Source organism: Mycobacterium sp. NPDC050441 (genome assembly GCF_040655355.1).
Classification (GTDB): Bacteria; Actinomycetota; Actinomycetes; order Mycobacteriales; family Mycobacteriaceae; genus Mycobacterium.
The window spans coordinates 623,467-679,555 of sequence record NZ_JBFAJS010000001.1; the positions used below are offsets into that span (position 1 = coordinate 623,467).

At 63.5% G+C, this 56,089-nt stretch carries 58 protein-coding genes and 1 pseudogene (2 of these 59 running past the window's edge); 18 read left to right on the forward strand and 41 right to left on the reverse strand.

From position 1 onward, the window contains the following. Positions 1–718, reverse strand: the 5' portion of a protein-coding gene (locus tag AB0I14_RS03160) for a peptidase E (RefSeq protein WP_358015692.1). 11 nt of this gene lie to the left of the window's left edge; only the first 718 of its 729 coding nucleotides appear in the window; it begins with the start codon at positions 716–718; its stop codon lies beyond the left edge, outside the window. 275 nt (positions 719–993) lie between these two features. Then, positions 994–1,524 carry a hypothetical protein gene (locus AB0I14_RS03165; protein WP_358015695.1) on the reverse strand — a complete coding sequence of 177 codons (531 nt, stop codon included), beginning with the start codon at positions 1,522–1,524 and terminating at the stop codon, positions 994–996. 88 nt (positions 1,525–1,612) lie between these two features. Here AB0I14_RS03165 and AB0I14_RS03170 point away from each other — a divergent pair, with 88 nt between their 5' ends. The 3 genes from AB0I14_RS03170 to AB0I14_RS03180 are packed head-to-tail and all read left to right on the forward strand — an operon-like array spanning position 1,613 to position 4,052. Further along, the gene (locus AB0I14_RS03170) at positions 1,613–2,308 is read left to right on the forward strand and encodes a response regulator transcription factor (RefSeq protein WP_358015698.1); all 696 of its coding nucleotides are present in this window, start codon (positions 1,613–1,615) and stop codon (positions 2,306–2,308) included. After that, positions 2,301–3,443 carry a HAMP domain-containing sensor histidine kinase gene (locus AB0I14_RS03175; protein ID WP_358015701.1) on the forward strand — a complete coding sequence of 381 codons (1,143 nt, stop codon included), beginning with the start codon at positions 2,301–2,303 and terminating at the stop codon, positions 3,441–3,443. The genes AB0I14_RS03170 and AB0I14_RS03175 overlap by 8 nt, the downstream gene beginning before the upstream one ends. A 12-nt stretch (positions 3,444–3,455) precedes the next feature. Beyond that, positions 3,456–4,052, forward strand: coding sequence for an orotate phosphoribosyltransferase (locus tag AB0I14_RS03180; RefSeq protein WP_358015704.1), 597 nt, complete (start codon positions 3,456–3,458; stop codon positions 4,050–4,052). On the opposite strand, the gene AB0I14_RS03185 is transcribed toward AB0I14_RS03180, so the two are convergent. The 3 genes from AB0I14_RS03185 to AB0I14_RS03195 all read right to left on the reverse strand — a co-directional run bounded on the left by AB0I14_RS03185 (position 3,987) and on the right by AB0I14_RS03195 (position 6,164). Beyond that, the gene (locus AB0I14_RS03185; RefSeq protein WP_358015707.1) at positions 3,987–4,529 is read right to left on the reverse strand and encodes an SDR family NAD(P)-dependent oxidoreductase; all 543 of its coding nucleotides are present in this window, start codon (positions 4,527–4,529) and stop codon (positions 3,987–3,989) included. The two genes, AB0I14_RS03180 and AB0I14_RS03185, sit on opposite strands and share 66 nt — an antisense overlap. Further along, entirely contained in the window at positions 4,516–5,415 is a 900-nt protein-coding gene (locus tag AB0I14_RS03190) for a TIGR03619 family F420-dependent LLM class oxidoreductase (protein WP_358015710.1), read from the reverse strand. The genes AB0I14_RS03185 and AB0I14_RS03190 overlap by 14 nt, the downstream gene beginning before the upstream one ends. Positions 5,416–5,540: 125 nt before the next feature. Beyond that, positions 5,541–6,164 (reverse strand): NAD(P)-binding domain-containing protein, encoded by a 624-nt coding sequence (locus AB0I14_RS03195; RefSeq protein ID WP_358015713.1) that lies wholly within the window; start codon positions 6,162–6,164, stop codon positions 5,541–5,543. A 96-nt stretch (positions 6,165–6,260) separates the two neighbouring features. On the opposite strand from AB0I14_RS03195, the gene AB0I14_RS03200 reads away from it, so the two are divergent. Beyond that, positions 6,261–6,743 (forward strand): MarR family transcriptional regulator, encoded by a 483-nt coding sequence (locus AB0I14_RS03200; protein ID WP_358015716.1) that lies wholly within the window; start codon positions 6,261–6,263, stop codon positions 6,741–6,743. Positions 6,744–6,812: 69 nt separating this feature from the next. Here AB0I14_RS03200 and AB0I14_RS03205 read toward each other — a convergent pair whose 3' ends face one another. From AB0I14_RS03205 to AB0I14_RS03215, 3 genes are all read right to left on the reverse strand, one after another. After that, positions 6,813–7,526: a WHG domain-containing protein gene (locus tag AB0I14_RS03205; protein ID WP_358015719.1), complete on the reverse strand. Its 714-nt coding sequence runs from the start codon at positions 7,524–7,526 to the stop codon at positions 6,813–6,815. A 12-nt stretch (positions 7,527–7,538) separates the two neighbouring features. After that, on the reverse strand, positions 7,539–8,225 hold the full coding sequence (locus tag AB0I14_RS03210; RefSeq protein ID WP_358015722.1) for an SDR family oxidoreductase: 687 nt from the start codon (positions 8,223–8,225) through the stop codon (positions 7,539–7,541). 115 nt (positions 8,226–8,340) lie between these two features. After that, a complete protein-coding gene (locus AB0I14_RS03215) occupies positions 8,341–8,916 on the reverse strand; it encodes a TetR/AcrR family transcriptional regulator (protein ID WP_358015725.1) in 576 nt (191 codons plus the stop codon). 116 nt (positions 8,917–9,032) lie between these two features. Here AB0I14_RS03215 and AB0I14_RS03220 point away from each other — a divergent pair, with 116 nt between their 5' ends. Genes AB0I14_RS03220 through AB0I14_RS03235 form a run of 4 tightly spaced genes read left to right on the forward strand, consistent with a single transcriptional unit; the run spans position 9,033 to position 12,903 of the window. Continuing rightward, positions 9,033–10,280 carry an NADH:flavin oxidoreductase/NADH oxidase family protein gene (locus AB0I14_RS03220; protein ID WP_358015727.1) on the forward strand — a complete coding sequence of 416 codons (1,248 nt, stop codon included), beginning with the start codon at positions 9,033–9,035 and terminating at the stop codon, positions 10,278–10,280. Beyond that, the gene (locus tag AB0I14_RS03225; protein WP_358015730.1) at positions 10,277–11,131 is read left to right on the forward strand and encodes an SDR family NAD(P)-dependent oxidoreductase; all 855 of its coding nucleotides are present in this window, start codon (positions 10,277–10,279) and stop codon (positions 11,129–11,131) included. The genes AB0I14_RS03220 and AB0I14_RS03225 overlap by 4 nt, the downstream gene beginning before the upstream one ends. Positions 11,132–11,159: 28 nt before the next feature. Beyond that, positions 11,160–11,993 carry an alpha/beta hydrolase gene (locus tag AB0I14_RS03230; RefSeq protein WP_358015733.1) on the forward strand — a complete coding sequence of 278 codons (834 nt, stop codon included), beginning with the start codon at positions 11,160–11,162 and terminating at the stop codon, positions 11,991–11,993. 28 nt (positions 11,994–12,021) lie between these two features. After that, positions 12,022–12,903: an alpha/beta hydrolase gene (locus AB0I14_RS03235; protein WP_358015736.1), complete on the forward strand. Its 882-nt coding sequence runs from the start codon at positions 12,022–12,024 to the stop codon at positions 12,901–12,903. On the opposite strand, the gene AB0I14_RS03240 is transcribed toward AB0I14_RS03235, so the two are convergent. From AB0I14_RS03240 to AB0I14_RS03270, 7 genes are all read right to left on the reverse strand, one after another. Then, positions 12,904–13,911: an NADP-dependent oxidoreductase gene (locus tag AB0I14_RS03240; RefSeq protein WP_358015739.1), complete on the reverse strand. Its 1,008-nt coding sequence runs from the start codon at positions 13,909–13,911 to the stop codon at positions 12,904–12,906. It abuts the gene before it with no gap. Next, on the reverse strand, positions 13,908–15,395 hold the full coding sequence (locus AB0I14_RS03245) for an AMP-binding protein (RefSeq protein ID WP_358015742.1): 1,488 nt from the start codon (positions 15,393–15,395) through the stop codon (positions 13,908–13,910). Before AB0I14_RS03245 ends, AB0I14_RS03240 begins: the two co-directional genes overlap by 4 nt. Positions 15,396–15,400: 5 nt before the next feature. Beyond that, positions 15,401–16,318: an alpha/beta fold hydrolase gene (locus AB0I14_RS03250; RefSeq protein ID WP_358015745.1), complete on the reverse strand. Its 918-nt coding sequence runs from the start codon at positions 16,316–16,318 to the stop codon at positions 15,401–15,403. Continuing rightward, positions 16,315–17,295 carry an enoyl-CoA hydratase/isomerase family protein gene (locus tag AB0I14_RS03255; protein ID WP_358015748.1) on the reverse strand — a complete coding sequence of 327 codons (981 nt, stop codon included), beginning with the start codon at positions 17,293–17,295 and terminating at the stop codon, positions 16,315–16,317. Before AB0I14_RS03255 ends, AB0I14_RS03250 begins: the two co-directional genes overlap by 4 nt. Before the next feature lie 274 nt (positions 17,296–17,569). Next, entirely contained in the window at positions 17,570–18,391 is an 822-nt protein-coding gene (locus tag AB0I14_RS03260) for an SDR family oxidoreductase (RefSeq protein WP_358015751.1), read from the reverse strand. Positions 18,392–18,458: 67 nt separating this feature from the next. Beyond that, the gene (locus AB0I14_RS03265; protein ID WP_358015754.1) at positions 18,459–18,647 is read right to left on the reverse strand and encodes a ferredoxin; all 189 of its coding nucleotides are present in this window, start codon (positions 18,645–18,647) and stop codon (positions 18,459–18,461) included. Next, positions 18,644–19,981, reverse strand: a complete 1,338-nt coding sequence (locus AB0I14_RS03270; protein ID WP_358015757.1) for a cytochrome P450 — start codon at positions 19,979–19,981, stop codon at positions 18,644–18,646. Before AB0I14_RS03270 ends, AB0I14_RS03265 begins: the two co-directional genes overlap by 4 nt. A 201-nt stretch (positions 19,982–20,182) precedes the next feature. Here AB0I14_RS03270 and AB0I14_RS03275 point away from each other — a divergent pair, with 201 nt between their 5' ends. Next, positions 20,183–20,749 carry a TetR/AcrR family transcriptional regulator gene (locus AB0I14_RS03275; protein WP_358015760.1) on the forward strand — a complete coding sequence of 189 codons (567 nt, stop codon included), beginning with the start codon at positions 20,183–20,185 and terminating at the stop codon, positions 20,747–20,749. A 164-nt stretch (positions 20,750–20,913) separates the two neighbouring features. On the opposite strand, the gene AB0I14_RS03280 is transcribed toward AB0I14_RS03275, so the two are convergent. Continuing rightward, complete coding sequence (locus AB0I14_RS03280; RefSeq protein WP_358015763.1) at positions 20,914–21,519, reverse strand: TetR/AcrR family transcriptional regulator; 606 nt, start codon at positions 21,517–21,519, stop codon at positions 20,914–20,916. 96 nt (positions 21,520–21,615) lie between these two features. On the opposite strand from AB0I14_RS03280, the gene AB0I14_RS03285 reads away from it, so the two are divergent. After that, positions 21,616–22,470: an alpha/beta hydrolase-fold protein gene (locus tag AB0I14_RS03285; RefSeq protein ID WP_358015766.1), complete on the forward strand. Its 855-nt coding sequence runs from the start codon at positions 21,616–21,618 to the stop codon at positions 22,468–22,470. 83 nt (positions 22,471–22,553) lie between these two features. On the opposite strand, the gene AB0I14_RS03290 is transcribed toward AB0I14_RS03285, so the two are convergent. Continuing rightward, complete coding sequence (locus tag AB0I14_RS03290) at positions 22,554–23,039, reverse strand: Lrp/AsnC family transcriptional regulator (RefSeq protein ID WP_358015769.1); 486 nt, start codon at positions 23,037–23,039, stop codon at positions 22,554–22,556. 271 nt (positions 23,040–23,310) lie between these two features. Here AB0I14_RS03290 and AB0I14_RS03295 point away from each other — a divergent pair, with 271 nt between their 5' ends. From AB0I14_RS03295 to AB0I14_RS03310, 4 genes are read left to right on the forward strand one after another with little or no spacing between them, the layout of a single operon-like run. Beyond that, a complete protein-coding gene (locus AB0I14_RS03295) occupies positions 23,311–25,662 on the forward strand; it encodes a pyruvate dehydrogenase (protein ID WP_358015771.1) in 2,352 nt (783 codons plus the stop codon). Further along, positions 25,659–26,726, forward strand: coding sequence for a 2-oxo acid dehydrogenase subunit E2 (locus tag AB0I14_RS03300; RefSeq protein WP_358015773.1), 1,068 nt, complete (start codon positions 25,659–25,661; stop codon positions 26,724–26,726). The genes AB0I14_RS03295 and AB0I14_RS03300 overlap by 4 nt, the downstream gene beginning before the upstream one ends. Beyond that, on the forward strand, positions 26,723–27,034 hold the full coding sequence (locus AB0I14_RS03305; protein WP_358015776.1) for a hypothetical protein: 312 nt from the start codon (positions 26,723–26,725) through the stop codon (positions 27,032–27,034). Before AB0I14_RS03300 ends, AB0I14_RS03305 begins: the two co-directional genes overlap by 4 nt. Before the next feature lie 37 nt (positions 27,035–27,071). Next, the gene (locus tag AB0I14_RS03310; protein WP_276126187.1) at positions 27,072–27,818 is read left to right on the forward strand and encodes an IclR family transcriptional regulator; all 747 of its coding nucleotides are present in this window, start codon (positions 27,072–27,074) and stop codon (positions 27,816–27,818) included. Between the two features lie 858 nt (positions 27,819–28,676). Here AB0I14_RS03310 and AB0I14_RS03315 read toward each other — a convergent pair. From AB0I14_RS03315 to AB0I14_RS03325, 3 genes are all read right to left on the reverse strand, one after another. Further along, positions 28,677–28,847, reverse strand: coding sequence for a hypothetical protein (locus AB0I14_RS03315; protein WP_358015780.1), 171 nt, complete (start codon positions 28,845–28,847; stop codon positions 28,677–28,679). 215 nt (positions 28,848–29,062) lie between these two features. Further along, positions 29,063–29,287: a hypothetical protein gene (locus tag AB0I14_RS03320; protein WP_358016751.1), complete on the reverse strand. Its 225-nt coding sequence runs from the start codon at positions 29,285–29,287 to the stop codon at positions 29,063–29,065. Between the two features lie 201 nt (positions 29,288–29,488). Next, positions 29,489–30,277 (reverse strand): AraC family transcriptional regulator, encoded by a 789-nt coding sequence (locus AB0I14_RS03325; RefSeq protein ID WP_358015783.1) that lies wholly within the window; start codon positions 30,275–30,277, stop codon positions 29,489–29,491. Between the two features lie 321 nt (positions 30,278–30,598). On the opposite strand from AB0I14_RS03325, the gene AB0I14_RS03330 reads away from it, so the two are divergent. Then, entirely contained in the window at positions 30,599–31,573 is a 975-nt protein-coding gene (locus tag AB0I14_RS03330) for a CocE/NonD family hydrolase (RefSeq protein WP_358015786.1), read from the forward strand. A gap of 221 nt (positions 31,574–31,794) precedes the next feature. On the opposite strand, the gene AB0I14_RS03335 is transcribed toward AB0I14_RS03330, so the two are convergent. The 16 genes from AB0I14_RS03335 to AB0I14_RS03410 all read right to left on the reverse strand — a co-directional run bounded on the left by AB0I14_RS03335 (position 31,795) and on the right by AB0I14_RS03410 (position 47,412). Beyond that, complete coding sequence (locus AB0I14_RS03335) at positions 31,795–32,292, reverse strand: hypothetical protein (RefSeq protein ID WP_358015789.1); 498 nt, start codon at positions 32,290–32,292, stop codon at positions 31,795–31,797. A 360-nt stretch (positions 32,293–32,652) separates the two neighbouring features. After that, on the reverse strand, positions 32,653–33,027 hold the full coding sequence (locus AB0I14_RS03340; protein WP_358015791.1) for an ATP-binding protein: 375 nt from the start codon (positions 33,025–33,027) through the stop codon (positions 32,653–32,655). Continuing rightward, positions 33,002–33,823 (reverse strand): SDR family oxidoreductase, encoded by an 822-nt coding sequence (locus tag AB0I14_RS03345; RefSeq protein WP_358015793.1) that lies wholly within the window; start codon positions 33,821–33,823, stop codon positions 33,002–33,004. Before AB0I14_RS03345 ends, AB0I14_RS03340 begins: the two co-directional genes overlap by 26 nt. Positions 33,824–33,872: 49 nt before the next feature. After that, complete coding sequence (locus AB0I14_RS03350; RefSeq protein WP_358016754.1) at positions 33,873–35,534, reverse strand: long-chain fatty acid--CoA ligase; 1,662 nt, start codon at positions 35,532–35,534, stop codon at positions 33,873–33,875. 53 nt (positions 35,535–35,587) lie between these two features. Beyond that, positions 35,588–36,703 carry a 3,4-dihydroxy-2-butanone-4-phosphate synthase gene (locus tag AB0I14_RS03355; protein WP_358015795.1) on the reverse strand — a complete coding sequence of 372 codons (1,116 nt, stop codon included), beginning with the start codon at positions 36,701–36,703 and terminating at the stop codon, positions 35,588–35,590. After that, positions 36,700–37,221 (reverse strand): flavin reductase family protein, encoded by a 522-nt coding sequence (locus AB0I14_RS03360; RefSeq protein ID WP_358015797.1) that lies wholly within the window; start codon positions 37,219–37,221, stop codon positions 36,700–36,702. The genes AB0I14_RS03355 and AB0I14_RS03360 overlap by 4 nt, the downstream gene beginning before the upstream one ends. Positions 37,222–37,246: 25 nt before the next feature. Beyond that, positions 37,247–38,002 (reverse strand): creatininase family protein, encoded by a 756-nt coding sequence (locus tag AB0I14_RS03365; RefSeq protein ID WP_358015799.1) that lies wholly within the window; start codon positions 38,000–38,002, stop codon positions 37,247–37,249. Between the two features lie 8 nt (positions 38,003–38,010). Continuing rightward, complete coding sequence (locus AB0I14_RS03370) at positions 38,011–39,918, reverse strand: AMP-binding protein (protein WP_358015802.1); 1,908 nt, start codon at positions 39,916–39,918, stop codon at positions 38,011–38,013. Positions 39,919–39,920: 2 nt separating this feature from the next. Beyond that, the gene (locus AB0I14_RS03375) at positions 39,921–41,180 is read right to left on the reverse strand and encodes an ABC transporter substrate-binding protein (RefSeq protein ID WP_358015805.1); all 1,260 of its coding nucleotides are present in this window, start codon (positions 41,178–41,180) and stop codon (positions 39,921–39,923) included. Positions 41,181–41,208: 28 nt separating this feature from the next. Then, positions 41,209–41,904 carry an ABC transporter ATP-binding protein gene (locus AB0I14_RS03380; RefSeq protein WP_358015808.1) on the reverse strand — a complete coding sequence of 232 codons (696 nt, stop codon included), beginning with the start codon at positions 41,902–41,904 and terminating at the stop codon, positions 41,209–41,211. A 10-nt stretch (positions 41,905–41,914) separates the two neighbouring features. Beyond that, the gene (locus AB0I14_RS03385; RefSeq protein WP_358015811.1) at positions 41,915–42,697 is read right to left on the reverse strand and encodes an ABC transporter ATP-binding protein; all 783 of its coding nucleotides are present in this window, start codon (positions 42,695–42,697) and stop codon (positions 41,915–41,917) included. Further along, entirely contained in the window at positions 42,697–43,686 is a 990-nt protein-coding gene (locus AB0I14_RS03390) for a branched-chain amino acid ABC transporter permease (RefSeq protein ID WP_358015814.1), read from the reverse strand. The genes AB0I14_RS03385 and AB0I14_RS03390 overlap by 1 nt, the downstream gene beginning before the upstream one ends. Continuing rightward, entirely contained in the window at positions 43,683–44,549 is an 867-nt protein-coding gene (locus AB0I14_RS03395) for a branched-chain amino acid ABC transporter permease (RefSeq protein WP_358015817.1), read from the reverse strand. The genes AB0I14_RS03390 and AB0I14_RS03395 overlap by 4 nt, the downstream gene beginning before the upstream one ends. Further along, a complete protein-coding gene (locus tag AB0I14_RS03400; RefSeq protein WP_358015820.1) occupies positions 44,543–45,349 on the reverse strand; it encodes an enoyl-CoA hydratase/isomerase family protein in 807 nt (268 codons plus the stop codon). The genes AB0I14_RS03395 and AB0I14_RS03400 overlap by 7 nt, the downstream gene beginning before the upstream one ends. Positions 45,350–45,352: 3 nt before the next feature. Further along, positions 45,353–46,216 carry an enoyl-CoA hydratase/isomerase family protein gene (locus AB0I14_RS03405; protein WP_358015823.1) on the reverse strand — a complete coding sequence of 288 codons (864 nt, stop codon included), beginning with the start codon at positions 46,214–46,216 and terminating at the stop codon, positions 45,353–45,355. Then, positions 46,213–47,412: an LLM class flavin-dependent oxidoreductase gene (locus AB0I14_RS03410; protein ID WP_358015826.1), complete on the reverse strand. Its 1,200-nt coding sequence runs from the start codon at positions 47,410–47,412 to the stop codon at positions 46,213–46,215. Before AB0I14_RS03410 ends, AB0I14_RS03405 begins: the two co-directional genes overlap by 4 nt. A gap of 330 nt (positions 47,413–47,742) precedes the next feature. On the opposite strand from AB0I14_RS03410, the gene AB0I14_RS03415 reads away from it, so the two are divergent. Then, the gene (locus AB0I14_RS03415) at positions 47,743–48,342 is read left to right on the forward strand and encodes a TetR/AcrR family transcriptional regulator (RefSeq protein WP_144981922.1); all 600 of its coding nucleotides are present in this window, start codon (positions 47,743–47,745) and stop codon (positions 48,340–48,342) included. Between the two features lie 214 nt (positions 48,343–48,556). Here AB0I14_RS03415 and AB0I14_RS03420 read toward each other — a convergent pair whose 3' ends face one another. The 3 genes from AB0I14_RS03420 to AB0I14_RS03430 form a co-directional block, all read right to left on the reverse strand. Then, positions 48,557–49,867 carry an NtaA/DmoA family FMN-dependent monooxygenase gene (locus AB0I14_RS03420; RefSeq protein ID WP_358015830.1) on the reverse strand — a complete coding sequence of 437 codons (1,311 nt, stop codon included), beginning with the start codon at positions 49,865–49,867 and terminating at the stop codon, positions 48,557–48,559. A gap of 108 nt (positions 49,868–49,975) precedes the next feature. Next, positions 49,976–51,511, reverse strand: coding sequence for a cytosine permease (locus AB0I14_RS03425; RefSeq protein ID WP_358015833.1), 1,536 nt, complete (start codon positions 51,509–51,511; stop codon positions 49,976–49,978). Positions 51,512–51,626: 115 nt separating this feature from the next. Then, positions 51,627–52,358, reverse strand: coding sequence for a MerR family transcriptional regulator (locus AB0I14_RS03430; protein ID WP_358015836.1), 732 nt, complete (start codon positions 52,356–52,358; stop codon positions 51,627–51,629). A 63-nt stretch (positions 52,359–52,421) separates the two neighbouring features. Between AB0I14_RS03430 and AB0I14_RS03435 the strand changes: the two genes are divergently transcribed. Next, positions 52,422–54,308, forward strand: coding sequence for a S9 family peptidase (locus tag AB0I14_RS03435; RefSeq protein ID WP_358015838.1), 1,887 nt, complete (start codon positions 52,422–52,424; stop codon positions 54,306–54,308). After that, complete coding sequence (locus AB0I14_RS03440; RefSeq protein ID WP_358015840.1) at positions 54,305–54,991, forward strand: DUF3159 domain-containing protein; 687 nt, start codon at positions 54,305–54,307, stop codon at positions 54,989–54,991. The genes AB0I14_RS03435 and AB0I14_RS03440 overlap by 4 nt, the downstream gene beginning before the upstream one ends. Positions 54,992–55,066: 75 nt before the next feature. Here the strand turns inward: AB0I14_RS03440 and AB0I14_RS03445 are convergent. Together AB0I14_RS03445 and AB0I14_RS03450 are read right to left on the reverse strand one after the other, a co-directional pair. Further along, a pseudogene (locus AB0I14_RS03445) lies at positions 55,067–55,248 on the reverse strand (IS630 family transposase); the annotation flags it as partial. Between the two features lie 536 nt (positions 55,249–55,784). After that, a protein-coding gene (locus AB0I14_RS03450; protein WP_358015843.1) for an acyl-CoA dehydrogenase family protein crosses the window boundary here: on the reverse strand, positions 55,785–56,089 show its 3' end. It continues 850 nt past the right edge of the window; 305 of the gene's 1,155 nt are visible here — the last part of the coding sequence; its start codon lies off the right edge, out of view — the gene reads right to left on this strand; its stop codon occupies positions 55,785–55,787.

Here is a 56,089-nt window from a genome sequence, read left to right on the forward strand (position 1 = left end):
TGACATCGAGGCTGACCTCGACTGCGCTCCCGTCCGGCTTGCGGTCGACGAAATATGCTCCGCCGCTGCGATTTTCCGCTACAGCACCGGAGCACGCCGTACCACGGTAGATGACGCCTACCCCGTCGTCGGTCGCATAACCCGGCGGGATGATTCCGTCGCCGACCAATCGCTGAAACAGGGGTCGCCGCTCGGCTTCGGTGTCATAGTGCACCCCGTTGGAAAACGGCACCAGACCAAGCCCGTCGTTGACCGCACGCAAGCTCGGCCCATAGGAATCCGTGGTTCCGCCGGCATGCCAACAGATGGAACCGGCAGAAACCCCGGTCAAGACGACACCCGCCTGCCACGCTGAGGCCATTGCCTTCTCGACTTCGTGGAGACGCCACAACGCCAGCAGGGCAGCGACGCTACCTCCACACACCCACACCACGTCGCTGGCCAGCAGGTGACCGGCGATGTCCTCAACGTTGGGCATCGGAATCAGCGAGATATGCGAAGCAGCGAAACCGCGCTCCTGCGCCGCGGAGTACAGATTGAAGACCACCGCGGGATTGTCTCCCTGCGCCGTCGCGAGAAAACAGACTCGAGGCGCTCTACCAGAGACGCCGGCCAGATCGACTGCATACTCGGTCAAAGCGCTGAATTCCCAACGGATTCGTCGGCCCTCTTTGAGGCCACCACTGGTCGCCAGAATCGTCGGTTCATCGGCGGGCATCTGGCAAACCTACTCGACGTGATCCGACCTGACGCGGAATCCCAGACTCGTCCGATGGGAACCCATATGAGGATCTCCGCGGCTTCACAGGGCTGGCTATTGCCATCCGAATGGCGGGCCCTCCAAGTTCCGCCTTCTCAAATGACAATCCGCCACGCAAAATGACAACCGATATTCTGCTCCTGTCGGCTGTCATTCGCGATGGCGGTCGACACCTGCCAGAACTGCGCGTTTCCCGACGTTGTCACCGACTCGTTCCGCTCAGGTTTGGGGTCTCAGCCCGGTCGTCCGGTTCCCAATGGCCCCGGTAGCGCGGCGGTGAACAAGTTGTGGCATGCGTCCACCGCGGGCTGAAGTTCGGGAATACTGCTCGCACTGACGTCGCCGCGCATCTTCGAGGTGTCGATGAGCGGATCACGTGCGGTGGCCGGGTCAGGGAAGTCCAGCACCCCGTTGTCGCGCACGCATTGCGCGAACTTGAGTGCAGCGTCCTGCTGTGCCGGAGTGCGCTGGGCGTCCGCCGACCAAGCCGGAGGCTGGAGATTCGCACACGCACCGACCGCGTTCTGCCACGTGGCCTTCGACACGGAGATTCCTCCGTAGGGAATGTGGTCTTCTGCGTTGGGATTTGGGAAGTCCGCGACGCCGTTGGCCCGCATGCACTCGGAGTACTTCGTTGCCTGTTCCTGACCGTCAGGGTCGGCGACGGCCTGGGCGGCGATGGCCACACCGGCCGAGCCGATCAAGGCTGCCATGGCGAGAGCCGCCAGCGGTCGTCGGGTGTGTGCTGAGTTGTTGTTTGTCATGGCCACCACTCAAGGCCCTGTGGTGTTGTCAGCACGTATGCGATTTTCGATATGCCGACAATATGGGCTGGCTCGTAGCGTGGAGAGCATGCGTGTGTTGGTCGTCGAAGATGAGCCCTACATGGCGACGGCAATCCGGGACGGCTTGCGCCTGGAGGCGATCGCCGCCGACATCGCCGGCGACGGGGACACCGCGCTGGAGTTGTTGAGCATCAACACCTACGACATCGCCGTCCTCGACCGCGACATCCCCGGTCCTTCTGGCGACGAGATCGCTGAACGCATCGTCGCCTCGGGCAGCGGCACGCCGATCCTGATGTTGACCGCCGCAGACCGGCTCGATGACAAGGCCTCGGGATTCGAACTCGGTGCCGACGACTATCTGACCAAGCCGTTCGAACTGCGAGAGCTCGTGCTGCGGCTGCGAGCACTCGACCGCAGGCGGGCCCAGTGCAGGCCGCCCGTGCGGGAGATCGCGAGCCTGCAGCTGGATCCGTTCCGCCGCGAGGTTTACCGCGACGGTCGCTATGTCGCCCTCACCCGCAAACAATTCGCGGTGCTCGAGGTTCTCGTCGCGGCCGAAGGGGGGGTCGTCAGTGCCGAAGAACTCCTGGAGCGGGCGTGGGACGAGAACGCCGACCCGTTCACCAACGCCGTGCGCATCACGGTTTCGGCGCTGCGCAAACGCCTAGGCGAACCGTGGATCATCGCGACCGTGCCTGGTGTCGGCTACCGAATCGACACCGCAGACGGCCCCGGACACGAGGAACGAAACGATGGATAGAGCACCGGGATTGAGCCTTCGACTCAAACTCACCCTCAGCTACGCCGGGTTTCTGATGCTTGCCGGCGCCCTGCTGCTCGCCGCCGTGTGGGTGTTCCTCCTGCGGTACGTGCCAGACCGGATGATGATCATCCCGGGGAGCACTGACATCGACTTCCCCAATGATGTCTTTCCCATTCGGTCCAGGCTCCTGCACGTTTTCGCTCCCAGAGCGGCCGCCGTGATGACGTTCCTGCTCGTGTTCGGTCTCGTGGGCGGGTGGCTGCTGGCCGGCCGGATGCTCGCGCCCCTCACTCGCATCACGGCTGCCACCCGCATGGCCTCGAAAGGATCCCTGTCGCATCGAATCCGGCTGCCGGGCCGTAGCGATGAGATCCGAGAACTCGCCGACGCCTTCGACACGATGCTCGAACGTCTCGAAGCACACGTCGCCGAACAACAGAGATTCGCCGCCAACGCCTCCCATGAACTGCGCACCCCGCTGGCGATCACGCAGACGCTGCTCGATGTGGCCCGCAGGGATCGCAACACCGACACCGGGGAACTGATCGAACGGCTCCACGCCGTCAACGCCAGGGCGATCGACCTCACCGAAGCACTGCTCATACTCAGCCGTGCCGATCAACGGCCCTTCACGCAAGAACACGTCGATCTGTCCCTCATTGCCGAGGAAGCCTCGGAAACACTGCTGCCGCTGGCAGAACGACACGGCATCACCCTCGAGACGTCCGGCGACGTGGCCCCCACCACCGGCTCAGCCGCGCTCCTGCGGCAGCTGACCACGAATCTGGTGCACAACGGGATCGTCCATAACCTGCCCGAGCACGGAACCGTGTGGGTCACGGCCAGCGTTCACTCCGACGGTGTGGTGCTCACCATCGAAAACACCGGCGAAATGCTCACCGCCCAAATGGTTTCCACCCTGGTCGAGCCGTTTCAACGCGGTAGCGAACGCGTCCGCACCCATCACGACGGTGTCGGCCTCGGCCTGGCGATCGTCAACAGCATCACCCGCGCGCACGATGGAATCCTCACCCTCACACCCCGCCCCTCCGGCGGGCTGTGCGTCACAGTGCAACTACCTGCCCCAGCAGTTGGACAATGCCGCGGCCGCGGGCAGCCGCGGTCACCGTAAACGCCACCCGCAATGCTCGCCGACCCGTCCTTGCCGATTCTCCGCGGTTGTCGGTGCACGATGAACAGCATGGACCGTGAACTGCTCGCCGTCGATGTGAACCGCGCCTGCCGCCTGCAGGGGCAGTTTCGGCTTCGATCAGGCGAAATCTCTCACGATTACTTCGACAAGTACTTGTTCGAGTCAGACCCTCAATTGCTACGACGCGTGTGCGAGGCCATGGTTCCGCTCATTCCTGCCGACACTGACCTGCTCGGCGGCCTGGAACTCGGCGGCGTTCCACTGGCCACCGTCTTGAGCCAGCTGACGGGCATACCAACACTATTCGTACGGAAGGCCGCCAAGACCTACGGCACCTGCAGACTTGCCGAAGGTGCCGACATCACCGGAAGAACGATCACTCTCATAGAGGACGTGATCACCACCGGCGGTGCCGTCCGGGACGCAGCTCAGGCCCTACGCAGCGGACAGGGCAGTGTCTCGACCGTCATCTGCGCGATCAACCGAAGTGCTGATCCCACCACGGTCCTACGCGATGTCGCACTAACCGTTCGAGCAGTCTTGACGAAAGCCGACCTCGACACTGCGCGACCGAGCGCCTCGCGATAACTGAGTACAGACAGCCTTGCTCGCCGCGTACACGCTCCAGGAAGGAAAGCCCTTGACCGAAGCGATTGACCCTGTCATGAAGATCGAGCCACCGTCGTTGAACAGTGGCAGTGCCTTTTGCACCGTGAAGAGAGTGCCGCGCGCGTTGAGCCCGAACGTGGCGTCGAAGTGCTGCTCGGTGACCTCGCCGAGCGTGCGCGCCTCACCCATCCCGGCACTTGTCCACAACACGTCGATGGCGCCCTTTTCTCGCTTGACCGCGTGGAACAAGCGGTCAAGATCGTCCAGTTTGGCCGAATCGCCCTGCACGCCGGTGATATTCCGGCCGATCAGCTTGACGGCGTCGTCCAGAGCATCCTGCCGCCGACCCGAGATGAAGACGTGAGCGCCTTCGTCAACGAACAACTTGGCACCGGCCAGCGCCATACCGCTTGACCCACCGGTGATCACCGCTACCTTGCCGTCAAGCTTTCCCACGATCACTCCATCGATCGATTACCTGGCCGGCGAAGTCGAGCATCTGGTCAAGGCTGGGGAACATGGCGAAGGCATCGATGATCGCCTCATCAGCACCGGACCCGGCTAAGCGCTCGAGCCTGCCGACAACCGACTCAACGGACGTGCCCGGTTCGAGGTTGATCCGCATCGCAGTCTTCAGTGCGTCGGGATCGCGGCCGGCGTCCTGCGCCGCACGGCGCGCTGTCGACCACAGGCGGTCGGTGACCTCGGCCTGCAACCCCTCGACTCCGAGCCAGCCGGTGCCGCTGCGGCCGACCCGGCGCATCGCAGCCTCACTGGCACCGCCGATCCAGATGGGCGGACCGCCCGCCTGGACCGGCCGCAGGTCGGCATGGACCGGCGGCAGGGAGAAGAACTCGCTCTCCCAGGACACCGGGGTGGTCGTCCACCACTTGCGCAGGAACGCCAGCAGGTCATCGAGCATCCAGCCGCGCCGGCGCCAGTCCGCGCTGCGGGCGATGTCGTGTTCGTCCTTCATCCACCCGATTCCCACGCCAACATCAAGGCGGCCGTCGCTGAGCACGTCCAACGTGGTCAGCAGCCGGGCCAGGTGAACCGGCTCGTAGTAGAACGTGCTGAGCGTGCTGGCGTTGAGCCGCACCCGGCTGGTCGCCGCCGCGGCGACGGTCCACAGCAGCACCGGATCGAGGTAACGAGTCATCTGCGGCGGGTACGGCTGCTCATTACCCGGATAGGTGCTGTGCATGTCGACAGGCGTCACCAGGCGATCGCCGACCCACAGCGTGTCGTAGCCAAGGTCCTCGAGTCCGCGGCAGAACGCGCTCAGACCATCGGCGCTGCTGACAGCAGGCCCGACTATGGGGATTGCGTAACCAAGCTTCATCGCGGGATTCCTTTCCGACAGACCTTCGTCCGCCGACACTGATACCTTTTGGGTGATCCATCAACCATTATTTGGGTGCACGTCGCCACTGTTCGCTTCCCCGCTTCGACCGGCATGGGTGCGACTCAGGCGGCAGAGTTGGCGCCGAGGGCAAAGTCGAAGCTCCCCACCCCGTGGCGAGCGAGGCCCATCACGACCAGGCCCGTTCCTTCCAGCCAGTGCGCCATGTTCAAGCCGCCGACGTCCAACGGGCGCAGTCGGAGGCTCTCGATGAACGCCGCCACGTCGGCCTTGGCGCGCGCGTCATCGCCGGCGATGAAGACATCGAGCGAGCGGCCCTGGGACAGGACGACACCGAAAACGGTGTTGAATGCCTTCACCACGCTGGCGCTGGCCGGCGCCGCCTTGGCAACTTCCTGCGCGATCGAGGTGTCATCGGGGATGGCGAGCCCATCGGCGGTGGCATTGAAGGGGTTGCTGATGTCGACGATGACCTTGCCCGCGAGGCTGTCTCCGTACTGGGCGACGACCGGAACGACATTGGCGTACAACAAGGCCACGATGACGATGTCCCCGGTAGGGACGGCGCCGAACTCTCCCGTCGTGGCGCGGTCGCCGAGGGCTTTCGCCAGGTCAGCGGCCTTGGCCGGATCGCGGCCGATGACCTCGACAGTGTTGCCTCCCGCTACCGCGAGCGCGCCGATGCTACGGGCCATGTTCCCGGTGCCGATGATGCTGATGCTGCTCATGAGGTGTCCCGTCCTGACTTACCATCGAAAAGGTTGACTCCTCCACCTTAAGTCGGGTTGGTTGATGCGTCAACCAATTGAGGAGCGTGGAGGCTGATGGAACCGAAGTGGCTGAACCCTCGTGAAGACCGCGCCTGGCGGGCCTTCATGCACGCGCACCATCAGCTCGTTGCGCACCTGAACCGAGGCCTGCAGGAATCAGGCCTGTCCGGGGCCGACTACGAAGTCCTGGCGGTGCTCTCGGGGCACGACAGGGACTGCATGCCCGCCCACGAGCTGTGCAACACACTGGACTGGGAGAAAAGCCGCGTCTCCCACCAGGTGCGGCGCATGCAGAAAGACGGGCTGATCAGCCGCGAGCCCAACCCCGACGACGCCCGCAGCACCATGGTCCGCCTGCTGCCGGCCGGCCGCGTTGCCATCGAGAATGCGGCGCCCAAGCACGTGGCGGACGTCCGCCGGAACTTCATCGACCTGCTCACCCCGGCTGAGCTCGAAATGCTCGCCGCCCTCAACGAGCGAATCCTGCGCCACCTGGCAGAAGACGACGACTCCCCTGCCGACCACGAGCCCTCATAGCCTTCATGGGGCGGCCCAGTGGCTCAGCGCGTCGATGGGATCCTGACGGCGACGATGGCCGCTCGGTGTTCAGGCGGCGGGAGTTGCTGCGATAGCCGCAGTGTTGGAGGCATTGGCCAACTGCGGGTCGTCACCTAACCCGATGGCGATGTTGGCCATCATCGGGGCGAATACCTGGCGCACGGGATCGTCAAAGTGCGACACATGGCCGCCGAGTTCGAGTGTGACGAAACCATGTACAGCGCTCCATAATTGAGCTGCAATGACCGCGGGGTCCCCATCGGGTCGGACCCGGCCGCTGGCCAGCAGGCGGGCACATCCCTGGACCAGATGGGTGTAGACCTTCTCAAAATTGTCGGCACGGCCGCGATCGTTTGAGGTGGCGGGCCGGTAGCTGCCGCGATTGGACAGACCGAACATCAGGTCATAGAGGTGGGGATTGGCCTGGGCGAACCCGCGTGCTTCCAATGCGATCGCGAACAGTGAGGTGACTGGATCGTCGCTGGCCGGTGCGTGCAAGAAGGCGTCGCCGAGATCGTTGAAGCCCTTGTCGACGATGGCTTGGACGAGTTCCGGTAGCCCGCCGAGGTGGTGGTACACCGCCATTGTGGAGAGCCCAGCGGCTTCGGCGACGGTGCGGGCCTTGATCGCGGTGGGACCTTCGGCTGCCAGCAACGTGATCGCAGCCGAGACGAGTTGCGCGACAGCTTGTTCGCGGTCAAGCCGCGTCGCTGCCTCCTTGTCGGCCTTCGGTTTGGCAGCGGTTTTGGCGGGTCTGGGCATCGCAGCCAAACCTCACCGGTCACCGAGGGGCGTGCTCAGCTGTGCCCGCACCTGGCGGGTGAAGTCGTCGGCGAGGACCTCGTCGGCACCGGATTCGATGCCGTCGAGAACCTGGCGGACCACGTCACGCGGTGTGGACTTGGGGCTGTCCGAGAAGGAGGCCATGTCGGTATCGACCAGACCCACGTAGACACCCACCACCTGGACCCCGCGTGGTGCTAGTTCCAGGCGCATGGAGTCGGTGGCGTTCCACAGTGCCGCCTTGGACACCCCGTAGCTGGCACCGACGGGCAGCCAGGCCAATACCGACGCAACGTTGACGATCGCGCCTGAACGTTCGGCGATCCGATCGGCGAACGTCGAGGCCATCGCCAGCGGCCCGAACAGATTGGTTTCCAGTTCCTCACGCAGTTTGGTGGTGTCGGGATCGAGGACGGAGGCACCGCGCGCGATGCCGGCGTTGTTGATGAGCACGCTGACATCGCCGGCGAGTTCCACTGCTGCAGCGATCGATGCGGCGTCGGTCACGTCGAGTCGTAGCGAGGCAACTCGTGGATCGTTGACGTCGATCGTGCGTGGATCACGTGCTGCGGCATAGACTTTCGCGGCACCACGACTGAGCAGCTGTGTGACGTATTCGCGGCCCATGCCGCGGTTGGCTCCCGTGACGAGTACCGCCTGACCGGTGAGGGCCGTCATGTAAATCCTCCTGAAGTTGGTACCAGCGGTCGTCTCGACCACCATACTATAACGAAGTTATAGTATGGTGGTTACGCGCCATCGCCATCCGCACCCACGCGGCATGCCAGAGGCTTCAGCCTTCGAGGAGCACCTGCGCGTTGGCGATGCCGGCGGCGAGGATTTCGTCGGACAGACTCGGGTCGGAGACCGCACGTGCGAGTTGCAGGGTCGCAACGAGGACGGTGAACAAGCCGAGCGCGCGCGTGCGCGCGGCGGCCGGACTCTGCGGCGAAAGGTGCATTGCAACGACATCGACGATGGCTTGCACGCCGTGGGTGTACGCATCACGGACCACGTCGCCGCGGCGGCTGATCTCGTCGAGCAACGCAGCGCTCGGGCAGCCATCGGCCGGGTGGTCACGGTGGTCCGCCGAGAGGTAGTCGCGGACGAATTGTTCCAGCGCGGCCCGGCCTTCGGGCAGTGACGCCAGGACCGCCTCCTGGGCACCCAACTGGTCGGCGACCACGGTGGCGACCAGATCGTCCTTGGACCCGAAGTGCGCATAGAACGCACCGTTGGTCAGGCCTGCATCGCTCATGAGCACGGCCACACCCGACCCGTCGATGCCGTCTTTCTTCAGCCGCTGACCTGCCGTTTCGATGATCCGTTGCCGGGTCTGAGTCTTGTGCTCTGCGTGATACCTGGCCACCGCCGGCCCCCTCTCGTCGACACTTCACGGTCCTGCTTGCACATCATAGCCGATTGCCTTACGGTCATAATAGTATGGTCATAAGCCAATGAATTTCCAGTGAGGACACGCCACCGATGACTTCTCCGCACGACCCCCTGCCGCTGCCCTGCGGGCAGGTACTCCCCAACCGCCTGATGAAGGCCGCGATGAGCGAGGCGCTTGCCGGGCCGGCGCATTCGCCCAACGCCCGCCTCGAACGGCTCTACCGCACGTGGAGCGAGGGCGGGTACGGGCTGCTCATCACCGGCAACGTGATGGTCGACCGCAACCAGTTGGGGGAACCCGGCAACGTGGTGATCGAGGATGACCGCGACCTCGACGCACTCACCTCGTGGTCGAAGTCTGCTCACGACGCCGGCGTTCCCATCTGGGTCCAGCTCAATCACCCGGGTCGTCAGTCCAACCCGCTTGCCCTGGGCCATGTTCCGGTGGCCCCAAGTGCCGTGCCGCTGAATCTGCCGGGTTCTCCGACCCCCCGCGAGCTGACCGCGACAGAGATCGAGGACATCATCGAACGCTTCGTGACGGCCGCAGCGGTGTGCGAGACCGCCGGGTTCGACGGCGTCCAGGTGCACGGCGCCCATGGCTATCTCGTGACGCAGTTCCTCTCGCCGTTGACCAATTTGCGCAACGACCAGTGGGGCGGCGACCCCCAACGCCGGATGCGGTTCCTGCTGGAGATCGTCCGCGGAATTCGCAAGCGGGTATCTCCGGGCTTCGCCGTGAGCGTCAAACTGAACTCAGCGGACTTCCAGCGCGGCGGATTCAGCGAGGACGAGTCACGCGAAGTGGTCGCTGTCCTCGCCGGTGAAGGTCTGGACCTGATCGAGATCAGCGGCGGCAACTATGAGTCTCCGGCGATGTCGGGCTCGGCCGCGTCGAGCACCCGCGAGCGTGAAGCCTACTTCCTTGAGTACGCCCGCACGGTGCGCAACGTGGCAGGTGATGTGCCAATCGCCGTCACAGGCGGATTCCGTTCGCGCCCAGCCATTGACGAAGCACTGCGCGCCGGAGACTGCGACGTCGTCGGACTCGCCCGTCCGACGGTGACGACCCCTGATGCCGCGGCCGCGCTCCTCTCCGAACGCGTTGCGGCACTGCCGACACGGGAGCTGCAGTACGGGATGCGCAGCGTGCTGGGACGATTCGTCGACGTCAAGGCTCTGGACAGTGTGCTCAACATCAGTTGGAACACCGATCAGTTGCACCGACTGGGCGCCGGTCTCGCACCTGACGTCGATCGTGGCCGGTTGGCCACGACGGTTGCGATGCTGCGGCGCAACGGCGCTGACTCCTTCCGCCCCAAGCGCGGCATCCGATGACGCATGTGCCTTACGACCTGCGTGACAAGGTCGTGCTGATCACCGGCGGAACCCGAGGCATCGGTGGCGCGACCGCCCGGGAGCTCCTCGGGCGTGGCGCCAAGGTGGCCATCGTGGACATCGATCCCGCGACACCGCAGCTCGCCGCAGAGCTGGCTCCGCACTCGGCCCTCGGCGTGGTCGCCGATGTGTGCGACCGCGCGGCAATGGACCTCGCGGTCGCCGCAACCGTCGAACGCTTCGGCAGGCTCGACGTCGCGATCGCCAACGCCGGCGTCCTCTCGCCTGCTGCGACTGTGCGCACGACGCCGATATCGTCAATCGAGTCCTTGTTTGCGGTCAACGTCTTCGGCGTCATCAACACCGTCCAGGCGGCCATGGAACAGGTCAGGGCCAACCGAGGCCAGTTCATTCTCATCAGTTCGGTGTTCGCCTACCTCAACGGAATGGGCACGGCTCCGTACGCGATGAGCAAAGCGGCCGTCGAGCAACTCGGTCGTGCGCTGCGCGTCGAACTCGCGACGCACGGCGTCTCGACGACGATCGCCTACTTCTCGTTGATCGAGACCGACATGATCAAGCGGGGTATCGACGGTGACCAGGTGGTCGACGAGATATTGACAGCCCTCCCGCGGCCCCTGCTCAAACGCCTTCAGCCCGGCTCTGCCGCAAAGGCACTCGCCGATGGCCTAACCCGACGCGCGCCCCGTGTGACAGCACCGGCCAGGTGGATACCTCTCTCGGCACTGCGAGGCCTCCTGGCCCCGGCACTGGACCCCCGGTTGGCCCGCAATCGCCGGATCGTGGCCGCTCTGTCCACACTCGACGCGCGTACCCACACCGCGTCCTGATTCACCACCTCGAAAGGCCCGACACAACATGATTACCTGGAAAGACGCTCCGAATCGCACGATCGACGTCAACGGCGTCACGTTCACCTACCGCGAATTGGGCACCGGTTCTGGTGTTCCCGTGGTGTTCCTGCATCACCTGACGGCAGTCCTCGATGACTGGGACCCACGCGTCATCGACGGCATCGCCGCTCACCACCGCGTCATCGCCTTCGACAACCGCGGTGTCGGCGCCACCAGCGGGTCGGTGCCATCGACCATCGATCAGATGGGCACCGACGCAATCGCCTTCATCCGTGCCATGGGCCTGGAAAAGGTTGACCTCTTCGGTTTTTCACTCGGTGGCGGCGTGGCACAAATGGTTGCGCTGCAGGCACCGCAACTGGTGCGCCGCATGATCCTGGCCGGTACCGGACCACGCGGCGGCGGCGGTATCGACAAGATGGCCACCATCGTCGGCGGCGCCTACCTCAAATCCGCGCTCACGCTGAGCGATCCCCGCAACTTCCTGTTCTTTCCGCGTACGCCCGAGGGCAAACGTGCCGCATCCGACTACCTCGCGCGCCTGAAGGAACGTACGGGGAACCGTGACAAGAAGATTTCGATCCGGGCCGCCGTCGCCCAGATCAAGGCGATCCGGCACGCCGGAAAGAGCCGGCCCGACGACCTTTCGGTCATCGCCCAACCCGTCTTCGTCGCCAACGGCGACCACGACCTGATGGTCAACAGCAGCCACTCCGCCGACATGGCGCGGCGACTTCCCAACGCGCAGTTGAAGATCTACCCCCACTCAGGCCACGGCGGCGTGTTCCAGCACCACCGGACATTCGTGCCTGAAGCCCTGCAGTTCCTGGCCAACTAACCGCTTTCAGACAGTGATGGAGAACAACATGTCCGCAAACCACAGCCAGTCGGGCGCACCGATCACGTCCTATGCGCACGCGCCGCAGCGCACCGTCACCGCGGGCGGAGTCACCTACGCCTACCGCGAGTTGGGCCCCACCGGCGGAGTGCCGGTCATCCTTTTCGTGCACCTTGCCGCCACGCTGGACAACTGGGATCCTCGCGTCGTCGATCCGATCGCTGCGCGCCGCCACGTCATTGCCTTCGACAACCGCGGCGTCGGAGCTTCCAGCGGGAAGGTTCCCGGCACGGTCGATGCGATGGCCGAGGATGCCTACGCGTTCATCACCGCACTCGGATTCGACACCGTCGACATCCTGTCCTTCTCCCTCGGTGGAATGGTGGCCCAGGCGTTGGTGATCAAGCACCCCGAACTCGTGCGCAAGCTCATTCTCACGGGGACCGGCCCGAAAGGCGGGACGGGTATCGACAAGGTCGCCGGCACCACGTATTACGACATGGTGCGCGCCACACTGGCCCGCAAAGATCCCAAGGTGTTTCTCTTCTTCAATCGTGACGACACCGGCAAACGCGCCGCAGACGCCTTCATCGCGCGGCTTGCGGAACGAACCGAGGAGCGCGACGCGCCGATCACGTTGAGGGCCTTCCAAACCCAGCTCAAGGCGATCAAACGCTGGGGACGATCCGCGGCCGCCGACCTGTCTGGAGTGAACCAGCCGACGCTGATCGTCAACGGCGACCACGATCGCATGGTCCCCTCGATCCTCTCGGAGGACCTGCATCGACGAATCCGCGGTTCTGAACTGATCATCTATCCCAACTCCGGCCACGGCGGGATATTCCAGTACCACAAGGAGTTCGCCAACGCCGCAATTCAATTCCTGGGTGATTGCCCCCGGGCAGATTGACTATTCACCAGTCACCGCCACGACGACTTTGCCAGTGGCGCGGCCGTTTTCGACGTAGGCCAAGGCTTCGAGCGTAGAATCGAAGGGCAGTACCCGGTCGATGACGGGCCGGATGACCCCGGCGTCCACCAGAGCGCCGAGCTCACGCAGCTGGTCGCCGTTGGCGGTCATGAACAGGAACGAGTAGTTCACCGAGCGTCGTTTGGCCTTGCGCCGCACCGAGAAACTCAGTGCGCGCATACCTTGGACCAACAGCCAGTTCGCCCCGAATTCGCGGGCGAAGGTGGGTTCGGGTGGTCCTGCGACCGAGATGACCATGCCGCCGGGTTTTACCACCTGAAACGACTTCTCCAGGGTCTGCCCGCCCTGGGTGTCCAGTACGACGTCGTAGTCGCGCAGCTCGGCGGCGAAATCCTGTGTTTTGTAATCGATTACGATGTCGGCACCCAGCTCCTTCACCCATTTGACGTTCTTGGTGCTCGTCGTGGTCGCGACGGTGGCTCCCAGGTGTTTGGCCAATTGGATGGCGATGGTACCCAGGCCGCCCGAGCCGGCATGGATGAGCACCTTCTGTCCCGGCCGCACATGCGCCTTGTCGACCAGCGCCTGCCAAGCGGTCAGACTGACCAGTGGCAGCGCGGCGGCTTCGTTCATTCCGACAGTGTCGGGTTTGCGCGCGACGTCGTTCTCGTTGACAGCCAGGTATTCGGCGAAAGTGCCGATGCGGTCCTGGCTGGGTTTGGCATAGACCGCGTCGCCGGGGGCGAATCGCATCACTCGTGGCCCGGTTTTGACCACGATACCGGCCAGGTCATTGCCGAGAACGATAGGAAGTTTGTACGGCAGGAGGGGTTTGAGTTCACCGTTCCTGATCTTGAGATCCAGTGGATTGACGCTGGTGGCGTGGATCTGTACCAGCACGTCGTCGTCGCGCAGGTCGGGAACGGCCCGCTCGACCGCTTCAACGTTGTCCTTCTTGCCGTAGCGGGTGAGTGCGAAAGCTTTCATCGTGTGGCCTTCTCGGTGATCGGGGTCGTCGGTGCAACGCGCGCTGCGCGCAAGGGGATCTTGTCGGGTTTGCCGACATGGTTTTTGGGAATGGCATCCAGGACCAGGATTTCGGTTGGGCGTTTATAGCCGGCGAGGCCGAGTGCGCACCGGGCCCATAGGGCGTTGATGTCGACGGTGGCGCCGGGGCGCGGTGCGACATAAGCGACGACCACCTCGCCCCATTTCTCGTCAGGTGCCCCGATGACCGCCGCTTCGAGAACGTTGGGGTCGCTGGACAGGACGTCCTCGATCTCGCGGGGGTAGACGTTCTCGCCGCCGCGGATGATCATGTCTTTGGAGCGGCCGGCCAGCGTCAGGTAGCCCTCGGTGTCGAGGTGACCGATGTCGCCGGTGTGCAACCAACCGTCGATGACGGCGGCCGCAGTGTCCTCGGGGCGGCCCAGGTAGCCGCGCATGACGTTGGGGCCGGCGATGATGACCTCGCCGTCGTCGCCCGTGGGAACGTCGCGGCCGTTGGCGTCGACGATCCGAATCCGTTGACCCGGGAACGGCTTGCCCACCGTTCCGGCGCGACGGGGGCCGTCGATCGGGTTGATGGTCGAAGCGCAGGTGCCTTCCGACAGTCCGTAACCCTCGACGATGGGGATCCCGTAGCGAGTTTCGAAGCGGCTCAACAGTTCCGCTGGTGCCGGAGCTGCGCCGCAGATCGCGAAACGCAACGACGACGTGTCGGGGGTGACATCGTCCGGGAGGGCAGCGAGCATGGTGTAGATGGTGGGCACCGCACTGAAATAGGTGGGTCGCTCGCGCTCCATGACCTCGAAGAAGGTGTGGGGAGCAAAGCGGTCAACGATGACGACACTGGCGTCGGCCAGCAGTGGCGTGATCACACTGACGACAATGCCGTTGACGTGAAACAGCGGCAGGATCAGCAGGCAGCGGTCGGTGGGCCCGATCTGCAGGGCCTGGCGGCCCATCTGTGCCATCGCGTCCAGGTTGGCGTGGTCGAGCATGACGCCCTTGGGCGTGCCGGTGGTGCCGCTGGTGTAGATCAGCAGCGCCAGCGCGGAGGCGTCGGTGTGGGGTTCGTGGTCTGTTCCGACTGGTTCAGTAGCCAACTCGGCAACCCCTAGTGTGGGCACCTCGGTGGTGACGGTGATGTCGTCGTCGATCACCAGCAGTCGTGCCCCAGAGTCGGCGAGTTGGCGATTGACCTCATCGCCGGTGAGGCTCGGGTTGACCGGAGTGACGGCGGCGCCCAACCGCCAGGCTGCGAACAGCAGCGCCACGAACTCGACGCGGTTGCGCAGGGCGACGGCGACCACGTCGCCGACGCCGATCCCCAAACCGCGCAGTTGTTGTGCCGCAGCCTGAACGCGGTCGCGTAACTGTGCGTTGGTCAGAGCGAGGCGGGCGTCCGCGACGGCGGGCCCGTGCGGATCGTCCTCGGCCCGGCGGTCGGGCAGTGTGGGCAGCGTCATGGCACTCACGGCGCGGCGTATGTCGGTGTCAGGTGCCGGGTCAGGAATTCGATCTGATCGGCGATCAACTGCTCGAAGGCGTCGCCGAGGTAGAACGCGAAATGTCCCGCGCGGTAGTGCTTGATCTCCCCGCGGGGCGCCGTGCGTGCATAGCGTTCGGTCTCTTCGGGCGGGGTGACGGTGTCGGTGTCGCTGATGCAGAACAGGATCGGAAACGCGATCTTCTTCGCGTACCGGCCCGGCCGGTACGCCATGATCGTGGGAGCTACCCGAGCGGCGACCTCGTTGCGGAATGTCGAATTCGCCGGCAGGAGTGCCTGATAGCCGGGCAACGCATCCGGCGCGTTCATCAGGGCCAGCGTCCCCGGGGCACCGGCCAGTGGAATCATCGCCGGCTCACGCCGGCTCAAGATCGAGGCATAGTCGCGGGCCACCAGCGGCAGCACCTTGAGCGTGGCTTTCGGCCCCAGCGCTAGGGCCGAGGCCAATCCATCAGTGAACGGGCATTGGGCCACAGCTGCTTTCAGCTCGGGGTGACGCGAAGCAACCGTGATGGAGTGGCCGCCCCCGAACGAACTACCCCAGACCGCGATGCGCGTGCCGTCGACGTCGCGCCGTCCCTTCACGTAGGAAATGGCGGCATCCCAGTCGGCGAGTTGACGTTTGATCGACAGGAGCTGGCGGGGTTGACCCGAACTGTCACCGAAGTGCCGGTAGGTGAAGGCCAACGCCGCGATGCCGGCCTGCGCGAACCGCTCAGCGTAAGCGTCCAGCCGCATCTCGCGGGTGGCGCCGAGACCATGGCCCAGGATCACGACCGGCGGCGAGGTTACACCCGCGGGCAGGTAGAGCCACCCCGCGCAGGTGTCTTTGCCGGAGGTGAACGAGATGTCCTGGCGCGTAAACGACTGTGCCGAGGTCATTTCCGCTTCACCGCCACGCCGATGCCATCCAGCGCCGGCACCGTCCCCGATTCGAGCGCGCGGTCGTAGACGTCATCCTGATACAACGGCAGCTCACCCGAGGATTCGGTGTCCGCGAGATATTGCAGCATCAGCTGCTGGCCTTCCGGGGACTGGTCTGTGCCGAGGAACTCGGTCCGCTCGACGTGCAGCCCCTCCTGCAACGACATCGACCCACCGAAATAGACCGACCGTTTGATCGCCTCGATGGAACCCTTGGTCCGCTTGCCGAAGTATTCGGCCACCTCGACAGCCCGCGTCACGACATCCTCTGGGGCCACCACTTCGTCGACCGCTCCGTTGGCCAACGCCTGTGCGGGAGTGAAGGGCTTGCCTTCCAGTATCGCGATCAGTGATTTGTGCGTGCCGATCAGTCGGGTCAGGCGCTGGCTGCCGCCCCCGCCGGGCATGATGCCCAGCAGCACTTCGGGTTGGCCGATGACAAAGTCGCCGTCGGCCATGATCCGCAGATCGCACGCCCACGCGAACTCCGCGCCCAGCCCGAGCGCCGATCCGTTCAGGCCGGCGACGAAGATGACGCCGCTGGCGTTCATCTTCAGGAACGTGGCGTGCAGCCGATCGAGCTGGGCGACGCCGCGCAGCGGGGTTTTCTGCACGACCGAGTCCAGGACCCGGGCGTGATCCACGCCTCGGGCCAAACGCAGCGCGGCCGATGCGCTGCGGCGGCTCAACTCGGGCACGGCAGCACCTTCTGCCTGTAGCCATCGCACGTCGGCGTGGCTGACGAACCGACCCGGGCGTGCGCCGGTGAACACCACGGCGTGTACACCGGGATCACGGTCGGCCCGATCCACCAATGTCCCGAGCTGGCTCGCGATTTGGATGCCGAACAAGCTGTGCGGCCCACCGTCCACCCGAGCGACGAGCACCGGCCCGTGGTCCTCGATCACCAGATCGCCCCGTACCTGCTGTGTCATCGCTGTCCTCTCGACAGAACTCTTCTTCTATAACGAAGTTATGCCCAGACTATAACGAAGTTATGGTCTGGGCAAGAGTTAACTAGCCGCCGAAGAACTCAGGGAAATTGACTACGGACGAGGCTGCCCGGCCTCAAGAACATGCCAGGCGCTCACGAGATCCAGTGCCAGATCTGCTGGAGCAAGCCCGCCGACGTCAAGGACACCGGCGAGGCGGCCGTGCCGACGCGACGAACCGTCGACGTAGGGAGTCCCGATGGAATAGCGCCAGGACTCAGCGCACCAGCGTGGCACCGCCGTCCAATCGGATTTGCTGTCCGGTCATGAACCGTGACTCGTCGGCCAGTAGATACAGGGCCGCATAGCCGGTCTCCCATGCACTGGCCCGGCCCATCTTCAGCTTCACCACTTCGGCGTAGGCCTCGTCGACCTCATCAGGTTCAAAACCGAACAGCGATTGGGAATCTGTGTTGCCCAACGTCGAGTCGATCGGGCCGAGCATCAGGGTGTTGGCACGAATGCCGGCCCCGGCGAACTGCGCGCCGGTCAGTTCCGTGATGTAGTTCAAGCCGCATTTACCAAGGGCGTAGGGCATGATCCCGATGTTGAGTCCGACTTCGTTCTTGATGCTCGCAATGGACGAGATATTGATGATGCTGCCGGTGGAACCACCGTCGTTTTTCTCCATGCATTGTGCGGCAAAGAGATTGCAGTAGTAGCAGCCCAGCATGTTCACGTTGATGCCATGGTTGAAATCATCGGCGCTCATCGAGTTGTTCACCCGGTCGAACGGCGGGTTGATCGCCACGCTGTAGACCATCCCGTCCACGCGGCCGCTGGTCTGCATTACGGTGTCGAAGATGCGTTGACAGTCATCTTTCTCGGCCACATCGGCTTGAAGGGCATACGCCTTGCCGTTCTCTGCCGTGATCAGGTCCGCCGTCTCCTGTGCGGCAGCGAGGTTGCGGTCCACCACCGCCACTTCAGCGCCGTGGCGTGCCGCCACGACGGACGTGGCCCGGCCATTGCCGATCTTGGGACCGGGCATCTGCCCACCGCCCACCACCACAACAACCTTGCCTGACAGGTCGAACACGGCACGGTCGGGACGATCGAAATCTATTGACATGATTGCTCTTTCCTTCAGTGAGACGCCAGATAGGTTATTGAGAACGGATCGCCTGCTCCGGGCAGCCGTCGATCGCTTCCGCGACGGCACCTTCGAGCCCCGCAGGGATGTCGGTGGCAATCGCCTCTGCGTAACCGCCGTCGGTCAGGGTGAATACCTGCGGGCACAGCGCCGCGCATATTCCGTGTCCGCGGCACAGATCATCGTCGACGACAACCCTCATCGGGATACCTTTCCCGTGTCTGCGGCGGGGGTCAGGTTGAGGTGAAGATCGGTGAGACCCCGCAGGATGTAGGTCGGCACGTAGTCGTAGCGTCGTGCGTCGGCGGTTCCGTGCCGGGCCTCGTCTATCTCGATCGCACTTGTGCTCGCCAAGAGCCGCTCAATGACCACTTTCGCCTCGGCTCGGGCCAGCGGCGCGCCGATGCAGCTGTGGACACCACGCCCGAAGGCGATGTGACGCCGGGCATTGTGCCGGTCCAGGTCGAAGACGTCGGGGTTGTCGAATTGGCGTGGGTCACGGTTCGCCGCGCCGTAGTGCACCATCACTACAGTGCCCGCGGGGATCTCTAGGCCCCCCACCGTCGTGGTGGCGCGGGCAAGCCGGAAGTCACCTCGGATCGGGCTCTCGAAGCGCAGCGCCTCCTCGACGAAATTCGAGACCTGGTCGGGGTTACGGCGCAGGCGTTCTTGAAGTTCGGGATTCTCGGCCAGGATTTTCAATGCCGAGGACAGCAGCCGGACCGTGGTTTCCTGACCCGCCGAGAAGAGATTGGCCGCCACCCGCACCACATCGATGACCTCCGGGGTCGATCCATCCGGGAAGGTGGCCTGTGCCATCTCGGTCATGACATCACCACGGGGTTCGCGGCGCCGCTCCGAGATGTAGTCGGTGAACCGGGTGTAGAGGAACTCCAGCGGTGCATGCTGCATCACGGCGTCATTCGTACTGCCCAGCGAGTTGTCCCCGGCCAGCCTTTCGGTGAGCTCGGGACGGTCCGCCTCGGGCACGCCGAGGAGATCCGCAATGACCAGCAGCGCGAAGGGATTCGCGACGGCAGCGAGTAACTCGCCGCCACCGCCGGCCACATAGGGTTCGAGCACCTGATCGGCGAGACGCCACATGAACGCCTCGTTCTCCTTCAACCGCTTGGGGGTGATCAGGCGGCTCAGCAGCGAACGGTGCGCGGTATGCGTCGGCGGGTCGAACGACGGGAGTTGGTCGCTGAACGGCAACTCGTCCCGGTGCGCCTCGATGAGCGCCCGCACCTCAGATTCGTCGAGCCCTTCCAGGGGCACCGGAAAACCTGGGGTCGGGCCGGTCACCGTGTTGCACGACGAGAACGATTCATGGTCGCCCAGCACGGCCAACGCCTCGTCGTATCCGGTGATTACCACGACGTCTTGCGACGGTTCGCGAAGCACCGGACTGGCCGTCCGCATGCGCTCAAGGACCGGGTAAGGATCCTTGACCAGCGTCGGGTCATGGAAGAAGTCGACGCCCTCGAGAGGGGACGTCTCGGGCGAAGTCTGCTGCGGTGCGGTGTTCAACGACATGGCGTGCTCCTCGACTGGGCTGAGGCAGGCTGACCCACTTGGCGCAGATTTACTGACCAAACGTACAGCTGGTTACTGACCAATCGTACAGGCATATACTTTACGAATGGTCAGCCATCGCGAAATTGTTAGGAAAGCTACATTTAGGCCGTCGCGGTGAGCGGTTCCGCGCCGGTCACCGGCGGCACGACCCGCCAGAAGTTGATCGACGCCGCCATCGAGCTGTTCCGGCAACACAGCGTCGCCGGCACCTCGCTGCAGATGATCTCTGATGAGCTAGGTCTGACGAAATCGGCCATTTACCACCATTTTCGCACTCGCGACGAGCTGTTGAGCACCATCATGGAGCCGGTCATCCACGAGCTCGTCGAACTCGTGGAAACTGCCGAAGCCCAGCGCGGGAGTCGCGCACAAGCCGAATCGATGCTCGCCGGCTACGTGGCCCTGGCGGTATCGCACCGCGACCTGTTTCCCATCCTCACTGGCGACCCCGGCGTTGCCGAACTCCTACGCCAACAACCGCAATGGCGTGCGATCGTGAAACGCCAAGCGGGTCTGCTTGCCGGCGCCGAGCCCGGTGTAAGCGGCCAGGTGCGCGCAGCCATCGTCATGGCCGGCATCTCGGCGGCCGTCGGCGTGGAATTCGACGGCATCGACAACGGCGAACTCTACGACCAACTGGTCACGGGCGGCCGGCGCACACTCAACCTCCGACCACCACGGCCGGGGACGCCGGGCGACACGACACCGAGGCCGCCTTCCCACTGATGTGGGGCGCGACGCCGATCATCATCTGCCGCCGTCGCCTGTCGTTTCCAGAAGTGCGCCGGCAATGACACTCCACTGACCACTGACCCGCCAGCACCCGCATGAACAGTGGCCATTCTGCCCAATATCGTGAGGATCCAGCCAATCTGTTGACCCAAGGCCGGCTATCTGCTCACAGTCCGGGCCTTGGGGGTGGTGCGCATCGACCCCTTGGTCAAGTGCAGGATCAAGGCAACCGCGTCCTCCGAGTGGCCGACTGGAGTCAGAACTTCCCGTAAGAGCAGGCCACGCAGCGCGGCGACGGCGACGGTGGCCCTGTTCAGCGCCTCCTCGGCGTCGCGGCCTTCGCGTTCCGCGAGCGAGGCCAGCATCATGGTCAGGTCGTCGAGCGAGTCGATGAACTCACGAAAGTCCTCTGGGCTGTATGCGGCAAGTCCTACGACGTGAAAGAAGCCGCGGATACGGGACAGCCGTTCCGGGCGGGTATAGGCCCGCCAGATCGCTACGACGAGTTCGTCGAAGGTGCCGTGCTGGGCGGTCTCGAAAAACACTTCGTTGTCACGAGATCGCTGCACCTTGAGCATCGCCGCCAAGACGCCCGAGAGCGACACGAAATGGTACCGCAGCAGGGCGTGACTGGTCTCGGCCCGGGCGGCGACCTCACGCAGCGACATGGCCGGAGAGGGAAGGGACTCCCCGAAGGCAGCGAGAAGCCTCGCAAGAAGGCGCTCGCGTGCGTCGCCTTCGCCTTCCTTGCTTGACAAGATCACTCCGACACTTTATCCATTGGATAATATTTTTCCAATGGATAACGAACCGCTGAGAACGCCGGGCTGCGCGGCCGGCCGAGTTGTGAAGGACCTTTGATGAGCGCGATGTGGCAAGGCTGTCTCGCGGACACCGATTACTTCGAGATGCGTTCCAGCGGTGGGCATAGCTATGGCGTCTGGGTCACCACGCCACCCGGCTACGACCGCGCCACAACACAAGCGCCCGTCGTATACGTGCTCGACGGCAACTTTGCCGTGGGCCTGACGGCTCCGCTCATCGTGACCCAGATGGATCCCATGCAACGGATCCAGCCCTACATCCAAGTCAGCGTCGGGTACGCGGGCGAGGAAGCGCAGGACTGGGACCGGCTGCGCAACAGAGACTTCGTGCCACCCGGCGAGCCCATCGCCAACGAGCTCATCGATGCCGTGGAGATGGGATTGCAATCAGGCATGAGGACACGCGAAGAAGCTGACGCCTACCTCGCCGAATTACGCGACACCCACGCCGATGTGTTCCTGAGCTTCCTGACCGCGGAACTGCATCCGCGGATCGAACACGACTACGGCACCGCCACAAGCGGTCACGGCCTTTTCGGCTACTCCTACGGCGGACTTTTCAGTCTCTATGCCTGGCTCACCGGCAGCACCCTCTTCGAGAGCATCGCAGCGGGCAGCCCCGGCGTCATCGGTGAAGACAGTCAGATCTTCGCCCAGCTCGACAAGTTGGGCGACAGCCGGCGCGCCGCCAGGCTCCACGTGACCTTCAACGAACGAGAGCTTCTCGGGGTCCTGGCCGTTTACCAAAGCCTCGCGAAGAACACGGCCACCGTCCTTCACCGCCTCACCGCACGCAGCGAATCGATCACCCGCGAGATCCTGCACGAAACGCACGTGACCGGCCTGCAGGCTTCGTTCCTCAGTTACCTCAGGACTTGCCGCGCCTTGTAAGCGCACGCGCGTCGTCTCTTCACCGGACGCAAAAACGCTGCCACGAAAAGCAACTGAGCAACTACCGAAGCGGGGTAACGCGATCATTTCGTTTCCTCGGCCAGCTTCTCCAGAAGCGGTGTCAGCCTGAAGTCAACGAGCTTGCGCATGACCAGCGAGGTGTTGGTCTGCTCGACACCGTCAATATCGAGGATCCGGCCGGCTACCCGGTAGAGATCGTCCGCCTCACGGGCGACCACGTGAATCAACAGATCGGTAGCACCGCCGAGTCCCTGCACCTCGACGACTTCGGGAACCTGCTCCAGGGCTCGGGCGATGGCAGCGAGCTTGCGCTGCGTCACGCGCGTCAGGATGAACGCCGCCAACGGGTAACCCAGTGCGGCGGGATCGATACGTCTCTCGAACGAACGCAGGACCCCTAATCGCTCCAACTTGTGGATGCGTGCCTGGACAGTGTTGCGCGACAGGCGGGTCTTGTCGGCCAATGCGATCACGGTGGCCCGAGGATCGTCGTTGAGAGCCTTGAGGATCCGAGCATCCAAAGCGTCGACTCTGGTTTGCGTGGTCAATATGACAACCTCCAACTGAATGCCCGAACGCCGACTTCAGCAAAATGCTCAGTCGTTCCACTTGAGCTTGTCCAAAGTGTAGATCGATGCTCGACTTGACAGCGAGTTCTGCACCCATACGGAGCTCCGATGACCGCGTCATCGCGGTCGGCAGCGCCTGTGCTCTCACTAGAGCCCGCTTGCTGCGGCGCGCCTTCGCCGTGTTCACGACCTGAGCACGGCGGAGGCCGGTCACCCCACAATCTGGAACTCGCATGCAAGGAAACCACTGATGGACCGCTCGCAATCAGTCGATGCACGGCCTCGTGTCGCCGACACGTCAGCAGACACCGCCCTCCGTGAAATCGAGGACCGCGTGTTGTGGTTATCGACGTCGATCATCCACCACGCCAACCGTGTTCGGCCCAATCCGACCGGTCTGAAGGTGGGAGGCCATCAGGCGTCGTGCGCCTCCATGACCTCGATCATGACGTCGCTGTGGTTCGAACAGCTTCAACCAGGCGATCGGGTGTCGGTGAAGCCGCATGCCTCGCCCGTGCTGCACAGCATCCATTACCTGCTGGGCGAACTCGATCAGAAGTACTTGACTACTCTGCGCGAGTTCGGTGGTCTGCAGTCCTACCCGAGCCGATCGAAAGACCCTGATCCCGTTGATTATTCGACAGGGTCGGTGGGGATTGGGGCAACTGCGCCTATATGGGGCACGATCGCCCGCCGCTACGTCGATACGCAGATCGGCGCCGCAGGAAAGGGCCGCCAGTACTCGCTGGTGGGCGACGCCGAACTCGACGAGGGGGCGGTCTGGGAAGCCATCCTGGACAACTCCGTCGCCGAGCTCGGCGAGATCGTCTGGATCGTCGACCTCAACCGCCAATCACTCGACCGCGTCGTGCCGAACATCGCGGCCGGACGGCTGGAGGCAATGTTCTCGGCCGCCGGATGGCAAGTGATCAATGTGAAGTTCGGCGCCCAGCTTGAGTCATTGTTCGACCACAGCGGTGGGGACGCGCTGCGCACCCGCATTCTCGAGATGCCCAACCCCGAGTACCAGCGTCTGCTGCGCTGCTCAGCCGAGGAGCTACGGGAGAGGCTGCCCGGCAACGGAATAGGTGCCGACCAGATCTCGACCCTGATCCGCGACCTGGATGAGAACACGTTGCTGGCCGCGATCCGCAATCTGGGCGGCCACGACCTCGGCGCACTGCGCGCCGCCTACGCCCAAATCGATGACACCCGTCCGACGGTGATCATCGCCTACACCATCAAGGGTCACCGACTGCCCACTCAGGGCCACCCCCAGAATCATTCGTCACTACTCACCGTCGAGCAGTACGAGCAGTTGGCCACGGAACTCGGTATGGACCCGAGCAGTCCTTGGCAGCGTTTCGCCACCGATAGTGCGCCCGAAGTGCTCTGCACCACGACTGCCGAGAGGCTGCGGCGCGAGCCGGTGACACTGTCGCCTCCGCCCGCCGTGCCCGTTGACACCGGTCGCACTCCCTCGGGCACATCGTCCACCCAAGCGGCCCTGGGCCGGGTGCTGCTCGACCTGAGCCGTCAAGCTCCGGACGCGGCCAAGCGTGTGGTGACCGTGAGCCCCGACGTCAGCTCAACGACCAACCTGGCCGGTTGGCTCAACAAGGTTGGCGTGTGGTCGCCGAATGAACGTCGAAACTGGTTCGACGACGACCCCGAGACGATCATGCACTGGCGGGAGAGACCGACCGGACAGCACATGGAACTCGGTATCGCCGAGACCAATCTTGTCGGCTTGATCGGTGAGCTCGGCGCGACGTGGAGCCGGTGGGGCGAACCCCTCTTCCCGATCGGTGTGGTCTACGACCCATTCGTGGAACGTGCCTTGGAGCCGTGGTCCTACGGCATTTATGCAGGCGGACAGTCGATTCTGGTCGGGACCCCCTCCGGTGTGTCACTCGCGGCCGAGGGCGGCGCACATCAGTCCATCAAGACACCGTCGATCGGCCTTGAGCAACCCGGTTGCATCAGTTACGAGCCGGCATTTGCCATCGATGTCGAGTGGACGTTGCTGTCATGCATCGGCCAGTTGGGTCGGCCGGACGGCTCGTCGTCGTATGTGCGACTCTCCACGCGGCCCGTGGACCAGACTTTGGCATCGGTTCCCGACGACGCCGCTGCGCGGGAACGCCGGAGAAAACAGGTGGTCGCCGGTGCGTACATGCTGCGGCGAGCCGGTGGCGTACCTCAGGTCAGTGTGGTCGCAATGGGAGCGATGATCACCGAATCCCTGCGGGCGGCCGACCGGCTCGCCGAGGAGGGAATCGATACCGACGTCATCTGCGTGACCAGCCCAGGCCTGCTGTTCGACGCGCTACGAGCTCGCCGCGGGCTTTCCGAGCGCCCCAGCTGGATCCTCGACCAGGTCTTCCCGGCGGAGCGAGCGGCCCCGATGGTGACCGTGCTCGACGGACACCCACATACGTTGGCATTTCTCACCGGTATCAACAATGTGGCGGGAGCCGCTCTGGGAGTGAGCCGATTCGGACAGGTCGGCTCGCTCGACGATGTCTACCGGTATCACGGCATCGACACCGACAGCATCGTCAGCGCAGCACTCGACCTGGCCGAACGGAGCGTGAAATGACTTCCGCCACAAGCATTACCAACGTGGAACTGCCCGCTCTTGGCGAGGCGGTCACCGAGGCCACCATCACCCGGTGGCTCAAAGCAGTAGGCGATGAAGTGCAGCCTGACGAACCCCTGCTCGAGGTCGCCACCGACAAGGTCGATACCGAAGTCTGCTCTCCCGCAGCCGGGATCCTGACTCAGATCATCGAACCGGAGGACTCCGTGGTCGAGATCGGCGCGGTCATCGCGGTGATCAGCGCTACCGACGCAGCGCCCACGGAGGAAACGGCCAATGAGCCAGAGAGCGTTCCAGAAGTCGCCGAGCCGGAACCCGAACCGGAACCTGAACCGGCTGAATCAGCAACGGAGCGCGTCGAGAAGCTCTCGCGGATCCGGCGCACGATTGCTCAGCGCATGCTGACATCCCTGCAGACATCGGCACAGTTGACGACGGTGGTCGAAGTCGACCTGACCAATGTGGCGCTGGTGCGCAACCGCAACAAAGCCGAATTCGAGGGCCGGACCGGCCACAAGCTGTCCTATCTGCCGTTTGTCGTCGGCGCTGCCGTGGAAGGCCTTGCGGCACACCCGGTGATCAACGCTTCGTTGAACGCCGACTGCACCGAGGTCACCTATCACAGTGCCGTCCATCTAGGTGTTGCAGTCGATAGTGACAAGGGTCTGATGGTGCCGGTGATCCGCGACGCCGAGTCAATGACGTTGGCCGGCTTGGCAGCGGCCATCGCGGCATCGGCCCTGGCGGTGAGATCGGGGACGGTACGGCCTGACGATCTGTCGGGAGGAACTTTCACGATCACCAACACCGGAAGCCGCGGTGCGCTGTTCGACACCCCCATCATCAATCAACCCCAATCAGCCATCCTGGGTGTCGGGACAGTGGTCGAACGACTGGTTCCTGGGCGCGACGAGCTTGGCAACCTCGTGGTGAAGACGAGTTCGATGGCCTACCTTTCGCTGTCCTACGACCATCGGATCATCGACGGCGCCGACGCCGCACGCTATCTCGGCACCGTGCGCCATCGCCTGGAGCGCGGCTTCGACGATGCGGACCTTCGATGACAAAAGAACCGCGAAAAGCGGGACGACCTACAAATATCAACTCGCACATGCTTACTGAAACTGGCCGCATGCTCTCGTTTGTGGCTCGATGGGCACCGTTCGATCACGGCGACGAGTACATCTTGCCGGAGTTCGGCATCGCACCGTCGACCTTCTATCATCGGGTGCTGGTGGCCGTTCGGGAAGCACCGCCCCGGGCGATGCGCGAATCCGATCGAGAACGTGTGATCGGAATCTGTTTGGCGAAACTCGCCGCTCTCGGTCATTCCGACCAAGCTCGCGCGACCGATCACGCGCAGAGATCTTGACCACCGGGACCGAACTCCCTCTCGTACGCAGGGCCGCATGGTGCTGAACACGATCGACCGCACCGGGAAGGTGCTCGATCTCTTCACGGCTGAGACACCAGAGTGGGGTGTGACGGCGGTGGCCGCGAGGCTGCAGCTGCCGAAGTCGACGACCTTCGACATCATGTCCAGTCTTGCAGCAATTGGTCTGCTGCAACAGACTTCAGGCGACCGCTATCGACTCGGCTGGCGCGTTCTGCTCTTCAGTGGCCGGCTCATGAGTTCCAGCTGTTTCAATGCCGATACAAATCGGCGTGTGGCAGCGCTCTCCCACCAGCTCTCAGCCGCGGTGACCGTCGGCGCGTGGGATGGTCGAGGCGTCGTCTGCATCACCAATGCATCCGCAGATCGGACGGATCCGATAGTCACTCGCGGAGTTCATATTTCCGGTCACACCTCGGCACTCGGGAAGTTGCTCATGGCGCAGCTACCGTGGTCCACGGTTGAAGAACTCATCGACCGCAACGGATTGCCGAGGCTCACGGAGAACTCGGTGGTTGACGTGAATATCCTTCATGCGCAGCTCATCTCCGCCCGACGCGACGACGTCGCGATAGAGCACGGTGAAACCATCCCGGACCAGTCATGTATTGCCGTAGGCATCCATCAGCGTGACCACCGGGCGATTGCGGCATTATCGATCAGCGCGCCAACGGAACGCCTTCTGAACCGTAGAGAAGAGTACTGTCGCATCGCCCGCCGGACAGCGCGTAGCCTCGTCCAGAACGCGGTTCCGCCGGACTGAACCCTCAACGTCGGCTGACCAATCCCGTTGTGCGCGAGTGAGCCGCGAGCCCTCTGGTCAGCAAGGCAAGGTGGCTCTCGCCGCACACGGTTTAGCGGTGTGGGTCGGCCGGGCGAATGAGGTTGCCAGCTCCTTCGGTGCCGTTGACCGCGTCACCGTGGCCGACGAAAGATCGTCGCTACGCGCCACGCTGGCTCCGGCGACGTCAGTTCCATGAGTGAAGGACATCGCACCCATCCCTACCGCTGCCGCCACACCCATCACCGCTGACAGCGCTTTGACTCTTCCAATAGTGCTGGCTCCCATGGTGTTCTCCCATCGAACGTGACGGCCCGCCGATATGCCCGAGGGCCGATGACAGTGACAGGAGCCACATTGCCTGCGAGACGTGATGCACGTCATTGACTGTCCGGCTATTTCGGATCGGCCTCTTCTCCGTGGTGTTGATCGTGAATTTCGGAGTCGTCAGGGTGTGGTTGGATGCCCAGGTGCATTGCCTGGGAGGCTGAACCGGCGTCGGCAAGCGGAAATGCCGCCGAGCTGGTGACCTAGCAAGGGCCCGTAGGGGGCCGATGGCCGCGGAGAGCTGCGACGGTGAAGCGGATTTGGTCGATGAGCAGTGCGGCGTGATGGCCAGGGTGGTCATAGCCGGTGGTCCGCGGGTGCGCGACAAGTCGAGCAGCGATAGAGTACCGTCGCTGTCCCGCAGGGATTCTCGCGCACTCAAGCTGTCCGATCGCCTTGACCTCGGTGACGCTCACCCAGATCCCTCGTTGATCCTGTTGTTGGTGAACCAGGTTCCATCGTTGAGCGCCTCAACCGCCCAGCTGTTGACGACACAGGTCTGGTCGTAGCGGATCAGGTGCGGTGGTCGATCACGCCCAGGTCGTCGGCCAGGTAGGTGAAGGTGCCGCTCTCGTTGAGCGACACCGAGTTTGCGATGTTGCCCGTGCTGACCAGCGGCGGATTGGCGGACTGCACGGTGCAACTGACGTGGTCGCTGTCGATGCCGCACAGCGTGCGCCCCAACTCGGTTCTGATGTAGGTGGCCCCATTTGGCCCCGTCGGCAGGATCTCGCCGACGGCGGCGGTAGCCGGGGCACCGCGTACTCCTCACGTTGCGCGCCATCGAATACCGATCGGCAGCCCCGAAACCCCCGGCCGGGGCTGCCGATCGCACCGCTGCGACCCGATGGGGAGTTCGGGTCGCAACGATGAGTCTTGGTTCCGGGGGAATTACGGCGCTAGTTCACCCGCTCGGTCGGGCTGTCGGTGTTGTGCAGATACCACAGGCCGTCGTCGTGCTGCATGCAATACCAGTACTTGAGGAACGCGTCGTTATCGATGTTCTCAAGGCGCTGATCGGGTCCGTCCTTGATGCACGACGCCTCCGTCTGCCAACTCCGCGGGACACCGTTGGCGTCCCGCACGACCACGTCATCGGCGTGCGCGATGCCGGCGGTGGCCATCACGGCGCCCAGCGCCAGCGCTGCGGCCACGGCAAACTTCTTCAGCACAGGGTTCTCCTCACACTCGGGGCCGGGCCGGACAATCCCGCGCAAACCGAGTGGAACCTAGCGAGAGAACGTCGAGTTCGCTTCCGGAAAACTCACAGGCTGTTGAGAAATCACCGGCGGGCGACCCCTACGGGGAAAGATCCGCTGCTGCCTTTACTGGGCGTGCCGTCGGTATTGGCTGGGGGTCAATCCGACCCGGCTTTTGAACGTGGTCGCGAAGTGACTGGGTGTCGAAAATCCTATGGCTGTGGTGATCTCAGTAACACTCAACGTTGAGGTAGCCAGCAGGTGTTTTGCGCGCGAGATGCGTTGGTCGATGACGTATTGGTGTGGGGTGGTGTGAAACGCTTCGTTGAAGGCTGCGGCGAACCGGTTGATAGGCATGCGGGCGATATCAGCAAGTTCCTGCAGACTGATATGTACGTCGAGACTGTCTTCGAGGTATTCGCGCAGCAGAGACTGCATGTTGGCGCTGAGGGTCTTGGGTGCCTGCTCGACATCGACCGCGGCGGCGGGGATGTAGCGATCTCTGAGGTGCAGACGCACCGTCTCGTTCAACGAGTCTTGGAGCAGCCGAGCACCCACGTCGCTGCGGTCCCGCAGGCCATACATGCGTTGCACCAACTGAAACAGCAGGTGATCGCGCCCTACCGCCGGCGCCAGGGGGTACGCCCCTAGCGCAGCAGTGGGAACTGTGAGTTGGCAGTAGTCGGCCACCGTGTTGCCGCGAGCAAGCGCAGCGCCTCGGTGTTCAGCAGGAAGTATCCAGACACTGCCCGCTTGTGGTGTCTCAACTCGGCGTGTGCCCATACTTTCGACGTCGTATTCCTTGGCGAGGACACGTCCGCCGCGGTAGACCATGATGGTGTGGGCGGGTTGCAGAAATTCGCAGTCCGCCGATCCATCGAGGTGCTGGCTGACATACTCGAAATCGACATTCATAGCTCTGGACGCTCTCCTGCCGCATTGAAGGGCTCAAGTATTCGAGTATCTCGTAGCTGCGCCGGAGGTACGGCATCAGTCCATATTCGACCCGTTCGCTGCACATTAGCAATGTGACAAGGCGGCGGCTGTGGGGTTTTTGACAAGCGAGCGGTTTTCGAAGGTGCTCTTTGCTGCCGGGTCACTAACTTGGTCGCCAGGGGGCGGCATGCACCTCTGCATTACAGGGTCCAGCGGGGCATCCAGGCGCGCCGATACCCAATAGCGTCGCCGGCCGCGACCGCGGACGCCAGCATCAGTTTGAGCAGGAGGACATTTTCCATGGCTAACCACGGCAACTACAACCCAGAGAAGGTCAGCTTCGACTCGCACGGAGAGCCCATCGCGGGGGTGCTGTACCGCCCGAACGGCGATGGACCATTTCCGGCCGTCGTGATCCTGGGGCCCTACTCGTTCGAAAAGGAACAGGCTCCGACCCATTACGCCACCCGTCTGGCCGATGAAGGCTATGCCGCGCTGGCGTTCGATCCACGCACCGTCGGGGAAAGCAGCGGCACGCCGCGGCGCCTGGAGAACCCCAAGATGAAGAACGAGGATGCGGTCGCCGCTCTGGACTACATCGTCGGCCGCGGCGACATCGATTCGGACCGTGTGTACGGGCTCGGGGTATGTCAGGGCGGTCCGGAGTGGCTCGACATCGCGTCCTACGACGACCGCGTGCGCGCGGTAGCAGCAGTCACCGGCTATTACCGCGACCATGAAACCGACCTGTTCATGATCGCCGCCGGTGTCAGTGAGAACCCGTTTGACCCCGCCACCGCACCCACGACCGAACAACTCGAGGCTCTTCTGGCCGCCCGACTTGAGCGTGCCCGCCAGGCCAAGGCGCTCTACGAGGAAACCGGTGAGGTCGTTTACCAGCCGCTGGTTTCGCCCGACCTCGGCGATCCGATCAAGGGTTCGGATGCTGGTCTGCCCGGGCCGCTGGTGTGGAGCTGGTATGGCTCATGGACGCTCAAAGGCTGGGAGAACCGCTACGCGATCATGAGCGACCTCGACCACTTCGACTACACCACCGTGCCCGGCGTAGCCAAACTGCAAAAGCCGGCACTGCTCGTACACTCCGACTCCTGCATGAATCCTGCCGCCGCGCGGCGGCACTTCGAGTCCATTCCGACGTCAGACAAGAAGCTGATCTGGGAGAACGGGACCAATCACTTCCAGTACTACGACCAGCCCGACATTGTCGACCGCACCGTCGGTCACGTGGCCGACTGGTTCGAGAAGCACACTTAACCTGCCGGTTGAGCCGGACCCACTGAGGCTGGTCTGGCTCAGCCCCTGGTCGGGCCTCATACCGTCCCGCCCGGCGCCATTGTGATTCCGCCGGATGGAGGCCCGGCGTCAAGCGCCTCGCGGATCGGCCCAAGGAGACGGCCTCGCACGCTGTGGTCCTGGAGATGTGGCGGGTTCTGGACGAGCATCGCGACTACCTGCGCCACGTATGAGACGGCTTGTCAGCCGATCTGGCAGACCCACCCGCCGTCGCTGTCGGGCACGTACACGCCGGGGACGCCCATGCCGGTGGTGCAAGCCGAGCCGCCCGGGTCGTCGTCGCGCTGCTCGGTCGGCGCCGAGGTGTTACCGTCCCCACCGTTCTCACCCGGATCCGTACCAGCTCCGCGGTTCGGGTTGGTGCAGATCGTGCCCTCGCACGGCACGTACGATCCGTCGCCGTTCGGGTTCGGCATCACAGCGCCGCCGTTCTCCGATGGGTCATCTCCTGCACCGTGATTCGGGTTGATGCAGATCGTGCCCTGGTCCCGACCGGCACAGCTCGGCTCGGTGTTGTTGCCACCAGGTGCGGGCACGGAAGACTTGGGCGTCACTGTGACGGTGCGGGTCGGTGCCTTACTCGGGGCGGGCGCGGGTGCGTCCTCGGGTGCCCCGCACGCTGCGGCCACCAGAGTGAGCGCAGCTAGCGCCGAGGCGAGGCGGATTGTGCGGGTTCGCATCTGGTTCCTAGTTCGTCTGTGGTGATGATTGCCGGCGTTCCTTCAGTGGCACGCAGTTGGGCGCTGAACGCAAAATCCGGTTACCGAAATGGGATCAAAACGGCAACCGGATCGCACGCCTACGACGCCTATTCGTGTGACGCGTGCCCAGGATACGAATCTCGCCTTGCGGACGCTTTCGAAAAATCCGACCACTTGCCAATAACCTCCAGTTCCCGGTATCGCTGGTGGTGAATTCCAACCTGGTCGTGGTGCGCGATCGCAGGGCAGCGCCGAACCGCGAGCCGCTCAAGTCGGTTCACGGATGACCTTCATCCGCCAGAGCCGGTCCTGCACTACGCCTGCGCGTATCGACTGGTCTCAGGTGAGTCGATCGACGATCGCTGCGCACAACCGTGGGTCGGAGAACGTTTTGGTCCACCCGGACAAACTTTCGTTGGAGGCGATCGCAACCGAGGCCTTCTCTTCGCGTTCGGTGAGGACCTGGAACAGCAGCTCGGCGCCGCGACGATCGAGTTCCATGTAGCCCAACTCGTCGATGCAGAGCAGATCAACTCGGCCGTAGCGAGCGATGGTCTTGGACAGCCAGCCGAATTCCTCTGCACCCCAATATGTCTGACCACCAGCGTCGACCCGTTCCGGTGCCCACGAAACCGCGAGATTCCCTTTTGGTCTGCTGGATTGACTGGTGTAGAGCCCTTCGCCGTCGCTAACCGTCACTCGGTGCCGCGGCACCGTCGCTCAGGGACCGCTGCAAGCGACGCATTCTCGCAAGCCACCCGTCATAGTCCGCGGCCTTGCCGCGGAACATACCCAGAACCTCTTGGTGGGGTAGAACCATGAATCGCTCCGCACGTACGGCGCCGATCGTCTCCGCCGCGACCTCCGCTGCGCTGATGACGCTGCCGGACTTGATGATCGACTGTGCGCCGATCCGGCGCGACAGGCCTGGGGAGGACCGCACTGCGGTGAGAAGGGGCGTGTCGACTCCGAGCGGACACACACAGCTCACGCCTATTCCCTCCTCGCCGTGGGTGATTGCAAGCCATTCAGCGAATCCGATCGCGGCGTGTTTGGTGACCGCGTACCCCGCCGCGCCCAGTTGCGTCAGCAGGCCGGCCGCGGATGCGACCGACACGAAGTAGCCGCTGCCGCGGCTGCGCCATCCCGGTAACAGCAGCCTGGCAGCATTGACATGAGCGCGCAGGTTGATCGCAAGGACCTTGTCCCAGTCGGCGGATTCGCCGAGACCCGCAGCCCCCATGATGCCGGCATTGGCGACGAAGATGTCCACGGGCCCGAAGTGCCGTTCGGCCTCAGCGATCAAGCTTGTGACGCCGTCAACGGTGGATGCATCCGCCCGGATGCTCGTCGCCGCGTCACCGACGCTCCTGGCAGCTTCGGCAGCGTCACGCTCGTCGAGGTCGCCGATGACGACCTGCGCCCCATTCCTGGCGAGTTCGACCGCCAGTGCCCGGCCGATTCCTGATCCCCCGCCGGTGACGACAGCAACCTTGTTCTCGATCTGCATTCTGATCCCATCCGCGTCGGTTTGACGTGACCGCAGTGGCGATGTCGATTCAGCGGGGCAACACGGTGACGGGAATCTCGCCGGAGTGGTATCGCTGCCGCATCAGCTTCTTGTCGTACTTGCCGACACCGGTGCGCGCGATAGAGCCGACCACGGCCCACCGCTCAGGCAGCCACCATCGCTGTACGCGCTCCTCAAGCCAAGCCTTCAGATCTTCGACCCGCGCGGCGGAGCCGGGGCGCAAGGTCACCAATGCGAGTGGCCGCTCATCCCAACGGGTGTCAGGTACGCCGATCACGGCAGCTTCGATCACATCGGGATGACCGGCCAGAGTGGTTTCAAGGTGCACGGAGCTGATCCATTCGCCGCCAGACTTGATGACGTCTTTGGCTCGGTCGGTGAGCGTCAGGTATCCGTCTGCGCTGATGTGTCCGATGTCGCCCGTGTGGAGCCAGAGTTGTCCGTCCGAGTCGGTGGAGAAGCTCTCGGCGTCGATGCCGCCGTGGTAGCCGCCAGTGATCCAGGGACCACGCACCTGCACTTCGCCAACCGATCGGCCGTCGCGGGGCAGAACAGTTCCCGCCTCGTCGACGATGCGTCCTTTGGCGCCGAACAGGAATCGGCCTGTGCTGTTGAGCTTTCGCTGCTGATCGGTCGTGGCCGTGTTGCCTGGGACGTCGGTGATCGTCACGATGGGACTGGTTTCGGTCATGCCCCACGCTTGGACCAGCGGAACCGCGAATTCATCGCGATACGCGGCGACAAGGGACGACGGCACCGCGGCGCCGCCACACAGCACTCGACGCAACGAGTCGATTCGATGGCCGGGATTGTCGCGCAGCCACAGCAACATGTCGTTGAAAACCGTAGGAACACCGCCAGACAACGTGACGCCGTGTTTGGCGATCATGTCGACGAGCGTGTCGGGCTTGAGGTGGCGGTCCGGCAGTATCAGTGTGGCGCCGGCCATCAGCGACGCATATGGAATGCCCCACGCGTTGACGTGAAACATCGGGACTATGGGAAGCACCCGGTCACGGGCGGAGATTCCCGCAACGTTGGCCGTGCAGACGGCAAGCGCGTGCAGGTAGACCGACCGATGACTGTAGACCACGCCTTTGGGATCCCCGGTGGTTCCGCTGGTGTAGCACATCGCCGCTGCGCTGTGTTCGTCGAGCACTGGCCACGCGAACGTGGTCGGCTGGCTGTTCACGAGTTGCTCATAAGCGATCACGTTGGGCACCAGACGTGATACCTCGGCCAGCTGAGCGTCGGTCGGGTCACCGGCTATTACCAGCGCCGCCAGTTCCGGCATCAGCGGCAACGCTGGGAGCAACGTGTCGAGCAAACTGGCATCGACGATGACGATCTTGTCGCCGGCATCGGAGGCGATGTAGCCGAGTTGATGTGGTGTGAGGCGAATGTTGAGGGTGTGCAGGATCGCGCCGGAACAGGGCGCGGCGAGGTATGCCTCGAGGTGCCGCTGGTTGTTCCACATGAAGGTCGCAACCCGGTCACCGGCTTCGATTCCGAGGCCGGCCAATCCGTTGGCCAGTTGAGCTGCGCGCGTGGCAATCTCAGAGAATGTGGCGGCTTGTACGGCGGTGTTGGCGCCGACATAGGTGAGGACCTCTGAATCACCGAAGGTGCCGTCGATTCCGTCTAGGATCGCGGTGAGGGTCAGCGGTACGTTCTGCATGGTGGCATGGATGTCCATGGATGCGGTCTCTCCGATTGTCTATCGCGCTCAAGAAGCGTGAGGTGTCAAGGGGCAACGGCGGAGAGCCTGCACGGCTCCGAGGTCGCGGCAGGCTCAGAGACGACCAGCTCGCACACGGACTTCAGCTGTGCATGTTGCACGTAGTCGGCCAAAGTCACTGTCGTGAAACCGAGCTCGATCAGCATCGCGGTGATACATCCTGCGACCAACTCCGGCTGCGGCACCGAGAACCTCGGCGCCGAGGTGATAGGTGGCCGTAGGTACACGATGATTCCGCCGTGAGCAGCGATACGCTCGTGACACCCCTCAAATTCGACTCTGCATTCGCAGCCAGAGGCGAGAAGTGGGTCACCATGGACACATTCCGTGATGACATACACGGGTGGATCGATATCAGGTACGGAGGCGCCGATGAACACCGTATGCCGAGCGCCCGTCAGATGGTCTTCAAAGTCGACTGCTCTGAGCGCCCGGCCCGCCAGCTGGTCCAGTCGGTTCTGAACCAGCGTGACCCGTTTGCGACGTCCATCACCGTGGAAAAGGCGGTGGTGCACGACGCTGTCGATGTGCACCATCGGCAAGCGATGGTTCTGAGCGAACACACTGACCGCGGGTTCCCGCAGTAGTTCGCCGTCCTCCCCCAGGAGGGCGGCGGTCAGTCCTACAGGTGGAAGCCCCGCTATGTCACAAAGATCCACCGTCGCCTCTGCGCTCCCCCGGCGTTTGAGCACCCCGCAGCCTGCAACCCTCACTGGGAGAACATGACCGGGCCGCACCAGATCACTTGGCCGGGAGCTGTCGCTTGCCAGAACGCGCGCAGTGCGGGCGCGGTCGGTCGCGCTGATGCCGGTACCGATACCGGATGCCGCGTCCACCGCGACCGCAAACGTGGGAGCTTCCACATTTGAGTCATCGTCACGGGCCATGGTCGGCAGATCCAGTTCCTCTGCTCGACGTGCGGGCAGCGCCGCACAGATCAGCCCCGAGGTGAACCTCACCAGCCATGCCGTCCAATGCGGCGTGGCATGAGCAGCCGCGATCACTACGTCGGCGACAACCTGGTCATCGGCGCCGTTGACAACGAGAACCGGAGTCCCAGCGCGCAGAGCCGCACCGGCGCGCTCGATCGCCAGCCGAGACACACAGCTGTGCGCCGTCATGACTCATGTCCGACCGCGAACGTTCGAAATCGGCTGTCGTGAAAGAGAAGCGGCGACGCGTCGAGGTCCGTCGCAGCGGCCTTGACTTCGAGAATGACCACATCATGGTCACCGGCGGAAACGGTCGTAGAGATCTCGCAGTCGAGTTGGGCCACCGCATCCGATAGCAGCACCGCGTCCGATTCGGTGGCGAACCAGGACACTCCGGCAAATCGATCCACATTCTTCGCCGCAATCTGCCGACACGCGGCCTCTTGCCGCGATTCCAGGACAGAGACGCCGAGATGGCGTCCGTCAGCCAGGTGCGGCCAGGTCGTCGACGTGTGCTGCACACAGATCGACACCAACGCCGGATCGATGGATACCGGGGTGAACGAGGTGGCAACAATCCCGACCGGTTGTCCATCACGCAGTGCGCACACCGCCGCGACGCCAGTTGGATAACGACCGTAAAGCTTGCGCAGTTGCGCCATATCCCGGTCAGAGTTCCCGGTAGAAACGGGATCGAGGGTAGTCATCGCTTGCACTCCGTTCTCGTGGATGTCACGCGCCCCTGGCGCGGGCGTAGTCGGCAATCAGGGAGGTGACCGCGTCGAGGCACGCCTTCCCGATCCGCGCCGAGGCGCCTTCTGGGTCACCCAGAACCCCGTTGGCGGAGACTGCTCCGATTCCGTCTTGAAATGCCCGATCGAGTAGCTGCTGGTCCACCTTGCCGGTGTAGCCTCGGGCGAACCGGTCGATGCGGACCTTCTGTGGGTGAAGGGCCAGCATCACCGACGTCTCTGCGATGTCAGCGTGCCCTCCCACGTTGGCGCCCATAGATGCCACGCTGTCCGCCGCCCATTGCCACGCGTTCAAGATGGCCTCGGTATCGGAGAAGACGATGACTGTCAGCGGCGCGAGTGCCGCCGTGAGTCGCACCTCGAAGTCACGCATCACGGGATGGTTCCCGATATGCCCGGAGAACATGACGATTCGTTCGAAGCCATCCTTGGCGAGGTGTCGACAGTAGTCTTCGCACACCGATTCCAGCGTGGACGCGCGAAGCGACAGGGTGCCGGTGAATCCGAGGTGGTGCGGTGAGTACCCCACCCGCACGGTCGGCAGAACCAGCGCGCCCCCGAGATGGCGCGCGACCCGCACCGCGAGTTCGTCAGCATGATCGGCATCCATCGACAGTGGCAGGTGCCCGCCGTGCTGTTCGACCGCTCCCAGCGGGAGAACTGCTGTGCGTGCTCCTTCCGAGATCGCCGCGCTGATCTCGGCGCTGGTCATGAACTCGATCCGAACCTCGTTCATCCATTCACCTACTTCAGATCGCCGCCGGCGAACCGCGCCTGGCGGGCGATCTCCCCCTGCTCACCGGCGTCGTACATCTCATCGACAAGGTCGCGGAAAGACGCAAGGATTGCCGAGCGCCGTATGGTGCCCTTGAGAGTCAACTCGCCGTCCGCGGCCGAGAGCGGCCGTGGCAGGACGCGGAACTTCTTCAATTGCAGCGGCCTCGCGAGCTCAGAATTGACTTCGTCGATCCATGTGGCAAGCGCGGCATCTCGGTCAGCCGTGAGCAGCGTCCGCGTCTCCGCACTCACGCCGACCAGTACGGTCAGATACTTGCGTCCCTCACCGACGACAATCGCCTCATCAATGAGTGGACTGGCCTTGAGTCGGAGCTCGATCGGCTGAGGGCTGACAGTTTTTCCGCCGCTGGTCTTGAGGACATCTTTGATCCTGCCGATGATCCGCACTTCCCCATCGGGGTCCATCTCCACCAGATCGCCTGTGCGATACCAGCCGTGGTCCATCGCAGCGGCCGTCGCCTCAGAGTCGTCGAGGTAACCGCTGAAGAGGCAGGGGCTGCGCAACTGCAGCTCCCCCTCTCCAGATACGCGCGCCTTCCACCGCGGGTCGGGCATGGTTTTCCCGATTGTTCCGGGCGGCGGGAATGCGCGATCCCACTGGGCAAGAACCGATCCGCAGGTCTCTGTCGTTCCGAAGAGCTCACGAAGGTCGAGTCCCCACATCTGCCACAACGCTGTTACCTCGGGGGACATGCTGCCCGAAGCAGTCCAGGCGACCCTGATCCGGTCCATGCCAACCTTTGCGCGCAGGGGAAGGAACACCCGACGGAGGCACACGTTGTACAGATAGTTGAAATACCACGGGACGTCCTGATCTCTCCAGCGCATCTCGCTTACTTTGCGAGCAATCCGCATCGCTATCGCGTACCGCAGCCGGAAGGCGGCGCCAGACTCCGAAAGCTGCTGTAACACCTCGCCGGCCAACTTCTCGTGCATTCGCGGTGGCCACAGGACCGCTGTGGGTCGCACGCCGGCGAGCGCGTCCAGACGTTGATCCATGGTGCAGTAGGTGATGACGAGGCGAGTCATGATCGGGGTGAATACGCCGATCAGCGCGGGTGCAACATGCGAGAGGCCGAGAAACGCAACGAGGTCGTGCCTGACCCTGCCGACCTCCGGGTATGACATGGCGAAGGCGAGCACCGAGTACTGCAGGGTGCGGTGCGTGTGGATCACACCTTTCGGCGCACCGGTAGATCCCGACGTGTAGAACAGGGCCGCGGGCTGATCGATATCGCCCGCCTCAACCAGCGTCGCAAACAGCTCAGGTTCGGTCACCCCGCGGGATCGACCGCGATGGCGCAGTTCTCCCCAGTGCACCGCCCGCACAGAATCCGAAAGGCCCTGCGGTTTGGTGTCGAACCCGATCGTCGCACGCAGTCGTGGCAGCTCGGCCGATACCGCGGCAACTTTCGCGACATCTGCCACGTTTTCCGCGAAAACGACTGTGGCCTCGGAACTCTTCAGTGCCTGTTTGACTTCGGCGACCGAGCTCGTGGGGTACACACCCACGGGGACACCGCCGAGACTGAGTACCGCCAGTGCGGCCACGACCCACTCGTGGCGAGTAGACGACACGATGGCCACCCGATCGCCTGGCACGGCACCCAGATCGTGCAAACCGAGCGCAACCTCCCGCACCTGCTGGAGATATTCGCTCCATGTGGTCGGGTGGGCTGCCCCGTTCCCCCAGCTGCAGTACGCGATCACGTCGGGTTCACGCTCAGCGCGGTCGCAGAGCATCTGAGCGAAAGTCCGATTCACGGCATCGAACTCCGTCACGGTGTCCAACACCGGCACCTCCGTACATCCCGTCGACGACGAGGTCGCTGCCCGTGTGTTCTGCCTCTTCATGGTCAGTCCAGTTCCTCAGCCAAGTCGTAGAGTTCGGTCCCCGCGTAACGCTGCGTGACCTTCCACTTGCCATCGACCACCTGGAAGATGCCGTAGTCAGGCGTCGCCGTGTTCGTCGGCGTGTAGTCGACGGGACCGGATGCTCCCTGGTAATCGATTTTCTCACCTCTGGTCAAAAACTCCAGTCCCTCATCAAGCGTGTAGACCGGCTTTCCACCAGGATCTGTTACCTTGTGCAAGTTTTCGGCGATCGCGACGCCTGTCGCTTGTCCCCCGGCTGCCATCGCCAGAACACCCGAGACGATCGCGTCGTAGGTCAGGCCCGCGGTGGGCTGTTCAGCAATCTCATTGCCTTTCTGCTCTCCGTACGCCTCGGTCAGAAGCTTCCGCATGCCCGCGATGGCCGGGGAATCAGCGGACATGGCGGACTGACCGAATGCGCCTTCGAGGTACTGAGCGCCAACTTCCTTGAGCAAGACCGGATAAGACAGCTCAGCAATGAGCGACCATTTGCCGGGCAGACCCAATCGCGCCCACTCGCGCAAGATCGGCACAGCCGGCTCAACAGAGCCGGCGAGGAAAACGATGTCGGGCTCAGGCTCGAAGGCGCTGCGGACCTCTGGGAGATAAGAAGTTTGGCCGCCGTTGAACGCGACCTTCGCCACGACCTTGCCGCCGAGCTTTGTGTAGAAGCTGTCGACCCAGTTGGACGTACTGCGCGCGGAGTCCACGTTCTCGTACAGGATGGACACGGTCTTGAAGCCTCGGTCCCAGAGGTTCTTCGCCACCGTCAAACCGTCGAAAGTGTCTGGCCCGACGGTGCGGAAGGTGTAGGGATTGGAGCGGGCGTCGAATTCCACCATGCCCGCGTACGGCGATGCAATCACCACTTCGTTGCGCTCGGCCTGGTTGAGCGTCGCCATGAAGGTCGCCGATGTCGGACCGACGATGAACTGTGCGTTGTCGCTGTTGATGAGCTTGGTCACCGCACGGACTCCGTCCTCGGCGTTGAACTTCTCATCCTCGCTCACCACTTTGAGCTTGGTTCCGTTGATGCCGCCAAGCTTGTTGACGTGCTCCACAACCGCGCGGGTCATCGCATCGACCGGGCCACCCCATACCGCGGCTTCTCCGGACAACGGTGCGGCAACACCGATGACTGCCGCCCCGTCGCCGTCGCCGCAGCCCATCAGGGCTGCTCCGGAAGCAACGACGACGGCCATCACCGATAGCTTGCGCGCCGTAATCCCGACTGTGTCCATATCTCAAATCTCCTGTACCAGAACCAATTCAGGCGGTCGGAATCCGGGCGCCCAAGAATATTTCGGTGAAGTTCGGGTCGGCCAGCAGCTCCGGCCCGCTCGCCTCGTGTCGTATCTGACCCGAGTCCATCAGAAACACTCGCTCGCACAAGGGAAGAATCTGCTTCGGGTGCTCCTCGATAACCCAGAGCACGCCGGTCCCCCCGCGTTCGACGCGGCAGATCTGTTCGATGAGCGAATCGACGATCTGGGGAGCGAGACCCGTCGTGGGCTCGTCGAGGATCAACAGCTTTGGTCTCATCAGCAAGGACGAGGCAATCGCGAGCTGCTGGCGCTGACCACCCGAAAGGGTTCCCGCTCGTTGCTTGCGTCGCTCGGCAAGGATCGGAAAAGTGTCGAAGGCCTCGTCGAGGCGCTCGCGCGGCAGTCCCATCGCGCGGGTGACGACCTCGAGGTTGTCCTCTACTGACAATGCCCCAAAGACGTTGCGCAACTGCGGTGTATAGCCCAATCCGCGGCGTGCCCGGTCACGCGCAGGCAGCTGCTCGAGCCTCTCCCCGTCAAGTTTGACCGTCCCACCACGTGCATCGACTACGCCGGCGATGGTCTGGACGAGTGTCGTCTTACCCGCCCCGTTCGGGCCGATGATGGCGGTGATGGACCCGTGCCCGGCAGTGAGGGTGACGCCTCGGATGATGTTGTTGCGACCATAGCCACTGGTCACAGTGTCCACCTCAAGCAGTGGCATGGTGCGCCCCCAGATAGGTCTCGACAACGACAGGATTGCTGATGACCTGGGCCGGTGGACCGTTCGCGATGACTCGGCCGTCGTACATGACATACAGCGCATCGGAGATCGCGTTGATGAACGACATGTTGTGCTCGATCACCAGGACGGTCATGTTCTCTGTGGTGCACAGATCCCGCACCGTCAACGACAGCCGATGCTGATCCTCAGGGTTGAGCCCAGACGACGGCTCATCCAGCATCAGCAACGATGGCGGCTCCATGAGCAGACGTGCGATCTGGAGCAAACGTCCTTGCCCGATAGACAGATCTGCTGCTCGGGTATTCGCCAGCTCAGTCAGCGCCATCCGATCCAGCAACTCCCAGGCGCGGTCGATAAGCGCACGTTCCCCGACGGCCACGTCGCGTGGTGACGTGAAAAGGCGCCAGAGGCGCTCACCGGGCGCCGAACGGGCCGACGTCAGCAGATTCTGCAGAACTGACATGTCGGTGAAATCGGCAGTGTTCTGGAAGGTCCGCTTGAGTCCCATCCGAGCGAGCCGATGCGTCGGCATGCCCGTGATGTCACGGCCGTGGAACATCACCGTCCCTGTGTCAGGTCGGAGGAACCCGGAGATCGCGTTGAACAACGTCGTTTTCCCGGAGCCGTTTGGTCCGATCAGGCCGGTAACCGCGCTGGGGCTGATCTTCATCGCGACACTGTCGAGGGCCCGTAGCTGGCCGAAAGCCTTTACCAGCCCGACTACTTCGAGCGCCGGCTGCGTAGACATCATCGGTCTCCTGCCGCGACCGTGGCCAGCGCAGGATGGGAGAGGTTTGCCGTGCCGGGTCTCGGATAGCTGGCCAATCGCGGCCGGAACAGACCCCCGGGCCAGAACAGCAGTATCACGATCAAGACGAGGCCTTGCAGGGCATCTTGCAGACTGGCCATGACTTCAGAGGTGAGAAAGTCCGCCTCGATATAGGTGAGCCCTTCCCGTAGGCCGAGAAGCACCACCGCACCGAGCACCGCACCCGCATTGCTGCCGATCCCCCCGATGATCAGCGCGATGAAGACGGTGAAGGTGATGTTCACGTTGAAGAAGGACGGAGTCAATATCGACAGATACCAGACGTACATGACCCCAGCCAGGCCCATGAAGAACGACGCGAACACAAAGGCTTTGAGTTTGACCGTGTACACATTGATCCCCAGCGAGCGAGCAACGGCCTCGTTCTGGTTCACCGCAAGCAGACTTCGGCCGTACGCCGACTGCGTCACTCGGCGGAAGACCAGGAAACTAATTCCCAATACCGCCAACACAAGTGCCGCGACATACAGCGACTGAGCTCGTCCCGGGATGCTGTCAAGATCGGGCACCGGCGCGTCCAGGAGACCGCGCGCGCCATTGGCGATCGCCGGCTGGTTGATGAAGAGCTGACGTATCACCTCGGCCAACGCCAGGGCCACCACCGCCAGGTACTCCCCGCTAACCCTCAGCAGGCCGCATCCCACTACGAGAGCGAGAAGTGCCGCGGTCAGGCCGCCGATGACGGTGCCGGCCCACCACGGCAGGCTCAGCCCGAGAATGTAAGTGTACGAGCCGGACTGGGCCGGCATCACAGCGAGCGCGTAGGAGTACGCACCGATTCCGAAAAACGCTGCGACACCGAAGTTGACCATGCCTCCAACACCGAACTGCAAGTTCAACGCCAGGGCCGCGACGGAGTAGATGCCCATCAGAATGGCCAGCCCACCGGCAATCAGCAGAGTGCTCACGCCACACGCTCCTTCGGACCGCTGAAGAGTCCCTCAGGGCGGACAAAGACGACCAGGGCGATGACGGCGAAAACCACCATCTGGGTGTATTCGGAAGGAATCGCCAAGGTGGCCAGGCTCGATGTGAGCCCGACAACGACCGCCGCGACCATCACGCCGTAAATACTCCCGAGCCCGCCGATGATCGCAGCGGCGGAGATGACCAGCACTTGATCCCAACCGAGCTCGGGATAAATCCGCGCCGTGAGCGCGATCAGAGTTCCCGCCAGTGCCGCCAGTGCGCTGGCCACCGCCCAGGTGAGGTACTGCAGATGCGAAGTGTTAACCCCTCGAATCTGGGCAAGCGCCGGGTTGTTCGACATCGCTCGCAACGCCCTGCCGCTGTACGACCTGGCGAGCCAAAAGTGCAATGCCACGACTACTAAGGCAGCAGTGCCGATGACGGCGATCTGGTCGGCGCCCGCAACCGCGACCCCGCCGATGCTGATGGTCTTCTGCAACGGCACATCCAGCGTCTTCACGCCGAACCCGGTGAAGAGCTCGATCATCGCGTGCAGGAAGAAGGCGAGTCCCACAGACGCGATCATCGGAATGTAATGGGGGCGCTGGCGCATCGGCCAGAAGATCATTCTCGCGCTCACCACTCCGACCATCGTCGTGACGACGATGGCCAGGACACACGACACGATCCAGTGCAATCCGACCAACACGTTGAACCCGTATGCGCTGAACCCGCTTAGCACGATGAGCTGTGGATGGGCGATGTTGAGGAAACCCTCTACCCGGCGTAGGAGTTCGAAGCCCACTGTCGCGAGCAGCAGAACGGCGCCGCTGACCAATCCGGCGACAACGACGGTCAACACGACTGCGCCTTGGCCGCGGGAGCCCTCCGGCCACTCCACCGTTGCCGCAACTCTCGTGCGGCCGGGTCGTCGAAATAATCGGCAGCGGCCTTCAGCGTGCGTTGCAGGGACGCCTCATCGCCCACGTCGTCCGCAGCGTTGACGCTGCCCTTCAAGGCACCATAGAGCACCGGAGCCTTCGAGCCGGCGGCGCGCGCCGTTGCGACGGCCGCGGGGATCAGCTCCTCGGGACCGGAGACGAGTTCGTCGATGAGGCCGATGTCGAGAGCGTGCCGCGCGTCGAAAAGCTCACCCGACAGGATCATTCGCCGGGTAACGCGCACACCGAGAACACGATTGGCTCGTTGGATCCCCTTGTCTGCCGGTAGCAGTCCGTGATTGATCTCCGGAAACCCGAACCGCGCCGAGTTGACGGCCAACACGCTGTCCGAAAAGAGTGCGACCTCCATACCGCCGCCAACACAGTGCCCATTGATCGCGCTGACCACTGGACGCGGGTAGCGATCCATCGCCACGAGTAGTGCGTGGAATTCCCGCATGCGGATCTCTATCTCGCCGGCGACCGCACCCTCCAGCTCCTTGATGTCGCCTCCGCCGCTGAAGAACCGCTCTCCCTTGCCGGTGAGGACGATCGGTGGTGCGTCCGGTCTGGCGCGGAGCTGCCCGAACAGGCCGGCAAGATCGTGGATGAGCTGGCGGTTCATCGCATTTGCCGGTGGCCTGTCCAACGCGACCACCAGAACGCCATCGTGGTCAGCGGTGTCGAGTGTGGCGGACTGGCCGGTCGCGAGTGCGCTCATAGGTCACCTGGCTACGTTCGCAGGTTGCGGTCCCAGGACAGAGTGCGCTTCGCCGCGTGCGGACGGATACTCCGGCGGACGGCCTTCGCGGAAGGCCTGCCGGGCCTCGAAGTAGTCTGCACTCGCGAATCCGATGACCTCCAGCGCCGCGGAAAGCTCGTGCTGCGGAAGGGCATTGGTGAGCCATCCGGTGTTCAGGGACCGCTTTGTCCAGCGGATCGCCTGCTGCGAGCCCTGCGCAAGTTCGTCGGCGATCTCGAGGGCGCGATCCAGCACATTCTCCCTCGGTACAGCGAGACTCACCAAGCCGATTCGTTCCGCCTCGATGCCGGTCATGCTTGCCGAAGTCAACTGGTAGTACTTCGTCTTGGCCATCCCCACGAGCAACGGCCAGATGAGCGAGGAATGGTCGCCGGCGACCACGCCGACACGGGTGTGCCCGTCTCGAAGCAATGCATCCTCGGCGGCGACGCTGATGTCGGCCAGAAGCGCCATCGACAGCCCCCAGCCCACTGCGGGACCGTTGATTGCCGAGATCAGGGGCTTGTCCATGTTGAGGAGGGCCGTGATACGTCTGCGCTCGCCCTCCATGAGGGCCACCGCTTCGTCCAGCGTCGGCTCCGGCTGGCGTACATCCATGCCCGTGCAGAAGCCACGGCCGGCGCCCGTGATGACGGCAACCCGTGTTTCCGGGTCGCGGTCGACGTCCACCCAGATGTCCGAAAGATGATCGAACATCGGCATCGTCAAGGCATTGAGCCGGTCGGGCCTGTTGATCGTGATAAGCAGAACACCATTGGGCCCGCGTTCGATCAGGATCTCCTCGGGGTAGCGGCTGAAGATGTCATCAGCGGCCAATTTGCTCATCGTGTCTCTCCTACCTTGACAACACTCTTATGGGAATTCGACTGGGATTTGGACTCTTCGAACGCTTCGAGCTCCGCATAATGAGCGGGCCGAGCCGTGCGGATGTCGGCCAGAATCGCGTCAGCGGGGCGGACCACGGCCCGTGGGTTCTTGAACCTGGAGATGACATACTTGCCGAAGAGCTCGATAGACTTCATCAGCTCTCTGTGTGGGAGTCCATCGATTCTCATCACGATGGCGTCTGCGCCGAGGTCGGCGAATCGCTGCACTTGTGCCGCACAGTCATCCGGATCGCCCACGATGAATCCGGACGATTCGTCGAACATGTATCGCTCGTCGCTGAAGTCGACGTTCCGTACCGCACCCATGTACTGGTAGTCGGCCGACAGCTTGGACAGGCGCTCATACGCGTCAGTCGAAAGAGCCACCGTCTCTTTCAGATTCCGCGCCCACTTGAGGGCTTCCTCACGGGTCTCGGCACAGTGCATTCCGCCTCCGACCGCGACGAGCTTCTGCGCTTGCAGTGGATAGGCATGCGTAGCTCCGTCGAGGGCATCGTCGTAGATGCGCAACATGCTCTCGACAAACTCGAAGCCGAGGTAAAAGCCACCGACGATAGCCCCGATGCCGAGCTCGGCGGCCTTGCGAACCGACTCCGGACTGCCGGCCGCCATCGAGATGGGGGGATATGGCTGTTGAATTGCCTTGGGCACCAGGCTTCGCGGCGGAATCTTGTAGTGCTCGCCAACATAGGAGAACACGTCATTGTGCAGAGCCCGGCGGATGACCTCCAGCCCTTCTATCAGCTGAGCCTTGTTCTCGCTTGGTTCAACTTCGAAGGCGCGCAGCGCAAGTGTCGTGTTTCCGCGCCCCACTCCGAGTTCCACTCGGCCGCTGGACAGGATGTCCTCGGTTGCCAACCGTTCGGCAACGCGAAGGGCATGGTTGATGCGCGTGGGCAAGAGGGTGACCAAGTGCATGAATCGGATGCGCTTGGTCAGCGCCATCAGGTAGGGATAGATGACCTCGGGCGCGGAGGTTGTCGCCGTGCCGATCGCGACGTGCTGCTCGGACGTTCCGAACGCGTCGAACCCCACCTCCTCCGCAAGTAGGACTTCGTCCACGAGCTCCCGGTAGCGGTGCTCATGGGTATGCCCCGGGACCGTCTCGCCTTCGCTCATGAAAATGAACCGCATATTCACACCACTTTCCACTAGGTGAACGATCACTAACCTAAGACGCGACGCCCTGGTTGTCAACGCGCAACTTCGATCGAGTTTCGAGTGCGCCCCCGCTGCCGACTTGACTCTGTTTAACTGGGATTATGCGGCGAGTAGGCGGTGCGGACACGGCCCCGTCGGCCCACGGCGCCCGATCGACGCTAGTTACGAGATATTAATGATCATTAATGTCGCTCTGCCCAGCCGTGCGGCCAGCGGAGGTTCAGGGTGGCCGCAACCTCGTGCGCGCCCCTCGACCGCTCCCGGACTCGGCGGCGCCTGGCACCGTGGCTATCGTTGTTTGCCATGACCACTGACGCTGCCGCGCACGAGCCGTCCGCCGGCACCTCACGCCGGGATGTCTTGCTCAAGGTGGCCGCCGACCTGTTCCTGCGAAACTCCTACGACGGAGTGACCGTGGACATGATCTGCACAGCGGCCGGAATTTCCGGGCCGGGCCTCTACAACCACTTCGAGAACAAGCAGGCCCTCTTGATCGCCGTCGTGGAGAGTCCCTTGGCGGCTCTGCACCGATTCGCCAGGGAAACGGCGGAGGCGGAGCCCGATCCGCGGGCGGCACTGGAGATCTTGGTCGACTTCCACATCAGGAGCGTGGTGACCTCAGCTCCGACGACCCTTGTCTTCATGAAGAACGAACACGCCTTACCGGAGAAGGACCGGCGGCGAATCCGGCGCGAGATGAATCTCTATGCCGAGGAATGGATTTCCATCGTCGCAGCATTGCGGCCTGACCTGTCCGAGCCAGAGGTTCGGCTACTCACCCACACGGTGTTCTCAATGCTCAATTCCGTGGCGACCCTCAACAAGGGCCTGGACCACGAGTCCATCGTCAAGACGATGTCGACCGCAGCGATCAAGGCGCTCACCTCGCCTCGCGACGAATGACATGCCGCCCGGCCAGGGCATGGACTCGGCGATCTTGCGGGTGCGCTGCGGGGGTCAGCGGAGCCGCGTATTCGACGCCCAGGTCAGCGAGCCAACGGGCCACAGCGGCGACATCCACGCCGGTGGGTGTCACCGGAGCGCATGCGGCGCGCACGATCGCAGCGGACTTTCGTCTGGGTGACGTCCGCCGCGAAAGACCTTTGGGCTAGGCGTTTCAGAAGGCGCGAAGGTTGTCTTTGAACAGCTGATGCTCGTATTCGGTGCGGGTGAGCCCGCGCCGTTGCAGTTCGGGTACCAGGCCGTCAACAATTTCGATGACGTATTTCCGGGTCAGTCTCATGCCCGGCGCGGTGATGAGGAAGCCGTCGCCCCCGACCTCGGCCATCAATGCCTCAAGACGATCGGCCACGGTCACGGGGGTGCCGACCAGCGCATCTTCCGTCGACAGGTACGCGGTGGTCAGTTCCCGCAGCGTCTTGCCGCTGCCACGTTGCAGGAAGGCCTCAAGGGAGCCGCGCTCCCCGTTGGTATGCAGGTCATCAGGCAGGGGCTCGTCGAAATCGAACTTCGTGAAATCGATCTCGACGATCGCGGAAAGGTGAGCGAGTGTCTTGTCGATGTAGTAGTCGCTGCTTACGATTCTGTCGAGCTTGGCGCGTGCCTCCTCATCTGTGTCAGCGACATGGGGTGTGATCAGGAACAGCACCTTGATGTCATCGGGGTTTCGTCCGTACTGGATGGCGCGGTTTCGGATGTCGTCGCGGTAGGCGATCATTCCGGTCGGATCGGTCGCGGTTCCGACGACGGTGTCGGCGTACTTGGCAGCGAAATCCTTGCCCTGCGGAGACCCTCCGGCCTGTGCCAGCACAGGGTGTAGCTGGGGAGAAGGGACGGTGTTCAGTGGCCCTCGGCTGCGGTAGTACTGGCCTTCGAAATCTATGGTGTGCACCTTTGTGTGATCCACGAAGGTGCCGGTCTCACGGTCCCTGACCACTGCGTCGGGCTCCCACGAATCCCACAGTTGCCGAACCAGATCGACGTATTCATGGGCGCGTGCGTAGCGCTCATCGTGTCGGGGCAACTCGTCGAGTCCGAAGTTCTGCGCTGCTCGATCCTCGGCTGAGGTGACCATGTTCCAGCCGAGTCGTCCGCCGGTGAGGTGGTCAAGTGTGCTGCACAGTCTGGCCAGTAGGTACGGCGGGTAGAAGGTCGAGGACAGGGTGACGACCAGCCCGAGGTTGTTGGTCACGTGCCCCAACAGCGGAATGAGCGGTGCCGGATCGTGTTTGGGTGAGTGCAGTGCGTGTTTGAGCTCGTGTTCATAGGTTCCGCCATAGGCGTCTGACACCATGAGTTTGTCTTCGAGCAGCAGATAGTCGAACTTCGCCCGTTCGAGATGCTGCGCCAACTCGATGTAGAAGCTGCCCGTCCAGTCCTGGCCACCCGTTGAACCCCAACGGTCATTCCACGCATCAGTGCAGAAGTTGGCAAACCAGCCCAGGTGAAACTTGTTGGCGTTACTCACTTTTTAATCTCTCTTGATGATGTCCACGCACGCGGCGGTGCAGCGAGCCGCTACATGGGAGTGTCAAATGCGCATCGAAGCGCACATGGACGGTCGCGGGGTCGCCGATCAATCGCGTCCGTCGAGCAGTCCGAACTCAAGCGCAGATTGATGGCTCGGTGCGAGCACAACATCTTCGGCGTCCCGCAGTGCGGTCTCACTGTCAGCCACCGCGCCCAGTTCGGCGCTTCGGTCCTGGCCGCGACTGAACACAAAGTAGAGCAACGCTGAGGCTGCCAAGCCCGCCAGCCACGAAACATCGATTCCGCCTAGCCAGGCCCCGATCGGACCGGTGTAGAACGGCAACACCGCGAAGGGAATCATGGTGGCGAATCCTAGGAAGTAGGCGGCGATTCCACGCCACGCCCACCGGCCGTACACTCCGCGCGGGCTGAACAGATCAGTAATGGCGTACTGCCCCCGTCGGACGAAGAAGAAGTCGGTGAGGTTGACCGCGGTCCAGGGCACCAACAGGAACAGCATCAGAGTCAACGCGTTGCTGGCGATGTTGATCACGTGATCGCCGAATGGCAACGCAACAATGACGTACACCCCGATAACGCCGGCGGTGATCGCGACACGTAGTCCCCGTGACGGGGTGATTCGCTTGACCAGGTCGACCCCGGTCAGGAACTGCAGCGTGACGCTGTAGGCGGCGGTCGCGATGCAGACGATGAGAGTGGCCGCCGAGGCCAATGCCAGAACCGCTCCAAATCCCGGGAACACCGCATTGCCGGCGCCGTGCAGCGCAGCCAACGCGTCTTCGGCGTGATAGTGCGCAGATAACCAGGCACCCACTGATATCAGCCAGAACGCCGAAACTCCCGAACCGACGTACACCGATGCAATCAATGATCGAGCCGGCGTCCGCACCGGCAGGTACCGCGTGTAGTCCGATACCACCGGCGACAACGCCATGTTGTAGGCCGCAGAGATCGCGAACACCGTGAAGAACGCGGATGCGACGTACCCCGTTGTGCCCGGCTCCGGCGAGGTTCCTCCCGCCCGGCCCAGCACGATGGCCGCGGTGAACACGAACACTAACGGGACAGTGACGTAGAAAACGATCTGGGATATGCGATGCAGGTGATCGTGGCCGGCGACGGCGAATACGCCGCCCACGATGTTGACGATCAAGCCGACGATGACCGGGGACCAGCCGAAGATCTGGGCCAGGCCCTGCGCAGTCAAGATCGTGTACACCACACCGAACGCGAGATAGCAGGTGACCGACATCGCGACCACCACGATTACGCCGTAGAACCCGAACTGCGCCCGCGACTGCAGGATCTGAGGCAAGCCCAGGCGCGGCCCCTGCGTGGCATGGAAAGCAGTAAAGAATGTCCCGACAAGTAGTCCCAACGCGGACGCGGTGATCGACCACCCGACACTGAGGCCCAACGCCGGGCCGGTGGACCCCAAAGCGATGGTGAAGAAGCTCCAATTGGCAATGAAGAACAGCGGGCTCACTCGCCACGCGGTGCCATGACGTTCGGCCGGTGTGACCCAGTCAATGGAGCGACTCTCGATTCTGTTGTGACGTGCGGCTCCCCCTGCCGCAGTTAGCTCAGAATCCTCTCTGGGCGTTGATATCTCGGTGGACATGAGGAGCCATCCTGTAGGTAACAGGGCACCAGACCTAGGGATAGAATCCACCAGATTGAATCGGGATCTATGCTCTGCCGTCAGCTACCTGCTCTCGCCGCTGCCGCTGGCGCACCTAGGTGGCTAGCCGCCGCACGATCTGACCGGCCCGGCGCAGCACGTCCATCTGCGCCGGGTTGTACAGATCGGCCATCGCGTCATCGATGGCCTTCTCGACGAAGTTCGCACCGCGCGGCGCGTCGGCGCGGGCCTCGGTGAGCCCGGGATGGGCCTGCCGGACCGACAAGATGTAGGGCGCCAGCCGCTCGGCGAGGTCCTGGCGGGTCGCCTCATCAGCGTCGGCGGACAGCGTGTCCAGCTCCGATGCGGCCGGATCCTCGCGGGTGTCCCTGATCAGGTCGGCATAGACCTGTCGGCCGCGCGGGCCCAGCACCCGGCTCAGGACCACCACCAGTTTGCGATCCGCATCGGTCATCTTGGCGACGGCGTCCACGGGCGCGAACTCGGGCGGCAGATCCATGGGCGCGGAAGTCTCCAGCAGCTCGCCGAGCTCCTCGCGGGCCCGCTGTAACCGATCGATGGTCGCCGCCAGCTCGGCATCCAGTTCCCGCAACGCCTGTTCGGGATGCTCGTCGGTGTCACCCAACGCCGCGATCTGCGGGAGCGAGAACCCCAAGTCGACGAGACGTTTGATGCGGACCAACCGGACCAGGTGCGCCACGCCGTACCGCTTGTACCCGTTCGACCGGCGTTCGGGCTCCGGGAGCAGACCGACCTGGTGGTAATGGCGGACGGCGCGCAGGCTGGTGCCGGCCAGTTCGGCGATCTCCCGAGTACTCCACGCCACCTGTCCATCATGCCCATGCCCGGGACTTGACTGTGCCGCTACGTCCGAGTGTGCGATGGAGGCATGCCACCACCTGAGTTGCTCTCCGTCGACGATCTGTTCGCGCCGCCCGCCCGCGCGCAGGCATCGATCTCACCCGACGGCACCCGTATCGCCTACCTGGCGCCGTGGCGGGACCGCCTCAACATCTGGATCCAGGACGTGGACGACCTCGACGGCGAGCCGCGGCGCGTTACCGCCGACAGCACCCGCAGCATCATTCACTACGAGTGGACCAAAGACTCCCGCTGGCTGCTCTACCTGCAGGACACCGGCGGCGACGAGAACTGGCATGTCTTCCGGGCCGACCCGCAGGACCCCGAGTCCGGTGTGGTCGATCTGACCCCGTTCCCGGGAGCGATGGCCGGCCACGAACTGCTCGGCGATCCGGCCAAGGCGATGGTGTACTCCAACAAGCGCACACCGACCCTGATGGACGCCTACGAGCTGGACATCGCCACCGGTGAACTCACCATGGTGGCGAAGAACCCCGGCAAGGGAGCAGGCTGGCGGGCCAGCAGCAACGGCGACTTGTTTTCCACCGCACTGACTGCCGACGGTGACGTGGAGCTGTTGCAGTGGGAGCCGCGGACCGAGACGCTGCGCTCCATCGCCACCTTCGACGGCCGTGACTACACGATGGGGCTGTACCCGATCACTGTCACCCCGGACGGCACCGGCATCTGGATCGGCTCCAACGACGGCACCGACCGGACCCGCATCGTGCGCGTCGACGTCATCACCGGCGAGCAGACCCACGTCGACAGCCATCCGGTCTACGACGTGGACACCCGGGCCAGCGTGTTCACCACGCTGGCCGAGCCGCTGATCCTGGACCGGCGCACCGGCGATCTGCTCGGGGTGCGGTACCTGTTGGAACGTCAGGTGATTCAGCCGCTGGACCCCCACTTCGCGGCGGTGCTCGCGAACCTGGAGAAGCTGTCCGATGGCGACGTGAACGCCCTGAGCTCCGACCTGGCCGGCCGACGCTGGGTGGTCAGCTTCACCCATGACCGCGAAGCGGGAATGACCTACCTCTACGACCACGACACCGGGGACGGCCGGCTGCTGTTCGGGTCTCATCCGCAGCTGGATCCCGAGGTCCTGGCGGCGATGGAGCCGGTCACCATCCGCTCGCGCGACGGGCTGGATCTGCACGGGTATCTGACCCTTCCGGTCGGGGTGCCGCCGAAGGATCTGCCGATGGTGCTGCTGGTGCACGGCGGGCCGTGGACGCGGGACGGTTGGATGTTCACCCCGCCGGTGCAGCTGCTCGCCAACCGCGGATATGCGGTGTTGCAGGTCAACTTCCGCGGGTCGGCGGGCTTCGGCAAGGCCTTCACCAATGCCGCGGTCGGTGAGTTCGCCGGCAAGATGCACGACGATCTGATCGACAGTGTGGACTGGGCCGTCGAGCAGGGGTATGCGGATCCGAAGCGGATCGCCATCTTCGGCGGCTCCTACGGCGGATACGCGACGCTGGTCGGCGTCACTTTCACACCCGATGTGTTCGCCGCCGCAGTCGATTACGTCGGAATCTCCGATCTGAGCAACTTCATGCGGACGCTACCCGAGATCGCCCGCCCGCACCTGGCCAACAACTGGCACCTGTTTGTCGGCAACCCCGACGACCCGGACCAGTTGGCCGACATGCTGTCCCGTTCGCCGATCACGAAGGTCGACCAGATCCGCACGCCACTGCTGGTCATCCAGGGCGCCAACGATGTTCGCGTGGTCCAGGCCGAATCCGACAACCTGGTCAAGGCGTTGCGCGACCGCGGAGTCAAGGTGGAGTACATGATCAAACACGACGAGGGGCACGGATTCATCAACCCGGACAACGTGATCGACATGTACAAGACCGTCGACCGCTTCCTCGCCGAGCACCTAGGTGATGGAAGGAAATCGTGACCGACAAACTGGAGCAAGGACATTCACCGACATTGCTCGAACGGGTGGGCGGGGTGTCCGGGCTGGTGTACGCCAGCCTGCCCACGTTTGCCTATGTCATCGCGAACGCGATCGCCGGTCTGGACGCCGCGGTCGTGATATCCGTCAGCGTCAGCGTCGGTCTGATCGTGCTCCGGCTGGCGCGCAAGCAGCCCGTTCAGCCGGCGGTATCGGGACTGCTCGGGGTCGTCGCCGCCGCGCTGATCGCCTACTACACCGGGTCCGCCGAAGACTACTTCCTGCCTGGGATCTGGCTCAGTCTGGCGATGGCAGGTGTGTTCGCCGTATCCCTCTTGGTGCGGCGCCCCTTGGTCGGAGTGATATGGAACTTGCTGCGTAGCGCCGGGCCCGATCGGTCATGGCGCGCCGACACCGTGGCGCTGCACGCGTTCGACGTCGCCACACTGGCATTCGTGGCCTTGTTCTCCGCGCGATTCGTTGTGCAGCAATGGCTTTACGACGGCGGCTTCACCGGCTGGCTGGCCTTTGCCCGGATCGCCATGGGCTATCCTCTGCTCGGCGCGGTGTCCGTGGTGGTGTACTGGGCGGTCCGCCGTGCGAACCGACGAATAGACCCAGATATCGATCGGCACAGCACCGGGACCGATGCGAGCGACTCGCCGGAACCCGCTGCTCGCCTCTGATGTGGTGCCGGGGCGGTTCCTGGCCAGTCGTGAGTCGTTGATTCTGGTGCAGTAGATTCAGCTGCTGGCCAGGATTTAAACGGCAGTTTTGGTCCAGACGTTCAGGGCGAAGGTTGTCGTTCCATGCTTGGGATCAAGGCGCGGATGTCGGCCTCGAGCTGACGCACAGAGTTGTGGGCGCCGCGGCGCAGTTTGGTGGTCAGCTCAGAAAACCAGCGTAATCGAACTTCTGCTGCTCGCCATGACGCAAGCGTGGGACAACGATTGTTAATGGTGCTAGGTCCAGAAGACGTTCCGGGACTTTAGAGATCGATCACATCGCTCCGCGCTAGCCAAACGGACGGAGATGCCCGCCCTGCAGAGGGCGGTTTCAAGGGGTGCATGCAACAGCTTCGTTTGAGGGGTTGTTGTGGCGCCAACTCATCGATCGTCGAGCGGACGCGCTCGGCCAGTCGCCGGTTGAATTCAAGTAGCAGTGCGGCTTTTGTAGGTTTTCATTCTCGATGGCGAACGATGGTTGCCCCGATCTGCACTTTTACCGACATTCTCACCGAGTTGACGGACCCATTTTTCTCATCCACATGGCGGATCCGAGAACGAGACGGTGGTCCCAGACGACGAATCCGGTTCACCATGAGATCCATGCTGGCAGAACGCACGAACGCCGGTTCAGCGGCGCCAACCGAATGTTCGTGCCGGATCACGGGCGCAAACGTCGAACTAGGCGCACGGCGAACAACTTCGGCCGACCTGGGCCGTAACCAGCGGCGGTGGTCATAGACGCCGCCCGGTATCAAATATCGATGCCACCACGTGTGACTAGTTGTTTCGCGATAACGCCCTTCTGTATCTCGTTCGTCCCCTCACCAACGATCATCAGTGGCGCATCGCGAAAGTACCGTTCCACGTCGTACTCGGTGGAGTACCCGTATCCACCGTGTACACGCAGTGCATCCAGCGCGATCTCCATGGCGGCTTCAGAAGCGAACAGCTTGGCCATACCAGCCTCCATGTCGCACCGTTCGCCAGAGTCGAACTTCTCGGCAGCATCGAGCAACAGAGACCGCGCCGCGTACAGCTTTGTGCCCATCTCGGCAA

Excerpts from the sequence above, each read along its gene's own strand:
- AB0I14_RS03210 (WP_358015722.1), bottom strand. The coding sequence starts at position 8,225 with ATGACGGCCCTCACCGGTCAGGCGGTACTCGTCACGGGAGCCAACCGC.
- AB0I14_RS03265 (WP_358015754.1), bottom strand. The coding sequence starts at position 18,647 with ATGAGGGTTGTCGTCGACGATGATCTGTGCCGCGGACACGGAATATGC.
- AB0I14_RS03305 (WP_358015776.1), top strand. The coding sequence starts at position 26,723 with ATGACAAAAGAACCGCGAAAAGCGGGACGACCTACAAATATCAACTCG.
- AB0I14_RS03170 (WP_358015698.1), top strand. The coding sequence starts at position 1,613 with ATGCGTGTGTTGGTCGTCGAAGATGAGCCCTACATGGCGACGGCAATC.
- AB0I14_RS03400 (WP_358015820.1), bottom strand. The coding sequence starts at position 45,349 with ATGAGCGCACTCGCGACCGGCCAGTCCGCCACACTCGACACCGCTGAC.
- AB0I14_RS03235 (WP_358015736.1), top strand. The coding sequence starts at position 12,022 with ATGTCCGCAAACCACAGCCAGTCGGGCGCACCGATCACGTCCTATGCG.
- AB0I14_RS03330 (WP_358015786.1), top strand. The coding sequence starts at position 30,599 with ATGGCTAACCACGGCAACTACAACCCAGAGAAGGTCAGCTTCGACTCG.
- AB0I14_RS03375 (WP_358015805.1), bottom strand. The coding sequence starts at position 41,180 with ATGGACACAGTCGGGATTACGGCGCGCAAGCTATCGGTGATGGCCGTC.
- AB0I14_RS03300 (WP_358015773.1), top strand. The coding sequence starts at position 25,659 with ATGACTTCCGCCACAAGCATTACCAACGTGGAACTGCCCGCTCTTGGC.
- AB0I14_RS03285 (WP_358015766.1), top strand. The coding sequence starts at position 21,616 with ATGAGCGCGATGTGGCAAGGCTGTCTCGCGGACACCGATTACTTCGAG.
- AB0I14_RS03165 (WP_358015695.1), bottom strand. The coding sequence starts at position 1,524 with ATGACAAACAACAACTCAGCACACACCCGACGACCGCTGGCGGCTCTC.
- AB0I14_RS03190 (WP_358015710.1), bottom strand. The coding sequence starts at position 5,415 with ATGAAGCTTGGTTACGCAATCCCCATAGTCGGGCCTGCTGTCAGCAGC.
- AB0I14_RS03335 (WP_358015789.1), bottom strand. The coding sequence starts at position 32,292 with ATGCGAACCCGCACAATCCGCCTCGCCTCGGCGCTAGCTGCGCTCACT.
- AB0I14_RS03205 (WP_358015719.1), bottom strand. The coding sequence starts at position 7,526 with ATGCCCAGACCCGCCAAAACCGCTGCCAAACCGAAGGCCGACAAGGAG.
- AB0I14_RS03365 (WP_358015799.1), bottom strand. The coding sequence starts at position 38,002 with ATGAACGAGGTTCGGATCGAGTTCATGACCAGCGCCGAGATCAGCGCG.
- AB0I14_RS03355 (WP_358015795.1), bottom strand. The coding sequence starts at position 36,703 with ATGACGGCGCACAGCTGTGTGTCTCGGCTGGCGATCGAGCGCGCCGGT.
- AB0I14_RS03195 (WP_358015713.1), bottom strand. The coding sequence starts at position 6,164 with ATGAGCAGCATCAGCATCATCGGCACCGGGAACATGGCCCGTAGCATC.
- AB0I14_RS03225 (WP_358015730.1), top strand. The coding sequence starts at position 10,277 with ATGACGCATGTGCCTTACGACCTGCGTGACAAGGTCGTGCTGATCACC.
- AB0I14_RS03295 (WP_358015771.1), top strand. The coding sequence starts at position 23,311 with ATGGACCGCTCGCAATCAGTCGATGCACGGCCTCGTGTCGCCGACACG.
- AB0I14_RS03405 (WP_358015823.1), bottom strand. The coding sequence starts at position 46,216 with ATGAGCAAATTGGCCGCTGATGACATCTTCAGCCGCTACCCCGAGGAG.
- AB0I14_RS03370 (WP_358015802.1), bottom strand. The coding sequence starts at position 39,918 with ATGAAGAGGCAGAACACACGGGCAGCGACCTCGTCGTCGACGGGATGT.
- AB0I14_RS03345 (WP_358015793.1), bottom strand. The coding sequence starts at position 33,823 with ATGCAGATCGAGAACAAGGTTGCTGTCGTCACCGGCGGGGGATCAGGA.
- AB0I14_RS03255 (WP_358015748.1), bottom strand. The coding sequence starts at position 17,295 with ATGACACAGCAGGTACGGGGCGATCTGGTGATCGAGGACCACGGGCCG.
- AB0I14_RS03180 (WP_358015704.1), top strand. The coding sequence starts at position 3,456 with ATGCTCGCCGACCCGTCCTTGCCGATTCTCCGCGGTTGTCGGTGCACG.
- AB0I14_RS03425 (WP_358015833.1), bottom strand. The coding sequence starts at position 51,511 with ATGTCCACCGAGATATCAACGCCCAGAGAGGATTCTGAGCTAACTGCG.
- AB0I14_RS03230 (WP_358015733.1), top strand. The coding sequence starts at position 11,160 with ATGATTACCTGGAAAGACGCTCCGAATCGCACGATCGACGTCAACGGC.
- AB0I14_RS03200 (WP_358015716.1), top strand. The coding sequence starts at position 6,261 with ATGGAACCGAAGTGGCTGAACCCTCGTGAAGACCGCGCCTGGCGGGCC.
- AB0I14_RS03245 (WP_358015742.1), bottom strand. The coding sequence starts at position 15,395 with ATGACGCTGCCCACACTGCCCGACCGCCGGGCCGAGGACGATCCGCAC.
- AB0I14_RS03360 (WP_358015797.1), bottom strand. The coding sequence starts at position 37,221 with ATGACTACCCTCGATCCCGTTTCTACCGGGAACTCTGACCGGGATATG.
- AB0I14_RS03415 (WP_144981922.1), top strand. The coding sequence starts at position 47,743 with ATGACCACTGACGCTGCCGCGCACGAGCCGTCCGCCGGCACCTCACGC.
- AB0I14_RS03270 (WP_358015757.1), bottom strand. The coding sequence starts at position 19,981 with ATGTCGTTGAACACCGCACCGCAGCAGACTTCGCCCGAGACGTCCCCT.
- AB0I14_RS03220 (WP_358015727.1), top strand. The coding sequence starts at position 9,033 with ATGACTTCTCCGCACGACCCCCTGCCGCTGCCCTGCGGGCAGGTACTC.
- AB0I14_RS03410 (WP_358015826.1), bottom strand. The coding sequence starts at position 47,412 with ATGCGGTTCATTTTCATGAGCGAAGGCGAGACGGTCCCGGGGCATACC.
- AB0I14_RS03175 (WP_358015701.1), top strand. The coding sequence starts at position 2,301 with ATGGATAGAGCACCGGGATTGAGCCTTCGACTCAAACTCACCCTCAGC.
- AB0I14_RS03385 (WP_358015811.1), bottom strand. The coding sequence starts at position 42,697 with ATGTCTACGCAGCCGGCGCTCGAAGTAGTCGGGCTGGTAAAGGCTTTC.
- AB0I14_RS03310 (WP_276126187.1), top strand. The coding sequence starts at position 27,072 with ATGGTGCTGAACACGATCGACCGCACCGGGAAGGTGCTCGATCTCTTC.
- AB0I14_RS03250 (WP_358015745.1), bottom strand. The coding sequence starts at position 16,318 with ATGACCTCGGCACAGTCGTTTACGCGCCAGGACATCTCGTTCACCTCC.
- AB0I14_RS03320 (WP_358016751.1), bottom strand. The coding sequence starts at position 29,287 with ATGGCCACCGCCGGCATCGCGCACGCCGATGACGTGGTCGTGCGGGAC.
- AB0I14_RS03435 (WP_358015838.1), top strand. The coding sequence starts at position 52,422 with ATGCCACCACCTGAGTTGCTCTCCGTCGACGATCTGTTCGCGCCGCCC.
- AB0I14_RS03325 (WP_358015783.1), bottom strand. The coding sequence starts at position 30,277 with ATGAATGTCGATTTCGAGTATGTCAGCCAGCACCTCGATGGATCGGCG.
- AB0I14_RS03240 (WP_358015739.1), bottom strand. The coding sequence starts at position 13,911 with ATGAAAGCTTTCGCACTCACCCGCTACGGCAAGAAGGACAACGTTGAA.